This window comes from Methanosarcina sp. KYL-1 (assembly GCF_024372725.1).
Classification (GTDB): domain Archaea; phylum Halobacteriota; class Methanosarcinia; order Methanosarcinales; family Methanosarcinaceae; genus Methanosarcina.
Map to the genome: position 1 here is coordinate 1 of NZ_VOUA01000022.1, position 57671 is coordinate 57671.

The 57671-nt window shown below is 45.9% G+C and carries 52 protein-coding genes, 1 tRNA gene and 1 pseudogene (1 of these 54 running past the window's edge); 22 read left to right on the forward strand and 32 right to left on the reverse strand.

The annotated features are described in order from the left end of the window. The coding region (locus FTO70_RS13335) for a nitrous oxide reductase family maturation protein NosD (RefSeq protein WP_255336251.1) at positions 1 to 3004 on the forward strand (3004 nt) is incomplete at its 5' end. 96 nt (positions 3005 to 3100) lie between these two features. Here FTO70_RS13335 and sfsA read toward each other — a convergent pair. Then, on the reverse strand, positions 3101 to 3874 hold the full coding sequence (gene sfsA, locus FTO70_RS13340) for a DNA/RNA nuclease SfsA (protein ID WP_255336252.1): 774 nt from the start codon (positions 3872 to 3874) through the stop codon (positions 3101 to 3103). Positions 3875 to 4249: 375 nt separating this feature from the next. Between sfsA and FTO70_RS13345 the strand changes: the two genes are divergently transcribed. Together FTO70_RS13345 and upp are read left to right on the forward strand one after the other, a co-directional pair. Further along, positions 4250 to 5491 (forward strand): uracil-xanthine permease family protein, encoded by a 1242-nt coding sequence (locus FTO70_RS13345; protein WP_255336253.1) that lies wholly within the window; start codon positions 4250 to 4252, stop codon positions 5489 to 5491. A 128-nt stretch (positions 5492 to 5619) separates the two neighbouring features. Continuing rightward, positions 5620 to 6318, forward strand: coding sequence for a uracil phosphoribosyltransferase (upp, locus tag FTO70_RS13350; RefSeq protein WP_255336254.1), 699 nt, complete (start codon positions 5620 to 5622; stop codon positions 6316 to 6318). Between the two features lie 260 nt (positions 6319 to 6578). Here the strand turns inward: upp and FTO70_RS13355 are convergent, their stop codons facing one another. Next, positions 6579 to 7304: a cupredoxin domain-containing protein gene (locus FTO70_RS13355; protein WP_255336255.1), complete on the reverse strand. Its 726-nt coding sequence runs from the start codon at positions 7302 to 7304 to the stop codon at positions 6579 to 6581. Positions 7305 to 7959: 655 nt separating this feature from the next. Then, the gene (locus FTO70_RS13360) at positions 7960 to 8286 is read right to left on the reverse strand and encodes a hypothetical protein (protein WP_255336256.1); all 327 of its coding nucleotides are present in this window, start codon (positions 8284 to 8286) and stop codon (positions 7960 to 7962) included. 338 nt (positions 8287 to 8624) lie between these two features. On the opposite strand from FTO70_RS13360, the gene FTO70_RS13365 reads away from it, so the two are divergent. After that, positions 8625 to 9359: a winged helix-turn-helix domain-containing protein gene (locus tag FTO70_RS13365; protein WP_255336257.1), complete on the forward strand. Its 735-nt coding sequence runs from the start codon at positions 8625 to 8627 to the stop codon at positions 9357 to 9359. Between the two features lie 88 nt (positions 9360 to 9447). Here FTO70_RS13365 and FTO70_RS13370 read toward each other — a convergent pair whose 3' ends face one another. From FTO70_RS13370 to FTO70_RS13380, 3 genes are all read right to left on the reverse strand, one after another. Next, positions 9448 to 10125: a class I SAM-dependent methyltransferase gene (locus FTO70_RS13370; RefSeq protein WP_255336258.1), complete on the reverse strand. Its 678-nt coding sequence runs from the start codon at positions 10123 to 10125 to the stop codon at positions 9448 to 9450. A 333-nt stretch (positions 10126 to 10458) separates the two neighbouring features. Beyond that, a complete protein-coding gene (locus FTO70_RS13375) occupies positions 10459 to 10656 on the reverse strand; it encodes a hypothetical protein (RefSeq protein ID WP_255336259.1) in 198 nt (65 codons plus the stop codon). 501 nt (positions 10657 to 11157) lie between these two features. Then, the gene (locus FTO70_RS13380) at positions 11158 to 11439 is read right to left on the reverse strand and encodes a hypothetical protein (protein ID WP_255336260.1); all 282 of its coding nucleotides are present in this window, start codon (positions 11437 to 11439) and stop codon (positions 11158 to 11160) included. Between the two features lie 185 nt (positions 11440 to 11624). On the opposite strand from FTO70_RS13380, the gene FTO70_RS13385 reads away from it, so the two are divergent. Further along, on the forward strand, positions 11625 to 12794 hold the full coding sequence (locus tag FTO70_RS13385) for a cation diffusion facilitator family transporter (protein WP_255336261.1): 1170 nt from the start codon (positions 11625 to 11627) through the stop codon (positions 12792 to 12794). Positions 12795 to 12961: 167 nt separating this feature from the next. Here the strand turns inward: FTO70_RS13385 and FTO70_RS13390 are convergent, their stop codons facing one another. From FTO70_RS13390 to FTO70_RS13415, 6 genes are all read right to left on the reverse strand, one after another. Beyond that, complete coding sequence (locus tag FTO70_RS13390; RefSeq protein ID WP_255336262.1) at positions 12962 to 13405, reverse strand: hypothetical protein; 444 nt, start codon at positions 13403 to 13405, stop codon at positions 12962 to 12964. Next, positions 13383 to 14018 (reverse strand): iron-sulfur cluster assembly scaffold protein, encoded by a 636-nt coding sequence (locus FTO70_RS13395; RefSeq protein WP_255336263.1) that lies wholly within the window; start codon positions 14016 to 14018, stop codon positions 13383 to 13385. Before FTO70_RS13395 ends, FTO70_RS13390 begins: the two co-directional genes overlap by 23 nt. Positions 14019 to 14171: 153 nt before the next feature. Beyond that, on the reverse strand, positions 14172 to 15326 hold the full coding sequence (locus FTO70_RS13400; RefSeq protein WP_255336304.1) for a cysteine desulfurase family protein: 1155 nt from the start codon (positions 15324 to 15326) through the stop codon (positions 14172 to 14174). A gap of 164 nt (positions 15327 to 15490) precedes the next feature. Beyond that, a complete protein-coding gene (locus tag FTO70_RS13405; protein ID WP_255336264.1) occupies positions 15491 to 15910 on the reverse strand; it encodes a DsrE/DsrF/DrsH-like family protein in 420 nt (139 codons plus the stop codon). Positions 15911 to 15929: 19 nt separating this feature from the next. Beyond that, positions 15930 to 16157 carry a sulfurtransferase TusA family protein gene (locus tag FTO70_RS13410; RefSeq protein ID WP_369694373.1) on the reverse strand — a complete coding sequence of 76 codons (228 nt, stop codon included), beginning with the start codon at positions 16155 to 16157 and terminating at the stop codon, positions 15930 to 15932. Between the two features lie 128 nt (positions 16158 to 16285). Continuing rightward, entirely contained in the window at positions 16286 to 16705 is a 420-nt protein-coding gene (locus tag FTO70_RS13415; RefSeq protein WP_255336265.1) for an HIT family protein, read from the reverse strand. A 156-nt stretch (positions 16706 to 16861) separates the two neighbouring features. Between FTO70_RS13415 and FTO70_RS13420 the strand changes: the two genes are divergently transcribed. Together FTO70_RS13420 and FTO70_RS13425 are read left to right on the forward strand one after the other, a co-directional pair. Next, positions 16862 to 17110 carry a SemiSWEET family sugar transporter gene (locus FTO70_RS13420; RefSeq protein WP_255336266.1) on the forward strand — a complete coding sequence of 83 codons (249 nt, stop codon included), beginning with the start codon at positions 16862 to 16864 and terminating at the stop codon, positions 17108 to 17110. A gap of 227 nt (positions 17111 to 17337) precedes the next feature. Next, positions 17338 to 17694 carry a DUF5518 domain-containing protein gene (locus FTO70_RS13425; protein ID WP_255336267.1) on the forward strand — a complete coding sequence of 119 codons (357 nt, stop codon included), beginning with the start codon at positions 17338 to 17340 and terminating at the stop codon, positions 17692 to 17694. A 178-nt stretch (positions 17695 to 17872) separates the two neighbouring features. On the opposite strand, the gene FTO70_RS13430 is transcribed toward FTO70_RS13425, so the two are convergent. The 4 genes from FTO70_RS13430 to FTO70_RS13445 form a co-directional block, all read right to left on the reverse strand. Further along, on the reverse strand, positions 17873 to 18064 hold the full coding sequence (locus FTO70_RS13430) for a CxxC-x17-CxxC domain-containing protein (RefSeq protein WP_255336268.1): 192 nt from the start codon (positions 18062 to 18064) through the stop codon (positions 17873 to 17875). Positions 18065 to 18343: 279 nt separating this feature from the next. Beyond that, entirely contained in the window at positions 18344 to 21565 is a 3222-nt protein-coding gene (locus FTO70_RS13435) for a CARDB domain-containing protein (protein WP_255336269.1), read from the reverse strand. Between the two features lie 352 nt (positions 21566 to 21917). Beyond that, on the reverse strand, positions 21918 to 22127 hold the full coding sequence (locus tag FTO70_RS13440; RefSeq protein WP_255336270.1) for a hypothetical protein: 210 nt from the start codon (positions 22125 to 22127) through the stop codon (positions 21918 to 21920). Between the two features lie 174 nt (positions 22128 to 22301). After that, positions 22302 to 22847, reverse strand: a complete 546-nt coding sequence (locus FTO70_RS13445; RefSeq protein WP_255336271.1) for a RimK/LysX family protein — start codon at positions 22845 to 22847, stop codon at positions 22302 to 22304. A gap of 205 nt (positions 22848 to 23052) precedes the next feature. Here FTO70_RS13445 and FTO70_RS13450 point away from each other — a divergent pair, with 205 nt between their 5' ends. After that, entirely contained in the window at positions 23053 to 23511 is a 459-nt protein-coding gene (locus FTO70_RS13450; RefSeq protein ID WP_255336272.1) for an aminoacyl-tRNA deacylase, read from the forward strand. A 65-nt stretch (positions 23512 to 23576) separates the two neighbouring features. Here the strand turns inward: FTO70_RS13450 and FTO70_RS13455 are convergent, their stop codons facing one another. From FTO70_RS13455 to mdh, 5 genes are all read right to left on the reverse strand, one after another. After that, positions 23577 to 24749: a chromosome segregation ATPase gene (locus FTO70_RS13455; RefSeq protein WP_255336273.1), complete on the reverse strand. Its 1173-nt coding sequence runs from the start codon at positions 24747 to 24749 to the stop codon at positions 23577 to 23579. A 164-nt stretch (positions 24750 to 24913) separates the two neighbouring features. Continuing rightward, positions 24914 to 25867 (reverse strand): tyrosine--tRNA ligase, encoded by a 954-nt coding sequence (locus tag FTO70_RS13460; protein WP_255336274.1) that lies wholly within the window; start codon positions 25865 to 25867, stop codon positions 24914 to 24916. A gap of 43 nt (positions 25868 to 25910) precedes the next feature. Then, the gene (locus tag FTO70_RS13465; protein WP_255336275.1) at positions 25911 to 26642 is read right to left on the reverse strand and encodes a tRNA(His) guanylyltransferase Thg1 family protein; all 732 of its coding nucleotides are present in this window, start codon (positions 26640 to 26642) and stop codon (positions 25911 to 25913) included. Positions 26643 to 26666: 24 nt separating this feature from the next. Next, complete coding sequence (locus tag FTO70_RS13470) at positions 26667 to 26924, reverse strand: PRC-barrel domain-containing protein (RefSeq protein WP_255336276.1); 258 nt, start codon at positions 26922 to 26924, stop codon at positions 26667 to 26669. Between the two features lie 554 nt (positions 26925 to 27478). Further along, positions 27479 to 28402, reverse strand: coding sequence for a malate dehydrogenase (mdh, locus tag FTO70_RS13475; protein ID WP_255336277.1), 924 nt, complete (start codon positions 28400 to 28402; stop codon positions 27479 to 27481). 295 nt (positions 28403 to 28697) lie between these two features. Between mdh and FTO70_RS13480 the strand changes: the two genes are divergently transcribed. From FTO70_RS13480 to nrpRII, 3 genes are all read left to right on the forward strand, one after another. Then, positions 28698 to 29468 (forward strand): ribonuclease H-like domain-containing protein, encoded by a 771-nt coding sequence (locus FTO70_RS13480; protein WP_255336278.1) that lies wholly within the window; start codon positions 28698 to 28700, stop codon positions 29466 to 29468. A gap of 330 nt (positions 29469 to 29798) precedes the next feature. After that, positions 29799 to 30539 carry a glucose-6-phosphate isomerase family protein gene (locus FTO70_RS13485; RefSeq protein ID WP_255336279.1) on the forward strand — a complete coding sequence of 247 codons (741 nt, stop codon included), beginning with the start codon at positions 29799 to 29801 and terminating at the stop codon, positions 30537 to 30539. 219 nt (positions 30540 to 30758) lie between these two features. Further along, on the forward strand, positions 30759 to 31517 hold the full coding sequence (gene nrpRII, locus FTO70_RS13490; RefSeq protein WP_255336280.1) for a global nitrogen regulator NrpRII: 759 nt from the start codon (positions 30759 to 30761) through the stop codon (positions 31515 to 31517). Positions 31518 to 31553: 36 nt separating this feature from the next. On the opposite strand, the gene FTO70_RS13495 is transcribed toward nrpRII, so the two are convergent. Beyond that, complete coding sequence (locus FTO70_RS13495) at positions 31554 to 32960, reverse strand: DHHA1 domain-containing protein (protein WP_255336281.1); 1407 nt, start codon at positions 32958 to 32960, stop codon at positions 31554 to 31556. A 28-nt stretch (positions 32961 to 32988) separates the two neighbouring features. Next, positions 32989 to 33534: a hypothetical protein gene (locus FTO70_RS13500; RefSeq protein ID WP_255336282.1), complete on the reverse strand. Its 546-nt coding sequence runs from the start codon at positions 33532 to 33534 to the stop codon at positions 32989 to 32991. Positions 33535 to 33795: 261 nt separating this feature from the next. Between FTO70_RS13500 and FTO70_RS13505 the strand changes: the two genes are divergently transcribed. After that, on the forward strand, positions 33796 to 34080 hold the full coding sequence (locus tag FTO70_RS13505; protein WP_255336283.1) for a hypothetical protein: 285 nt from the start codon (positions 33796 to 33798) through the stop codon (positions 34078 to 34080). Positions 34081 to 34089: 9 nt separating this feature from the next. Here FTO70_RS13505 and FTO70_RS13510 read toward each other — a convergent pair whose 3' ends face one another. From FTO70_RS13510 to FTO70_RS13525, 4 genes and pseudogenes are all read right to left on the reverse strand, one after another. Continuing rightward, entirely contained in the window at positions 34090 to 34485 is a 396-nt protein-coding gene (locus FTO70_RS13510) for a DUF1699 family protein (protein ID WP_255336284.1), read from the reverse strand. Positions 34486 to 35997: 1512 nt separating this feature from the next. Next, entirely contained in the window at positions 35998 to 37641 is a 1644-nt protein-coding gene (locus FTO70_RS13515) for a tRNA uridine(34) 5-carboxymethylaminomethyl modification radical SAM/GNAT enzyme Elp3 (RefSeq protein ID WP_255336285.1), read from the reverse strand. 567 nt (positions 37642 to 38208) lie between these two features. Beyond that, positions 38209 to 38784 (reverse strand): hypothetical protein, encoded by a 576-nt coding sequence (locus FTO70_RS13520; protein WP_255336286.1) that lies wholly within the window; start codon positions 38782 to 38784, stop codon positions 38209 to 38211. Between the two features lie 168 nt (positions 38785 to 38952). Next, positions 38953 to 39761, reverse strand: a pseudogene (locus tag FTO70_RS13525) (RNA-guided endonuclease TnpB family protein). Positions 39762 to 40921: 1160 nt separating this feature from the next. Between FTO70_RS13525 and FTO70_RS13530 the strand changes: the two are divergent. Next, positions 40922 to 43006, forward strand: coding sequence for an S-layer protein domain-containing protein (locus FTO70_RS13530; RefSeq protein WP_255336287.1), 2085 nt, complete (start codon positions 40922 to 40924; stop codon positions 43004 to 43006). Between the two features lie 153 nt (positions 43007 to 43159). Next, positions 43160 to 43741 (forward strand): hypothetical protein, encoded by a 582-nt coding sequence (locus tag FTO70_RS13535; RefSeq protein ID WP_255336288.1) that lies wholly within the window; start codon positions 43160 to 43162, stop codon positions 43739 to 43741. 588 nt (positions 43742 to 44329) lie between these two features. Here the strand turns inward: FTO70_RS13535 and FTO70_RS13540 are convergent. From FTO70_RS13540 to FTO70_RS13560, 5 genes are all read right to left on the reverse strand, one after another. After that, positions 44330 to 45088: a formylmethanofuran dehydrogenase subunit C gene (locus FTO70_RS13540; protein ID WP_255336289.1), complete on the reverse strand. Its 759-nt coding sequence runs from the start codon at positions 45086 to 45088 to the stop codon at positions 44330 to 44332. Continuing rightward, on the reverse strand, positions 45089 to 46807 hold the full coding sequence (locus FTO70_RS13545) for a formylmethanofuran dehydrogenase subunit A (protein ID WP_255336290.1): 1719 nt from the start codon (positions 46805 to 46807) through the stop codon (positions 45089 to 45091). A gap of 2 nt (positions 46808 to 46809) precedes the next feature. Next, positions 46810 to 48114 (reverse strand): formylmethanofuran dehydrogenase subunit B, encoded by a 1305-nt coding sequence (locus FTO70_RS13550; RefSeq protein ID WP_255336291.1) that lies wholly within the window; start codon positions 48112 to 48114, stop codon positions 46810 to 46812. Between the two features lie 28 nt (positions 48115 to 48142). Further along, entirely contained in the window at positions 48143 to 48526 is a 384-nt protein-coding gene (locus FTO70_RS13555) for a molybdopterin dinucleotide binding domain-containing protein (protein WP_255336292.1), read from the reverse strand. 340 nt (positions 48527 to 48866) lie between these two features. After that, positions 48867 to 49010, reverse strand: coding sequence for a hypothetical protein (locus tag FTO70_RS13560; protein WP_255336293.1), 144 nt, complete (start codon positions 49008 to 49010; stop codon positions 48867 to 48869). Between the two features lie 426 nt (positions 49011 to 49436). Here FTO70_RS13560 and FTO70_RS13565 point away from each other — a divergent pair. The 8 genes from FTO70_RS13565 to FTO70_RS13600 all read left to right on the forward strand — a co-directional run. Continuing rightward, positions 49437 to 49546: transfer RNA gene (locus FTO70_RS13565), tRNA-Met, on the forward strand. Between the two features lie 617 nt (positions 49547 to 50163). Beyond that, the gene (locus FTO70_RS13570) at positions 50164 to 51819 is read left to right on the forward strand and encodes an ABC transporter substrate-binding protein (RefSeq protein ID WP_255336294.1); all 1656 of its coding nucleotides are present in this window, start codon (positions 50164 to 50166) and stop codon (positions 51817 to 51819) included. Continuing rightward, positions 51803 to 52657 carry a class I SAM-dependent methyltransferase gene (locus tag FTO70_RS13575; RefSeq protein ID WP_255336295.1) on the forward strand — a complete coding sequence of 285 codons (855 nt, stop codon included), beginning with the start codon at positions 51803 to 51805 and terminating at the stop codon, positions 52655 to 52657. The genes FTO70_RS13570 and FTO70_RS13575 overlap by 17 nt, the downstream gene beginning before the upstream one ends. 27 nt (positions 52658 to 52684) lie before the next feature. Then, positions 52685 to 53668: an ABC transporter permease gene (locus tag FTO70_RS13580; RefSeq protein WP_255336296.1), complete on the forward strand. Its 984-nt coding sequence runs from the start codon at positions 52685 to 52687 to the stop codon at positions 53666 to 53668. Beyond that, positions 53665 to 54633 carry an ABC transporter permease gene (locus FTO70_RS13585; protein WP_255336297.1) on the forward strand — a complete coding sequence of 323 codons (969 nt, stop codon included), beginning with the start codon at positions 53665 to 53667 and terminating at the stop codon, positions 54631 to 54633. The genes FTO70_RS13580 and FTO70_RS13585 overlap by 4 nt, the downstream gene beginning before the upstream one ends. Positions 54634 to 54635: 2 nt before the next feature. After that, positions 54636 to 56357, forward strand: a complete 1722-nt coding sequence (locus FTO70_RS13590) for an ABC transporter ATP-binding protein (protein ID WP_255336298.1) — start codon at positions 54636 to 54638, stop codon at positions 56355 to 56357. A 131-nt stretch (positions 56358 to 56488) separates the two neighbouring features. Next, positions 56489 to 57481 carry an ATP-binding cassette domain-containing protein gene (locus FTO70_RS13595; protein ID WP_255336299.1) on the forward strand — a complete coding sequence of 331 codons (993 nt, stop codon included), beginning with the start codon at positions 56489 to 56491 and terminating at the stop codon, positions 57479 to 57481. After that, positions 57478 to 57671, forward strand: the start of a protein-coding gene (locus FTO70_RS13600) for an ABC transporter permease (RefSeq protein WP_255336300.1). The gene runs 568 nt beyond the window's last position; only the first 194 of its 762 coding nucleotides appear in the window; the start codon lies at positions 57478 to 57480; its stop codon lies off the right edge, out of view. Before FTO70_RS13595 ends, FTO70_RS13600 begins: the two co-directional genes overlap by 4 nt.

Sequence of the window (57671 nt, forward strand, 5' to 3'; positions counted from 1 at the left end):
CAATGAGTTTTCCGATAACACTTTGACCAATGACGGTAACTCCGATTACTACTGTTACGGAATTTACCTTGACTATGAATGCAATTCCAACGTGTTTACCGGCAACACTTTGGGCAACAACGGCGATGACGATGACGAATGTTACGGAATCTACCTTGAGGATTATTGCGATTCCAATGAGTTTTCCGATAACACTTTGACCAATGACGGTAACTCCGATTACTACTGTTACGGAATTTACCTTGACTATGAATGCAATTCCAACGTGTTTACCGGCAACACTTTGGGCAACAACGGCGATTCAGATGAAGATTGTTACGGAATTTACCTCTACGATTATTGCTATTCCAACAATTTTACCAGTAACATGGTAAGTAATGATGGAAATTCCGATTACTATTGTTACGGAATTTACCTTTACGATGATTGCAGCTCCAACGAGTTTACCGGCAACACTTTGGGCAACAACGGCGATTCAGATGAAGATTGTTACGGAATTTTCCTCTACGATTATTGCTATTCCAACGAGTTTACCGGCAACATTTTGAGCAATGCCGGTGATTACGATGACGAATGTTACGGAATTTACCTTGACTATGAATGCAATTCCAACGTGTTTACTGACAACACTCTGAGCAATGACGGTGATTTCGATAACTATTGTTATGGAATTTACCTTTACGATTATTGTGAGATGAACACTTTCTCCGGAAACGTTATTTGTGGAAACCTCACCTTACCCGTTTACGGAGGTGAGTCGGATAACTCCTGGTGTACATCCGATCAATACTCCCTCACTGAAGCCGATTTTCAGTGGGTCAACATCACGCAGGAGGACCTGGACTGGAGTGATACGTCAGATGACTACTATTCAGAAAAGGTTCCCATAGGCTTTAACTTCACTCTTGACGGAGTGACCTATACCCAGATGGAAGTCGTGAGCAACGGAGTTATTCATCTCATCCCCAAAGGCGGGGTGGAACTGTGTGATTCCGATTATGATTACGCTTCGCAGTGGGCAGACTGGTACCCTGAAGAGACATTCATATTTGCCCTCTCCGACGATCTTTATCCGGGATCTGATGGTTGGTACGGGTATAAAAGCTATTCAGCAGGAGATTTTGATTCCGGAAACTCTCTTATCCCCTGCAACCTGACGGTGATAGATTACCATGTTTCTACATATGAAGACTACGGTTATAGCGAATACCCCAACGATTTTCAGGTAGTGCTGTATGAAAACGGGACCTTAAGGTTCAATTTTAAGAGGATTGATTACCTTTCTTTCGGTTACTCCCTGGACAGCGGTTTGTATCTCGGGAATGATTCATCCGAGCATTCAAAGGAGCTCATGTATGTATCCAGGGCCGGAGACTATGAGAATGAGACGTCTTTTATCACTCCCATCTCCCTTGTTTCCAGCGCTCACATCGGAAACTACTACGGGGATGTTTACAGCAAATACTCTTTGACTGAATCCGCCTATCAATGGGTCAACACCACCCGGGACAATGCAATCTGGAATGATATGTCAGACGACAGTTATTCGGAGAAGATTCCTATTGGCTTTAACCTCACTCTCGACGGGGTTAACTACACCGACATGCAGGTCGTGAGCAACGGGGTGATCCAGCTGATCCCGGCGGGATCTGGTGAGCTTAATGATTCTTCCTGTGAAGGTCTCAAATACTGGGTTGACACATATCCCGACGAAACGTTCATATTTGCCCTCTGTGATGACCTTAACGCAGAAGATAGCTCCGGATCTCCAACGCTAAACGAGTATGCAGCTACATCAGAGAAGCATGGAATTGAAAGAAACTTCGCAGTCAACTCTGAAGAACCTGAAACTCTTAATGAAAAAGCTGTAACAGAAAAGGAAAAGAAGACGAAAAAGAGCGTTCCGGTTACCATGGAATCCTGTTCAATTGAAAAGACCCTCATGGAAAGTACTTTCTCGGATGCTGCGTGGTATGGGTACACGATGTACTCGGCGGAAGATAATGATTCCGAAGGCAATGCTATCCCGTGCAACCTGACGGTGATCGATTATCACGTGGCTACATACGAGGATTCGTATTATAACAGTGGTTATGGCGAATACCCCAACGACTTCCAGGTAGTGTTGTATGAAAACGGTACCGTAAGGTTCAATTTTAAGAGAATTGAGTATGCTTACTTCGATTATACCCTCTACAGCGGTTTGTACCTGGGCAACAATTCTTCCATGCACGCAAAAGAAATCGTCCATGCTGCAAGGGCAGGACAGTACGTGAACGGGACATCGTTCAGCACTCCGGTAATCCGCACTCTTTCGAGCAGTTATGATGCTGATGGGGACGGCATTGCAGACAGCGCATACGATATTGCCAGCTATGATGCGGGAGATAAGCAGACCGATTACTATCCGCTTGTTCTTCTCTCAGAGGCAAGCGCCCCGTCCACAGCCAGCAGTTCGGGCACGGTCTCGTTTACCGTCAGTACCAGGTTTACCAACCCGGCAAGTGTCGGTGTGGACATGGTTGAGCTGTACTACAAGAAGGATGATGGGGCCTGGAGCAAATACGGTGAGAGCAGTACCGGTAGCTTCAAGTTCTCTACCTCTTCCGCAGGTGACTACTACTTCTACACTGTCGCCTCGGACGTCTACGGAAACATCGAAGGTCTGCCTGATGATTATGATTCCCACACTTCGGTGAGCATCAGTAGTGGAAGTAGCGGAACCAAGACAGGGGAAGCCCGGATAATCTCCACAGGGACCGAGGATACCGAGGATACCGAGGATACCGAGGAGGAGTCTGATGAAGAAGCAGACGGATCCGAGGGATCATATACGCTGGTTCCCTCTACAGGAGATACGGGTACACCCGAAAACCCTACAGCTTCTAACGTGACAAAAGATTCCGGGGAAGAAGGAGATGACGAATCTGAAGATGCTCCCGGCTTCGGCATCTTTACAGCTATTCTCGGGCTTGCAGCCGGCCTCTACATGAGAAAAGACTGAGTATAAGATGAGGGTTTTACCCTCTTCTTTCTCCTTTTTTTTGATTTTTTAAGGATTAATCACTGACTGATTAATTTTCTCCCGGCTAATTCTCTTTTAAGCTCTGCATAAAGTGACTTCTCTTTTGAAGTATAGATAACCAGTTTTACCTTCTACTTCGTATTCAAAAACAAGCGGATATACCATAACCCCTTTTTCAACAGCCCTTTCGAACGCTTCCGCAAAAGCCGGGTCAATCTCCCGGTTCGGAGCAAAACACTCCGCATCAGGCCGGAAAATAAGGATAAGGATCAGGGCCTGGTCCCCGGCTTTCAAGGCTTTTATCAGTTCTTCGACATGCCTTTTTCCCCTGGTTGTGGGCGCATCCGGGAAGAGTGCCGTCCCATTTTCGGAAAGGGTACAGCCCTTGACTTCAACCCATATTCTTTTTCCTGCGCCTTTATTCTCCTCTAACTCCGGATTGTTTCCTTTTTTCTCAAGCAGGAAGTCCAGCCTGCTCTCTCCGAAGCGCTGTTCGGGCAGGATTTTTTCCAACTCCTCAAAAGGAGGGATCACCTCGTTCCGGATTGCCCACTCAGCGATTTTCCTGTGATAGCTTGAATCTGTCAGGACCCAGTTTTCTCCCACCCTGCCTGCTATCAGGTCCCATTTTGTTTTTCGGTTCTTGTTATCCGCTTTTTTTAAAAGGACCCGGTTTCCGGGGTAGAGAATATCCTCAAGCCTGCCGGGGTCCAGGATATGGACTTTTTCCCCTCTCAGGGTTTCAGGTTTCACTATGTCCACGATTCCGAGAAACCTGTTCGGACGGATTTTTAAGATTCCCCCGGCATCCGGTTTAATTTCAAGCACGGGTTTTTTCATGCGGGTCATTTTACTTCTTTCCCATAATATGCTGGTCGTGGTTTATGTGAATACGGTTTATGTGAATACGGTTTATGTGAATACGGTTTATGTGAATACGGTTTATGTGAATACGGTTGATTGCTGTTAACAGGTGGATGTGAATCTTTTTCTGTTCGATTTTTTATGAAATTTTGGGCATCTTTTGGAAAAAGTGCACCGATTCAAATGAATAAGAAATAAAAATGATGAGCTATTTTAGGGATTGGATTCTTAAAAGATGGATTCTTTAAGAGACGGATTTAGCAGTTATTATTTTTCTTTAACTGATTTCAAAGTACATTTATTTGAAGTACATTTATTCGAAGTACATATCCATGATTCACCCCATCCGGAGACTAAAAAATGAAACGAATTGTCTTAGGTTTTCAACACGTACTGGCGATGTTCGGGGCTACTATCACTGTTCCCCTTGTGGTAGGCTCTGCCGTTGGACTGCCGATTTCGGATATCGCACTCATGATCCAGTCGGTGCTGCTTGCCATGGGCATTGCCACGCTTTTACAAACAGGTATAGGTTCTAAATTCCCGATTGTCCAGGGTTCGAGTTTTGCCTTCATTCCGGGGCTGATTTCCATAGGTACGGGGGCTGCCGGGCTTGCAGCTGCCGAAGGGGCTCTGATCGTGGGAGGCATTGTTGAAGGGTTGACCGGGGCTCTTGGCCTTATCGGAAGGTTAAAAAAACTTTTTTCTCCTCTCGTGACCGGAATTACCATAATGCTAATCGGCTTTTCCCTTTCTCATGTGGCTGTCAAATATACATTCAACTTTTTTGCGGACGCTGCCGGGACTTCTATTTTGCCTTCAACCATTGTTGCATTTATCACTTTTGTCACAACAGTCCTTGTTGCCCTGAAAGCAAAAGGGACTTTTAAGGCAATGCCTGTGATTGCAGGGGCTACAGTCGGTTATATTGTGAGCATCGTTTTCGGGCTTGTGGATTTCGGGCTGGTAAGCGAATTGAAATTCTTTAGCCTCCCCAGTCTGTTTCCCTGGGGCACTCCTGTGTTTGACGCAAATGCAATAATCATCCTCCTCTTTGCTTTCATGGTAAGCATCATCGAAAGTGTAGGAGACTACCACGCAATAACGGCTATTGCAAACCTGCCCATTGACAACCAGAAGATCAACAGGGGCATTGCTTCCGAAGGAGTGTCCTGTTCGATTGCCGGAATCTTCGGGGCCTGCGGGACTACCAGCTACTCCGAAAACATCGGGCTTGTGGCCCTGACCAGGGTGGCTAATGTCCAGGTGGTCCAGATCGGGGCAGTGATCCTGATTTTCATGTCTCTTATCCCTAAGTTTGCAGGGGTCCTGGCTTCCATTCCTGCCCCCGTGCTTGGCGGCCTGACGATTGCCCTGTACGGGATGATTGCGGTTACCGGGCTTAAACTGATCAAGGATAAGGTCGAGTTTAATGACAGGAACACGTTAATTATTGCCAGCGCCCTGGTAATGGGGCTTGGAGCTCCGCAGCTCCCTCCTGAGTTCCTTGCCCATTTCCCCCAGATCATTGCAAGCATTCTGGAGTCAGGTATGGCGGTAGGCGCGATTTCGGCCATCCTTATGGACCAGTTCCTTAAATGAACCAGGAATTTTATTGTTTATTTTTTATTGTTTGCAGTTTAGCTCGATAAAAAGGGTATTGAAGAAAAAGGTTTAAAAAAAGCTATTTGGTGAAAAAGGCTTAAAAAAGGCTATTTGAGGTATAATATATGATCAAAGATGAACGGTGGGAAGGGGTATACTCCTTTGAAGATTCTCCTTACCTGATGGAAATTTTAAGCAACCTGAGGGACAAGGAAACAGGCACCATCAAATTCAGGAAAGGGCTTGTAAAACTCGGGCGTTACATGGGCTACGAGTTTACCAGGACAATGGACTATGATAAGGTCAGGATCGAGACCCCCCTGGAAACTACCGAAGGGGTCGCAGCCGGGGACAGAAAGCATGTCCTGATCATCACCGTGCTCAGGGTTGCAATCCCGCTGATGGAAGGGCTTATCAAGACTCTGGAATGTTCGCGCGTAGGGATCGTCTCGGCATCACGGGGACATGCCCCCGAGTTTAACATTGAGATGAAATACATAAAGGTCCCACAGATAAAGCCTGAAGATACTCTCATCATTGCCGACCCCATGATTGCAACGGGTTCCACCCTGATCCGGACAATCGAAGGGATCAAGCAGTGCGGGAAACCCAAACGTGTGGTAATCATGGGCGTTCTTGCAGCTCCGGAAGGAATCGATTCCATCAAGGAACTGCACCCCGACGTGGAAATCTATGTGGCAAAGATCGATCGGGAGCTAAACAAAAAAGGTTACATCCTGCCGGGCCTGGGCGATGCCGGTGACAGGGCTTTCGGGGAACCGTTGAATATCTCCCTGCTCCCTCTTATGCATACCCTGGATTAAAATTCGAATTTTTATCTCAGCCTAATACCCCGCAGCAAGCTGCGGGGATGGGCATTAATTCGTTTTCCTTTTTTTGCAGGAAGGGCCGGGAAGTAAAAAATGAAGAACATGGCATTTTCCACTCCCTGGATTTTTATGGGATAGAGGACTGTCGGGTTGGTAAGTGCCGGGTTTTTAGCTGAATGGGGTTCTTTCTTCTCAGATATCTTGTGGCCCAGACTGTTGGATTTCTCTGTTTTTTTCGGTATGAATAGGCGTTTTTACTTTACCAGGACCGTGGCTTTTGCTTCCGGATTGTCTTTAAGGCCGAATGTATAGGTTCCTGTCTCTTCAAATGTATATGAAAAGGCTTTGCCGTAATAAAGGGTTTTTTCTTCCCACAGGCCTTCTTCGCTTATCAGCCCTACAGGGTGTTTCGGCTTTTTGAAGTTGACCCATGTGACTGTCTCTCCTGCTTTTATCTCGACAGCATCCGGCACGAATGCATTGTAAATAACCAGCTTCTTCTCTTCATGCCGGTCGTTTCCAACACTTTTTTCAGGGTTTGCCTGGACTGGTGCTGTTGCTTCCCTTGTCAGGGGTTCGCCTGCAGAAATGCCGGTTTCTGCTGGAGCTGTTGTTTCAGGGCCTGCTTCCCGTGTCCCGGGGGTATGTACAGTGACTGTAAGCTTTACCCCGGGGTTATCTTTGAGGGTGAAGGTATAAGACCCGGGCTCTTCAAAAGTATGTGTGAATGTTTTGCCGTAGTACAGGGTTGTTTCTTCACATATTCCTTCTTCACTCATAAGCACAACCGGGGCTTTCGGTCTCTTTAAATTGACCCAGGTGATGCTTTCCCCTGCGTTGATGTTAGTTGCCTCCGGTACGAATGTTCTGTAGATCACTACTCTGTTTGCAGGGTTTTCGGTATTTGTGAAAATTACAGCTGGCTTTGCTGCTGCCAAACCTGTCGATACGAGCAGGATTGACACCATAAGCAAGGTCAAAATTATGGGTTTATTGCAGTTTTTCATTTAAAGCCTCCAGTTTTCCTTTTAGAATCTAATCCACTTTTGGAACACCATTTTACATTTTAGGTTATGTCCGTATATAGCCCAACCGTTGCGTGTTTTTTCTCATGGTAGCAGGAATGTTTCAAAGAGATTTGCCAGAGCAAACACATTTAGAATTAGCAAAAAGTACCGTGTATTCTGAGCTGGATTGATAGTTATTTTTCTGCTTTTCCGTTTTTTCACATAGTATGATTATTTCTTCACAGAGGAGGTCTGAAGTTGAGAAGCTCTGAAGTTGAGAAGCTCTGAAGTTGAGAAGCTCTGAAGTTGAGAAGCTCTGAAGTTGAGAAGCTCTGAAGTTGAGAAGCTCTGAAGTTGAGAAGCTCTGAAGTTGAGAAGCTCTGAAGTTGGAGAGAAAACCGGGTTTCTGCTGTCTTCAAGTTTTTTCTTTGGAAAAAAGTGGATTCTATGTTTTCTTAAATGTTGATATGGACGCAGGTATGGAATATGAGGAAACTGGAAAATGAGTAACTAACATCCTGTTATAGATATGAAGCTGATTTCAGGAAGCAAGGAATTTTGTGAAAGAGGCTCGCTTCCTGAAATTCTTGTGTGTGATAAAGCTGGTTTCGATACTTTCCTCTTTCATTTAGCCGCTTACCGGGAATCCCGCCAAACCGGCTCTTCCAAATATCATCCTGCCTGTACATAGCCAAAACGATGTTGTTTTTTCTATCTCCGTTAGAATATTCAAACAGCTTTTACCCTGGCAAATGTCGGAATCCAAAAGGAATCCAAAAAAGAACTGCACATTAAGCTTTATTTCAGGAAGCAGGGACTTCCTGCGCGCAGAAGCTTGCTTCCTGAAATGTTCTGGTATGATGGAGCTGTTTCCTATGTGGAATTCTTTCACTGAGCCGGTTCCGGTGAATCCCGTAAACAGGCTCATTACATATCTTATGTCCTGCAGGTACATAGCCAAATCCGTAGTGGTTTTTTTCCGCGTGGCTGATATTTTCCAGCGGCTTTTGCCCAGGCAAACGCCTTTGGAATCTGGCTCGCCGCCAGGGACTCAAAACAGCAGGAAATTTTCCAATGGATTTATATGTATCTATTCACTGTATATGCGATTTTATATCTTTCCATTTAACTCATATTAAATCAGGAGCAGGCATTAGAGTGGATACCAAATCTTCTTTACTGGATACTATTTTCCTTTCAGATAAACGAAAGAATATTCTCCTTCTTCTGAAAGAAGACGGTCCCAAAAGTAGTGAAGAAATTAAAGAAGCATTTGATTTCCCCTGGAAGTCAATGATCCCCCAGATAAGGAAATTAATTGATTGGGGTCTGGTCGTTGAGGATGATGGAGTGTATGCTCTCTCAGGGATGGGGACAGTAATTACCACAAATGCACAGTTTTTACTGGACACTCTCTTAATATACGAGGAAAACCGGGATTTCTGGTCCGAGCATGACCTGAGTCCTATTCCTTTCCACCTGCTTACCAGGGTAGGGGAACTTGGGCACTGCGAAATCCTGGAACAGGACCTGTCCCATGTTTTCAGGATTCCGGAGGAGGTTTTACAGGGCGTTATGGATTCAAGCCGCTTAATGTCCTTTCGTTCCGCGTTTCATCCCTTTTCTCCCTTTCTCTTTTCCGAATCTCTGGAGCGGGGAATTGAATTTACGGGAATTATTACGGCATCTGCCCTGGAAACCCTCCGGAATGAATGCAGTCCAGGGCCTTCCCTTCTTAATACAAACAATTCGGTTCTGAACAGGACACTGACGGAGTATAAAGAAGAAATAAAAAATCTCCTGAACAGTGAGGACTCGAGTTTTCTGGTCTACGACGGGAACATAAAACCGATGTCCATGACTGTTACGGACAAGGTCTTTTTCCTCTCCCTGCTGGACAAAAAGGGAAGGTTAACCAACAGGGTCCTGATGGCCTCCGGGCCCGGGGCTTTAAGATGGGGAGAGGAACTGTTCATGTACTATAAAGAGAGGTCCAGAAAGTTGTCTCCTTCCGGAACCTTCCTCTGAATTTTTTTGTCCTCAATTTTTTTGTATTATTCCGGTATTTTTAGTATTCTTTACATTGTTCTGGTATTCTTTACATTATTCGCATTTTTTATTTCTGCAATGTCACCATGAACAATTTCCTGGGCAGTTCTCCTTCTTCAAACTCCTCTACCTTGAAACTCGCATACCCCCGGGCCAGGTGCTCGACCTTTTCCCTGCTAAAGAAGTGCACGATAAAGCCCCCGGCAATTTCGTACATATCTTCGCCCCTGTGGGTTCCTGTCCCGCAGTGAGGGTCTCCGGTGTGCCTGGCCGTGTAGATGTTAAGCCCGCCGGGTTTGAGTACCCTTCTTACCTCACTGCAGAGGAATTCCAGTTCTTCCGTTGTCAGGGCCATGCAGTAGAGCATGTGGGAATAGCAGGCGTCAAAAGTACTGTCCTCGAAGGGAAGGGGGTTTCGGACGTCATGCTTCAGGGCTGTGACAGATCCTGATAAGCCCATTTTTTCAGCTTTTTCTTTTATCGCCCCGGTTCCGCTTTCGGTGTAATCGAGCGAATGGACGGAAAAGCCCTCTTTTGCAAAAAAGCAGGTATCTCTACCCTGGCCGCCTCCAAGTTCCAGGATTTTGCTTTTCCCCTCTCTTTTGAAAAGTTCGGCTGCTTTTCGGGCCGGGTAACTGGCTTCGTCCCCAAACCTTGCACAGCTATTCGAAAATACGTTTTCCCAGTGCGGCTGCTGTTTGTTCAGGACATTTTCTTCCACACTGCCTCTTGCTTCCCTGTTCATTGGTTCACTTCCTTTTTACACATTTTTTAAGTCCATTCTTTTTATGTTTCCACTTAAAATATATCCGGGTGTATTTTTATATATTGTGGACCGGGAAGTGAATTAAAAAAGAAGTCTCACCTGGCAGCTTTTTAACAGACTGCGGAAAATGCCTGAGGCGGCAGTAAATCCTTTTAGAAGCTGTAAATGTCCGGCTGCTACAGGGGTTTGGAGGTTTGCCCGGGGGAGGTTTTGCCCGGGCAGTGTTTTTGAAACTGGTTATGAAAAATGGCTCTGCTTTTTAAGATCTGTTTTTTAATATCTGCTTTTTAATATCAGTCTTTCACTGAACTGTTATTCTTCATCTATTGCGCTGACGTATCTGGGAAACAGGAGCATGTAGTTCTCTTCGTACGTCCTACCGTCTTTTTTTATATCAAGGGTCCACACAATCTCCGGTTTTCTGGCTATTTCTTTTGCCTGGATCACATTTATTCCTCCCGACATTTTCATTTTTAAAGTTGCTATCTTTCTGGCACTGGTTTCTGACACGGTTTTATCTTCCCGTGGTCTTTTAAGGTCTATGGATCAGGGCTGCATTTCCCGTGGTCTTTACCGGTCTTATGATCAGAGGTCTGTTTGTTTCAAAGGTAGAGACCGGAAATCCTGCCCAATTTAATTAAAAATAGAAAATTATGTAAGGGTATGGATTCGGGTAAGGGGTCTTAGCTTTAGAGCTAACATGAATTTGGAAACAAGGTTGTATCCTGTTCCTCTCCTGTTCTTCTCCTGTTCCCGCCGGAATTTGGTTGTGCGGTCTGGAATCCCGTTCCCATAAATTTGGTCTGGATACCTGGCATCCTGTTCCCGTCTGAATTAGATCAGGATATAAAGGTTCCTGTCCCGGAGGAAGGGGATAATGGAACTCTTGAAGGGTTCAGGACAAAAGAAGCTCATTTTGACCTTCCGTTTGCCCCCTGTATTCTTCTCTTTTTCTGGCATATGTTTCTCTTATTTGCTCATATTCCGGAGCAAGTTCATCACCTCTTGTTTTCACTTTTGAGATGAGTTTTTGAATTCATCATAAGTTTGTGTTCTAATGTGCGAATTTGTAAGGATAAATGTGGGCATTTTATTTAAAATTCTAATTTCTCGTAAGAATAAAAAGGTAAAATATCCTGAATCCCGCTGGTCTTTACGGGTAATCCACATCAGTAGCTTGTCCCAGGCGTGGGCAGATATCCTTAATCCTGCTTCTGGTAATAAATATCCAGTTTTTTTGGCTCTCTCGGGGCATATAAGGATAAATGTGGGGGACAAATAGTTTCTTTCCATGCTATTTCTTCAGGAAAACGTATGAGTACAAGCATAATAAATTATTTTTTAAAGATAAATACCTATTTATAAAAAGGCTCCCAAGTCATGGTTGAAAGGAAAATTATAGTCAAGGTTGAAACGAGAATTACAGTCAAGGTTGAAAGGAGAATTTTGATAGGTGAATTATATTCAAGGGGGCTAGTATGTCCGAAAAGCATTCTTACACTCATTCCAATGAAAGTGACCTTACTTCATCCGAGCCGCCCTTTAAGCCTGATGCACACAAAAAAGGGCTTTTTCATTTCCATTCTCATGCCCATTCTCACAGGCAGTTCCATGATCCTTCTCATGAGTCCTCCCATGAGTCCTCCCATGAAAACTCCCGCGGGCACACCCATACCCACGGGTCTGTGGACCCTTCGATCCTTGCAACCGAAAAAGGTATCTGGGCAGTGAAATGGTCTTTCATAGGGCTGATGGTCACCGCCGTTATGCAGATCTTCATCGTTTATATTTCGGGCAGCGTTGCCCTTCTTGCCGATACCATCCATAACTTCGGTGACGCATCAACGGCAATCCCTCTTGCTATTGCTTTTTCCCTGGCCAGGAGAAAACCGAGCAAAAGCTTTTCCTACGGGTATGGCAGGGTCGAGGACCTGGCAGGCGTGATCATCGTTTTCCTGATCCTTTTCAGTGCTGCCGTGGCGGGTTATGAGTCTGTGACCCGCTTCTTCAACCCGCAGCCGATAGGGCATCTGGGAGCCGTGGCTGTAGCCGCGATCATCGGCTGCATCGGAAACGAAGTCGTGGCCCAGTTCCGGATGAAGGTCGGAAAGGAAATAGGGAGTGCCGCCCTCATTGCAGACGGCTACCATGCCCGGGTGGACGGCTTTACGAGCCTTGCGGTACTTATCGGGGCAGTCGGCGTCTGGCTGGGGTACCCGATTATCGATTCTCTAATAGGGATGCTGATCACAATCGCAATCCTGAAAATCGTCCTTGATTCGAGCAGGCTGGTCTTTACCCGGCTCCTGGACGGCGTTGAGCCGGAAATCCTTGATAAGGTCAAGAATGTTGCCGAATGTGCCGACGGGGTATGTGAGGTGACGGACGTGAGAGTCCGCTGGATAGGTCACCGGCTCCATGCGGAAATCAATGCCTCAGTTGATCCCTCCCTTTCGGTAGAGGAAGGCCATGAGATTGCAGGTGCGGTCAGGCAAAAACTTCTGGAGAATTTTTCCTACCTGTCCGGCACCACCATCCACGTGGATCCCCTGACGGCTTCAGGGGAATGCTGCCATTTAGGGCCTGAAAACACGGGAAAGAATGGAAGCGTGAAGCAAAAACTTGCTGCGAACGCTTATACCCATTGAGTCTACCCCTCGAGTCTTTCAGGTTTCTTCCGAAAGTTCCTTTGTGGGAGTTTACTTTGCGTGCGTTCCCCTTTGTTGGTGTTTCCTTTCCGGATTTAGCATACCCGATTCAGCATTCCGGGTTCAGCATTCCGGGTTCAGCATACCCGGCTCAGCATACTTTTGCATTATCTTATTCCCGTGTCTATTGAAATGTCAAGGTAGGCTGTCTCTCCAGGGGAAATCCGGATTTCTGCGGGCAGGTCCGAAGTGCTGTCTATTCCCAGGGGTTTCATGTCTACAACATATGCCCCGGCTTCAAGCTCTGTTTTCATTTGCCCTTCCACATCCGGGCTGAGTTCTTTGACCAGGGTTTCCCGGTTTTCGGTATAGACCTGAATCGTTCTTGCGGAATAAATTTCGGCTTTTCGGGCTTCCGGGATTTCGCAGGGTTCTACGGGGCAGAGAGGGCCTATTGTTACATTTGCCTCCAGAAAGCCGGGTTTTTGAGTGTTTTCAGGCTGAGTTTCAAGGCAGCCGCCAAACAGGCAGAAGAAGGTCACGGCCGCAGCTACTGCAAGTCCGATATGCCAGTAATTTCTCCTTTTTTCATGCCGTAAATACGACTTCAACCCTTTTCACGTCCCACAAAGCTCCCAGTTTTTCTACGATATCCTCCTTGATGGACGAAGCAAACTGGTGGTCTGACGGAAGATCCACAACAACCCTTACAACCCCGTCTTCCACAGTGGTTTTCAGGATAAGGTCCGTCCGGATGATGTCCAGGCCGGTGAGAGGGTTCATCACATGCTTGAGCCTCCTCCGGACCACTTCTTCGGTAGTAGGCTCTTTCTCGGTTACAAGCCCGTGCTTTTCTTCATAGTCGCGGATTGCTGCCCGCAGGCCTTCTACGGCAAGCACTGAGCAGTGGGCCTTGATCGGAGGAAGCCCGCCCAGTTCTTCCGAGGCCTGTTTCCAGGTGATCTTTTTTGCTTCTTCCAGGGTCTTTCCCTTTGCAAGTTCCGTAATCACCGACCCTGTGGCAATGTTTGAGGCACAGCCGTAGGATTCGAACTTTACGTCCTCGATAATCTTTGTTTCTGGTTCCACCTTGATATAAACAGCAACCATGTCCCCGCATGCCGGACTGCCCTCCAGCCCTTTTCCATCGGGGTTCTCGATTTTTCCCACGTTCCGGGGGTTTCTGAAGTGCTCCAGCACTTTTTCGCTGTATGGAAACTTCATCTTCTCACCTCTCTTTTCCGTCCTCTTTCTTTTCCGTCCTGCCCTTCTTTTATCTGGTTTGCTTTCCTGCCCTTTTTTATTTGCCTTCCTTTCCTGTTTTTCTATCCTGCCTTCTTTTTTCCTAAGTCTGTCCTCTCTTCTTCCTCTTCCGGCTCATTTCTCCATAAGGGGACTGATTTCCCGGAGCCTGGCAACCACTTCGCTGATGGCATCGATTGCTGCATCCGCGTCTTCCATACGGTTATAACGCCCGAAGCTAAAGCGCACCGAGCCGTGTGCCCGTTCATGGTCTCCTCCTATGCCCATGATTACGTGGCTGGCTTCAAGGGAGCGGGAGAAGCAGGCTGAACCCGTGCTCACGGCAAAGCCCCTCATATCCATGTGCAGGGTTATGGACTCTCCCTCAACGTAGTGGAAGGTCAGGTTTGCATTCTGAGGCAGGCGTTTCTCCAGGCTTCCGTTCAGGGTTACTTTCGGGATATCGGAAAGTGCCCGGTCTATTACCCGGTCCCTCATCGCCTCCAGGTGCCGGGTCTCTTCCGGGGTCACCAGTTCCGCAGCCTTTGCAAACCCCACAGCCCCCGGGATGTTCTCTACCCCTGCCCGCCGGTTAAACTCCTGAAAACCCCCGTCCATGAATTTATTGATAGGAGTGTCTTTCCGGATGTAAAGAGCCCCTATCCCTCTCGGCCCATGGATGGTGTGGGCGGATAAAGTGACCAGGTCCACCGGCAGTTTTTTTACGTCAAGGGGCAGCCTTGTGAAACTGTGGGTGGCATCGGTGTGCAGGAGCACGTCCTTTTCTTCACAGATTTCGGATATGGCCTTCAGGTCCTGCACGGTTCCGATTTCCTGGTTGCCGTGCTGGATTGAGACAAGGATGGTCTCTTCTGTAATTGTTTTTTCCAGCTTTCCCAGGTCTGCGAGCCCTTCTGCATCCACTTCCAGGAAAGTCACTTCAAAACCCTGCTTCGTGAGGGCTTTTGCCGTATTCAGCACCGGAAAGTCCTCGATCTTCGAGACGATAATATGTTTGCCTTTCTTTTCCTTCAGGGCCGAAGCCACCCCTTTAAGTGCAGTGTTGCTCGATTCCGTGGCCCCGGAGGTAAAGACGATTTCCCCCGATTCTGCACCGAGTTTTGCAGCTATGCCTTCCCGGGCCTTTTCGAGCCCTTCTTTTGCATCGATGCCCATGGAGTAGCCGAACTCGGACGTCGCTACAGCGTACGTATCAAAAAAATACGGTTTCATGGCCTCAAGCACCCGTTCGTCCAGCCGGGTACAGGCGGCATTGTCAAGATAGGTTATATTCTCAAATATTTTCTCCCCCTCCCTGGATAAGTCTATACTATTTTTATTAATTGTTAAAGTGTAATATTAATTCTGATCAATGGTTAAAGTGTAAATTAAAACTCCGGATAAATTTCGATAAGCTGGGCCTGTAAAGTAAGGCGCGGAAAGCCTCCACAGGTTCAGATAAAGAGCGTAATGTTTGCGTCCCTTGCCTCATGGATATACGAACCCACGGCTCCCCATTCATCAACCCATTCCGTCCGAAGCTCTTCTTTCTTTATGCCCATGATTTCCATGGTCATTTCACAGGCTATGATCTTTCCTCCCAGCTCTTTGAAGTCGTTCATGAGCCTTTCAAGGGATGCTACGTTAGCTTTGTCCATCCTCTTTTTGACCATCCACTTCCCCAGGCCCAGCATGTGCATCTTGGAAAGCGGCCCCTTTTCAAGCCCCCCTTTCTTCAGCCTCATGAGCCCCCAGAAGGTAAAGTATATGGAGGCTTCCATACCCATTGCCAGGGCTCCGTTCCCGATTATAAGCGCGCTGTACACTTTGTCCATATCTCCGCTGTGCAGGACAATAACTGCTTTTTCCCCCATTTTCACTCCCTATCCGGATTTACCTCCGGATCTTTATCTCCCACTCTTTCCCTTCTTTTTTGTCTTCTATCCCGAGAACTTCGAGTCCCATTGCCTCGCAGGCCATGGGTATTTCTTTTTTGGATGCGGGATGCGTGCCTTTCACAATTACAAGGTCCCCGGGAGAGGCTTTCTTAAGTGCTTTTCTGCACTCTACCAGCGGGACGGGGCAGGTCTCCCCTCGAACGTCTATTTCCATTTCTGCCACTGTTCTTCCCCCAGAATTAAGAGAAATGCAAGGCTCCTGAAAAATAAAGCCTCCAACTTCCCCTGAATTCAGTATATTTCAAAAAATATATTATCGTTTCGTCCTGAAAATATTGTGAGTTCTTTTTTTCAAAGGGCTTTCCTTATTTTCTCTGCAGTCCCTTCAAGGTTTGCGGTATCGGTTTCAGTCCAGACGATTGACTTTATCCCTCTTCCTCCATCTCCCTTTTTCCTGGGAATCACGTGGACATGGACATGGGGGACTTCCTGGCCGGCGACCTCCCCGTTGTTAATGCCTATGTTCGATCCCTCTGCCGAAAAGGCTTTTTCAACGGCAGCAGTAATTTTCCTTGCGGCTTCGAAGAGTGTGGTGACGTCTTCTGCTCTCATGTCCGTGAAATTCCCAAAATGTTTTTTCGGAGCCACCAGCGTGTGCCCTTCGCTTGCCGGGTAGATGTCAAGAAATGCATACACGGAATCGTCTTCATATACCCTGTACGAAGGGATTTTCCCTGATACGATCTTGCAAAAAAGGCAGTCTTCTGTCATAAACGGCATCCCCATAAATGTTTATGCTTTACGCTTATATTAGAATTCGTTTCTTACACAAGTTTTATCTGGAATCCGGGTATCTGCTTTCGCGGAAAAATCCGGAATGCTATTTCTTCATCGTTTGGAAAATGGATCGGGGAGGATGATACTTGCATGATAGGTTACATTGCAGGCGCACTAACAACCATAGCTTTTGCCCCTCAGCTATTAAAGGCGCTGAGTACGAAATCCACAAAAGACGTATCCCTTCTGATGCTGCTCTGCTCAACACTGGGCATGGCTCTCTGGCTGCTTCACGGAATTCAGGTAAATGACCCTGCGCTTATCGTGGCAAACAGTGTGTCCCTGGTGCTGGCCTCCTCGCTTCTTGGTCTCAAACTTAAGAACGACTGTTTTAAATGAATGCCAGTACATAATCTATGTTGGCTCTAAAAACGGATTGACAGTTTTAAGATACGAAAATAAATGTGAGAAAATAGGGGCCAATATATGGACCAGTATATAATCGTGAGTGAATAAGCGCGAGAAAATAATGGTCAGAATATAAATGTAAGTTAATATGCGTGAGAAAATAACGGTCAGAATGTAAATGTAAGGGGATGAAAGTCAGGATATAAAGGTGAGAAAAGATGGGTCAAACCTTAAAAGGTGCAGTAGTCGGGCTTGTCTGTACTTTAATCTTTTATTTCGTACCCGCCGTAAATGCTATAGCTCCTCTTCTGGGGGGTCTGCTCGGAGGCTACGTAGCTGACGGCGGCTTCGGAGGAGGGCTGAAGTCCGGGCTTTTAATGACGGTTCTTATGGTTTTTCCCGGTTTCATATTGGCGGGAGCCCTTGGGGCCGTGCTCTACGAAGTTCCGGTTCTCGGAGGCTTTGTGGCCGCTTCTACAATTGTAATAACTCTGCTTATAGTGGCACATACTGCGGTTGTGGGTATCATCGGCTCGATAATTGGAGCTCTTGTTTCCGAAAAAAAGTTGGTCTGAGACGTAGGCCTGAGACATAGGCCTGAGATTTCTCTAATTTATGGATTCTTAAAAAAAGATCAGGTTATGGCAGAACACCTGTGCCTTAAGCAGAACATGTCTGCCCAACCGCTTTTCTACTTTCTAATTGTGATTCGGCATACACAGCCACAACTTTCTGAAACAGGGGGGTCTGTTTTCAGAATTTCCTGGGTTTTCTGTGCTTTGGCAGGCAGTCCCTGCAGTAAACAGGTCTGTCCGGGTCTGGCATGAAAGGCACTTCTGTTTCTTGCCCGCAGTCCGAGCATGTTGCACGGTACATTTTGCGTGGCTCCCGGTCGTTCTGGTCAAAACCACCACGGCCTCTGCCCTGGAAACTTTTTCGTTCCATCTGCTTACCTCCTCTTGTTATAATCCAATAATCCTGGAAACGCACTGGAATCGATGATTCCCGGGGATTCCTCTCCGACTATTGATTGGAGGGTGTATAACTTTCTTGAATAAGTACTTTTGCCCTGTTTTCAATCAGTTATTCTCCTCTGGAAGGCACCCGGCAAGGAATTCTTCCCTTTCTATTCCCGTAAATCCGGTCAAAAGAAAAGGCAAACTAAAAATCCGGTCAAAGGGAAAAAGGAATATGGGGTAAAGGAATTGAAAAAGTAATCCCTTCTCATTTCCTTATCTTCATAACTAAATATTCAGAGAGAATCAGGAAAATAGGCAGGGAAATTAACATCATGATTTTACTTATTCCCCCCGTTTTTCCCTCCTCATTACTTTCTTCTTTTTCCCCGCTTCCATTAATGACCCCTGATTTTCCTGACTTATTCAGGCTACCGAGAGCTCCGTGGAGTTCGTCGTTTTCGACCAGGATCTCCTCTTCGGCTGTTTCCTCTTCAATCGTTTCCTCTTTTCCTGTGTATTCAGCTATTGCAAAGGAGGAATAGCCGGGAGTACTGGATTTGAAATAGGTACATTGTTTGTCTTCACCTACTTTTTCGGTATACAGGGGCTCCCATTTTTTGTCGTATCTCAGCATGCTGATCAGGGATTCGTTAATATCGTTATTTTCTATCCAGGCTTTCTCAACCTTGAACTCGATGTAGCCGTTCTCAAGAACTTCCGGCATCCCAGCTCCACTATCTCCTACCCAGATGTTTACGTTTTTGTACACTTTTCCCGGCGCGGGAATCGAAGCCAGAGTGGTTTTTCCTTTGAGCACTTCTGCTATGGTTGTCGTTCTCTTAAAACTCCTCTTTGGGTCGAATTCGATGCAGGTAATGCAGGTTGCGTTTTCCACGAAATCAAACCTTACGTGATATCCGTAAATGATATATCTTGTTGAAAGTTCCTTGACCTGGACGTTTTTAGCAGGTTCCTTTGAACCTCCTCCCGAAACGCTGGGGGGTTTTGGCTTTTTCTTGCTACCTCCGCTCCCAGAAGAAGCCACTTTCTTGGAAACCGTCACCGTTCTTTTTATTTCGTTGTTTGTTTCCCTGCTTTCAAAAACCGCATTTTCGGAATCCACAACAACTCTTACTTCGAAATTTCCTTCCTTCTCCGGAATCCAGGTAAAAGTTCCTGTTGAGGTCTCACTCCCTGAAAGTGCCGGTACAGATAGGTTTCCTTCATATTCCCCAGCTATATAGTATTCAAGGTCTGCGGGTCCCGAGGTTACAGATCCCTCATTCTTTACGGTTACAGTGTACTCCACACTTTCTTCGGGTTTTGGATTTTGAGGTTTCCATGTAAGTGTTTCTATAATAAGGTCCGGGGACTCTTCAGCTTCGGCTTTCACGGTCACGTTCCTTACGATTTCATTATTCGCCTCATTGCTTTCAGGTACGTCATTTCCTGAATCTGCGACCACCCTTATCTCAATTTCTCCCTCATTCTCAGGAATCAGGGAAAATTCAGCTTTCACATCCTTCCCTGGTAAAAGGGCCGGTATGGAAATTTCTTCTCCGGAAGTTCCGTCGATATAGTACATTGCAGTGCTGCTTTGGGCGGGCTCCGTTCCCAGGTTCCTTACTGTCAGAGCAAAGTTTAAGGTTTTTCCGGGTTCAGCCTCAACCGGCTCCCAGGACAGTTCTTCGATTACAAGGTCTGAAGATGCTTGTTCCTCTACTACTATTATTGTCCCGGCCTTTTCGTTGTTTCCTTCATTGCTTTCAAAAACCCTGTCCTCGGGATCTACCCTGGCCCGGATCTCTTCTGTTCCTCCCTTTTCCGGGGTCCATGAAACTGAAATTGAGGTTTCCGATCCAGGATCCAGTTCTCTTACTTCTCTTTCCCCTTCAGTTCCGCCAACCTCATACTCCAGGTTCGTTTCTCCCGACCTCTCCGTTCCCAGGTTCCTTACTGTTATGGTGATGCTTATTGCTTCTCCGGGCTTCGAAATGAACGGCTCCCAGGAAAGATCTTCTATTACAAGGTCTGAAGATGCTTGTTCCTCTACTACTGTTATTGTCCCTGTCTTTTCGTTGTTTCCTTCATTGCTTTCAAAAACCCGGTCATTGGGGTCTACCCTGGCCCGGATCTCTTCTGTTCCTCCTGTCCCGGGGGTCCATGAAACTGAAATTGAGGTCTCCGAACCAGGATCCAGTTCTCTTACTTCTCTTTCCCCTTCAGTTCCGCCTACCTCGTATTCCAGGTCCGTTTCTCCCGACCTCTCGGTTCCCAGGTTCCTTACTGTTATGGTGATGCTTACTGTCTCTCCCTGGTCCGGGACAACCGGTTCCCATGAAATATTTTCGATTACAAGGTCCGGAAATGTCTTTTTTTCTACTATTATTGATCCGGTTTCTTCGTTGTTCCCTTCATCACTTTCAAAAACCAGATCCTTGGGATCTACCCTGGCCCGGATCTCCGCCGTCCCTCCTGTTTCCGGGGTCCATGAAAATGAAATTGAGGTCTCCGAATCAGGATCCAGTTCTCTTACTTCTCTTTCCCCTTCAGTTCCGCCTACCTCGTACTCCAGGTCCGTTTCTCCCGACCTTTCCGTTCCCTGGTTCTTTACTGTTACAGTGATGCTTACTGTCTCTTCCGGTTCAGGATTTTCCGGCTGCCAGGTGATTTTTTCTATTACCAGGTCCGGAGATTTCTGGTTATACACGTTTACGAACTCTATTTTTTCATTGTTCCATTCATTACTTTCATAAACAAGATTATCGGGATCTACCTCTACCCCTATCATCACCGTTTCTTCTCTTTTCGGAATCCAGGGAAATGACATGGAAATACTTGATTCTGGAGGTATTTCAGGTACTTTTTCCTCTCCTTTCTCAGTTCCGTCAATACCACTGATATAGTAAACCAGATCCGTACTTGCCGACTTTTCTTTTCCCTCATTCTTAACTATCACTTCAATATTTGCTGCCTTTTCTGGTTCCGGATTGGCCGGTTCGCAGGAAATCGTTTCGACTACAAGGTCTGGATCTCCCCCATTTTTTGAAGTTATGAAGTATGTCTCTTCATTATTTTCTTCATCACTTTCAATAACGGACTCTTCGGTGTCCGCCTGTACCTTTATTTCCACCGTTCCTTCGGTTTCCGGAACCACTGTAAATGATATTGAATCACTCGATCCCGGGTGGAGTCCCCGTATCTCCTCATCCCCTGCGTAATTTCCATCTCCATAATATTCAAGGCCCGATAAACCCCACACCTGTATATCGTCCCCGCTTATGAAGCACGCGAGATTAGTCCTTCCCGACCTTCTTATTCCCTGGTTCTTTACCGTTACAGTGACCCTCACCTGTTCTCCTGGTTCAGGTTCGACCGGTTCACAGGAAACCGATTCGATTACCAGGTCCGGGAGTGCTTCATTGTCGGATGAATTTCCTCCGTTTATGGGAGATTCATCCTCCTCTCCTGCAGATGCTGCCCCCAATATAATTACAAGAAATACAAGAGTTATCAGTGATACGGCTGTAAATGGCTAAAAATAAGTGGCCTTAATTTTCATTATCTACTGCCCCCCCAACCAGATATGGAAATATCTGCTCCATATCTAACTTATAAAAAAGGTAATTATATAAGTCATAGAAAGAAAGCGCCGTATTTTTTTTTCTGAACAAAGATCTAATCACCAGTTCAGTTCCAAAAACCTGTCCGGTCCTGAAATTTACGCGCCGTTATCTTAAGAATTCCTTTTAATTCCTTTTAATTCCTTTTAATTCCTTTTAATTCCTTTTAATTCCTTTTAATTCCTTTTAATTCCTTTTAATTCCTTTTAATTCCTTTTAATTCCTTTTAATTCCTTTTAATTCATCTATTTCGCTGCCGTAAACCATCCGGAGCAAGCCAAGTAAGACTCCGATTCCGGCTCCTAGAAGAATCCCGATTTTTACATCCCCTAACAAAATTCCTATTCCACTCCCAAGCAGCCAGCCGCCAACAAAAGCAATTTCCGCATCCGAGTTTTTCTGATCCCCTTCTTTTTGTTCCCCCATGGAAGAAGATTGGTCTCGGGAACACTTATATCTATCATGGTATATTTTTTGGGAATACGGTTACAGCAGGCTTTTTCTCGGTTTGGTACTACTCGGTTTGGAACTGGCAGGTTTAATGGTAAAGTATAGTACTATCCGGTTCGGTACGATTCTGTTCTTTATTGCAGTTCCTTATTATATTCGATTATACTCGAAATTCCATATCGGAATCCCTTCAACTTCCCCTTTTTCCAGGTGTTCCAGTTCATGGGCTGCGCTGTATGCCGGGGTGCCTTTCAGCTCGATACTCTTTTTCTTTAATTCCCTTACTTTTATTATTCTTAAGCCCGGGTTTACTTCTGCAAGGATGGTCCTCCTTGCCTTCAGGGTTATGCGGTAAGGCCTTGTTACGAGTTCTCTTTCCCCTTTATTCCCGCATTTTTCCAGCCTGTAAACGGTTCCTTCCTCTTCTACGAGCTCGGGGTCCAGGAAGAAGTATATCTTTTCCAGGGTGTAACCGGCCATGTTCTCTTCATCATAGAAGGTTATGACATCCTTTACGGCAATGCTTCTCATTTCTTCAGTGGCGTAACTCCAGGAACCTCCGGATTTTAGTGAAAGCAGCAGGGGCAGAAACATGTCTTCCTGGACCCCGAAACTCAAAAGGATTTTTCTTTCCTCAGCCGAAAACTTGAAAATTGCCTTTATATCTTCGGCGCTCATGATTTTTTCTATGTCCATGTGTACCCCCGTTTTCAAGGATTGGATATCGAAGTTTATTTATCTTTCCTCTCATTGTGTATTAAAGGTGAATTGTGTATTAAAGTGAATATTCTGCCGATAATTTCTCCTCTGCCCTGATCTCTCTGATTTACAATGTTTTCTTTGCATTTTGATTTTCTCCAAGCGTCTTCGGTTTTTTTTCAATTTTTGTGAGGTCTCTTCTATGTATGAAGAAAAAATGAAAAACTATATTTCCGTGAAAAAGGTTCAGGCCGAACACTTGAGTTTTGCCACTTCCTGCCATTCGGTTGAGGAAGCTGCTGAAACGTCAGGGGCTTCTCCTGATGATTTCGTAAAAAGCATTTGTCTCCTTGATTCAAAGGGGAATCTCATTGTGGGAGTTGTCAGGGGCAAAGACCGTGTAAGCACTTCGAGAGTTGGAAAACTCCTCGAGATAGAAAGGCCCAGTCCGGCCCTCCCCGAAGAAATCCTTGAAAAAACCGGTTACCCTTGTGGAGGTACCCCTCCTTTCGGGTACGAAGCTCTCTTTTTGATAGACCTGGCGGTTATGGAAATGAAGGTGGTTTATGCAGGCGGCGGGTCAGAGACTTCTCTTCTAAAGGTTTCTCCCCATGAGCTGCAAAGGGCAAATGGTGGTAAAATCGTAAGGATACGTAAGTGAAATAACTTATTCAGTACACAAAAAAGAAAAAAGTAGGTGATGGAGGTAAAAAACGGTAGAAAAGCTCAGACGATCAGGTACTTGCTTTCCTTGATCTGAGCTTTACTGTCCACGCCGAGGATTCCTGCAATCTCAACGCCTTCGCCTCCCACTTCGGCAAGCTGGGTGTAGATTTCGGCTTTTGTGATATACTTTTCTGTCCTCGTGCCATCGGCTTCTTCCATCTTGATGGTGATTTCCTCTTTGTTGTGCCCCTTTGTCAGGCATTCCTGAACGATTGCCCCGTACTGCTCGGCGATAACCTTCAGGCAGTCAAAGATCTGGTTGTTGGACACGGCATCTTCTTCGTCGAGGAGAATTTTTGAAAGGAAATAGCTGCGGATGTTTGTCTTGAGGTAGGCCTGTACTTTTTCCGGGATTTTTGCCAGGCTCCCCATGTCAACAAGTGAGCCAAGTTCCTTGTCGGCGGTGATTTCCTTATCGTCTTCGTACACAAAGTACTTCAGTTCCCCGCCTTCTATCCTGAACTTCCGGTTTGCTTTTTTGTTTTCAAGGGTAATGCGGATATTTTTCTGGCTGTCATACTCCACGGAGCTTACAAGAAAATCCGAAATATCAAGCATCTTTATTTTTTCTTCCTTCCGGATGAGCCCTGTTCTGGTCCTGCCGGGCAGGCTCAGACTTCCGATAAGTTTCTCAACTGTCAGGGATTCTTCTGCAAATACCAGTTTATACACGTATTGCAGGCCTGAAACCGAGCCTTCCATTTCTCCGGAAATACCGTTTCCATTTGCGGAAAGCTCAAAGTTCTTTTCGGCTCCGTAGACCCCGGAGATTAAAAACAGGGTGAGTATATCCAGGATTTTCTCTTCAATTCTCTGATATTCCTGAGCGGCTCCACTTCCTATTTTTTTGGATTCTGACTCGAGTAATTCTCTTTTTTGCCCTATGTTTTCACTGCACTTTGAAAGTACTGCATCTACACAGGGCCTGACTTCTTCCGTATTTACTTCATCAGCAAGTTTTTTTACCATATAGTTGAACTTTTCTTCAAAAACGTTCAGGCTTTTGATTTTATTGTTAAGTGCCAGGATTGCTTCTTTGTTCTTGCACTTGAGTTCAATTATTGAGTTTTCCAGAGGGATCACTCTCGCCGTGATCTCTATAAATACTTTCAGATCCTCAATGAAATCCCTCTGTATAGGTAGTTCCGTGGAGTCCTGATAGATATACTTCATAAACGCACCCTGAATATCTAAACAAACCCTTCAAATATTCTATGTTCTGGATCTATTTAATATTTTATCCAAGAGCTATTGTGATTTTCCAAAAGTGTTTTCCTCTCCCAGAAGTTCCGGTCTTATCCGGGGGGTCAGGCCGGAGCCGGAACTTTGCAGGATGATCAGAGTAAAACCTTTCTGACGGGGTCGAGGATCTCGTTTATGTACTTTGCGGCTGCGTTTTTAAGATCCATGGGATGCACGTTTTCGGCTGCAAAGGCGCTTTCCATTTCAGCGTAGCTGGAGTATGTAAGGTCTCCTCCGAATTTCTCAGGCCTTTCGATGACAATTTTCTCATATCTCGGGAAGATGTGGTAGCGGAATAGCGCCAGGATCGGGTTTTCTTCCGTGTCCCCCATCTTGCAGAAGGCTTTCTTAAACTTTTTCTGGATTTCTTCTTCCGTATCGTCCACGGAAATGAAATTGTCCTTTGAAGATGCCATCTTTGTCCCGTCGAGCCCGAGGAGGATCGGCGTGTGGATGCAGATCGGAGTTTCAAACCCGAGGCTCTTCAGGTTTTCGCGGGCAAGCATGTGGATCTTCCTCTGGTCGATGCCTCCCACGGCTATGTCCACATCGAGCATTGCAATGTCAATAGCCTGCATCAGGGGGTATACCATCTGGGAAACCGTGGGGTCATCCATGGCGCGCCCGACTTCGTCCATACTTCTCCTTGCCCTGTTCAGGGTCACCGCTCTTGAAAGTTTGAGGACGTTTAACATGTATTCGGCCCCAAGCTGGTAGTCCGAACCGTACACAAAGTCGGTTTTTTCTGCGTCAAGCCCGAGGGCAATAAAGCAGCGCCTGTTGTAGTCTGCAATCTTCCGGACCTCTTCAAGCGTGCCTTTTCTGTTCAGGTAGGCATGCACGTCTGCCAGCAGGACAGTAATCTTGAATCCTGCGTTTTGCAAATCGATTAACTTGTTTACGGTAAGGACGTGCCCCATGTGAATCTTCCCGCTGGGCTCGTATCCCACGTAGGCGCGGGGGGCTTCCTTTTTCTTAAGAAGTTCTTCAAGTTCTTCTTCAGTTACGATTTCCTGAACGTTTCTTTTTATAAGCTCAAGTCTGTCCATTGCCTCTACATTCCTGCTTTTTATTTTTCTTATTCTGAAAATCTCAGTTTCTATTAATAAGTTTCTCTAAAAACGCTTTCCCTTCTTCGGATTTGAATTTCGGAATTTCCCAGTTCTGGGTGATTTTCCTGCGCAGGGATTTAGTTTCCTTACCGGACACAGGGTTAAAGCCGGAGATTTCATATTCCTTTCCGGAAACTATGACTCCTCGCCGCTGCCAGGCCGGAAGCGCCGCCAGATTGATCCCCCTTTCAAAAAGCAGCTCATGTATTTCGCTTTCTTTTTTTCCTTTCAGGAACTTTGAAGCTTCTTCCCCACCCATACCTTCATTTCTTAACGTATAGTATCCGTAGGATGCTGCACAGTTGCGCCAGGCTTCAAGCTGCCTCCAGTGCAGGTACTCGGGGATTTCTTCTCTTTGCAGGGCAACTACCCTTGCATCGAAAGCTATGGGCTCCTCAAGCCCCAGACTTATTGTAAGCGCACTTCCCAGAAAGCTCGCCGTGACGGAATCGATTTTCTCAACCCGGCCGTCAAAAGGTAGGTCAATGAATAAGAAACTGATCTCATCAGAAAAAGTGTAGGCAAAAAGAGGGCTCAAACCGCTTTTTTTTATGAAGAGTTCAGCCGTATTAGCAATTGCCCTGGCGAAAGTTTCGTCGTAAGGTTTTTTAAAGCCCAGGCCTGAAAGCACGTTTTTAAAATTCCTGCCGTCAGCGCGCACAACCACGGGAGGGATACAGCGCATCTCAGCAAAGATTTCCCGGCTTTTCATAGATGTTTTTTAAAATTTTTATGTTCATTCTTCCTTCTGTTTTTTGTACCTCTGGATGACGTCGCGGATTATTATGATGTCGGCTGCCGTTATTACCCACCTGTAGGGAATGATGACGCCTTTGCTGCTCAGGTCGAAGAGTTCCCGGTTTATGTCCGAAACCGCAAGCCCGGTGATTTTCTGTTCTTCAACATCAATCACGAGATCCTGTAACTTCCCTACATAAACACCATTGTTTGTGTATATGTTTAAGCCAAAGAGTGATGTCAGTTCTGCGCGCATTATATCCCTGCTTTGTAAATTAATTTCAATATCTCTTTCTATCCTATATGAAAAACATACTTATATATGTTACAGTTTTCCTAAATTTTTTGCTGTTTTTTTCGGCTGGAAGGGTTTTACCTATTATTATAATAATGATTTCGTATTTAACTTAATCAGAGAAAGAGGATTATCTAGCTTATTCACAATAAATGTTTTGTAGTTAAGTTCTCAGGAAAAGCGCAGTTTTAATTCATCTAAATTGATTATTTTGTATTAAATTGATTATTTTAAATTTTCAACAAAAAAGAAGCTCTTAAACGGGAAATCAAGGAGATTTTCCCATTTTAGAGAGGTTTAACTTATGAGTGAAATTTGTATTTTTTCCCTTTTTGAATGCCTTTATCTCCGCAGGCGGGAAGACCCCTTCCTAAAAAACCTGAGCCGGAAGGCGAAGGTTTTAGGGAGGGGGAGTTCACTGCATGAAACCCACGATACTCACATATCAGTAAGAACTATGGTTTTGATACCAATTTTTTCTTGAAATACATTCTTTTTCGAAATCCACTCTTTTTTTAGATTTCTAGTTTTGAAATCACCTGTCGAATGGTTTCGGCGGATTTCCTTAGGATTTCACACTGGCTTTCGCTTAGTTCGAGTTCCAGGATTTCCTCGATTCCCGATGCCCCCAGTTTCACGGGCACGCCGAAGTAGATGCCTTCCTGTCCGTACTCCCCTTCAAGGTAGGCAGAAGCCGGAAGCACTCTCTTCGAGTCCTTCAGCACCGCTTCGGCCATACGGGCAATTGCAGCGGAAGGGGCATAAAAGGCGCTGCCCTGCTTGAGGAGTCCCACTATTTCTGCGCCTCCGTTTACCGTCCTTTCTACCAGCCTTGCAATGGTCTCTTCAGGGAGCAGTTCCGGAAGAGGAATTCCCGAGACGGTCGTATACTGGGGAAGCGGCACCATGAGGTCCCCGTGGCCCCCTATGACCATTGCGTCCACACCCTTTTTCGAGCACTTCATCTCTTCTGCGATGAAGCTTGCAAAACGCCCTGCGTCCAGAACCCCACTCATCCCGAAGACTTTTTTTGGCTCGAAGCCCGTTGCCTTCAAAGCCACATAGGTTATAATGTCAAGAGGGTTCGTAACATTCATTACAATAGATTCCGGGGCGTATTTTGCGATGTTTTCGGAAATTTCTTTTATTATTTTTGAATTGGTACTTATCAGGTCTTCCCGGCTCATCCCGGGTTTCCGGGCAATCCCGGCCGTGGTGATAACAAGGTCGGAGTCTGCAATATCTGCATAGTCGTTGCTGCCTGTTATCTCGGTATCATAGCCCATTATGGCTCCCGCCTGCATGAGGTCCAGGGCTTTTCCCTGAGGCAGCCCCTCCACTATATCTGTCATGACAATTTCGCCAAGTTCCAGTTCAGCAAGCCGCTGAACTGTGGTTGCACCTACATTCCCTGCACCTATTACGGAAATTTTAGCCATTACTTAAACACCTGTGGTTTCAAACACTTGCTTTAGGATGTTTTTATAAAATCCTTTCTGCAAAACTTCTCAATGTGTTTTTGAATATTATTGTTGGTAGACTATTATTTTGATATTTATTTCTTTGTTATTATTTTCTTTGTTAAGTATATTATTTATAAAGTCTTTTTTGTTTGCAATATATATCTTTTACAAAGTATTCCGTCCCCGAGTCCCTTGATTTTTGCTGCAGAACACTTTCAGTTCCCATACAGCATTTTTATTTAACATTACTCCCTATGATTCAGGGGAAAACATGCTGACGAATACATACATCCATATTCCGGGCGTAGGGAAATCTCTTGAGCAGAAAATCTGGGCCCAGGGGATACGTACCTGGGACGAGTTCCTTGAAATGGAGGACCGGATTTCCATTCCTCCTTCCAGGAAAGCCAGGGTCCTTGAGGGGATCAGGCAGTCTTCGGAACGCCTGGCTGCAAAAGACTGCTGCTTTTTCTCACAGTGTCTCCCCTCTGCAGAACACTGGAGGGCGTATCCTCTGTTCGCAGATTCCGCCGCATTCGTGGACATTGAGACTACAGGGCTTTCCCCGGGTAGGGACTGCATAACCATGGTAGGGATCTATGATGGGAAGGAAGCGAAGACCTACATAAAAGGCATCAACCTTGATGATATCGTAGAAGAGTTCTCAAAATACAGGCTGCTCGTGTCCTTCAACGGGGCGAGGTTTGACCTTCCTTTCATTAAGTCCGAGTTCCCCGAAATCGAGTTTAAACAGCTCCATGTGGACCTTATGTATCCTCTCCGGCGCATAGGGTACAGCGGGGGCCTCAAACACATCGAAAAGGTGCTGGGAATCAGCAGGGATGAAGACACTGAGGGGATCACAGGGTTTGATGCAGTCAGGCTCTGGAAGCAGTATGAGAGAGGAGACAGAGAAGCTCTCGACCTGCTTGTTAAATATAACAGGGAGGACATAGTAAATCTGAAAACGATTATTGAGCTTACCTACCCAAAGATGGTTGAAAAAGCTCTTGGAACCGGGGAATTGGAAAAAACCTCCTGATCCTGTACCGCAGCAGGGTGAAGTGCCAGGGCAGAATGTATCTCTTTCCGGTGAGCAGATTCTCTTTCCGGTTAGCAGGTTATTTATCGACAGTTGCTTTTATCAGTATTGTATCCTTAATTATCCTTACAGATGTATCTTACAGATGCGTTCTCCTTACAGATGCATCGTCTGCTGTCGGTAAATTGCCTGGTGCCTGCAAACCTGTTGCCGTAAACTTATGTTATTCGAAATGTTATCTGTATGGCCGTAAACTTATGTTATTCGAAATGTTGTCCTTATGGCTGTAAACGTATGTTATCCGTATGCTCTGAAGTAAAGGGGAATTCTATGAGTGTAAAACTGAAATTTGGGGATAAAGTCACTGTGGCGGATATAAGAAAGCTTCACGATATGGAAGATGTTTTGTTTGATAGGGAATGGTTTGAGGGAGCCGAGAGCAGAAACGGAGACCTGTACTATATGTTCCGGGACCTTGCAAAAAGCGATGCTGACCTTGAGGCGATAAAGGCCCATCACCTCAGGTACGATGTCACCAGAATCCCCCCCGGGATGCTCGGTCTGGAATACGTCAAAACCGTCGGGCATTATCATCCGAAAGTGCCCGGAACCGATGTTTCCTACCCTGAAGTCTATCAGGTCCTTGAGGGCTCTGCTCTCTACCTCCTTCAAAAAGTGGAATCCGGGGAGGAAGACTGGGTTATTGACGTGGCAGTCGTCGAGGCTGAAAAAGGGGATTGTGTTATTGTACCTCCGGGTTACGGGCATGTGACAATAAACGCTTCGTCTGAAACACTGGAGATGGCAAATTGGGTCTGCCGCGACTTTTCTTCAATTTACGAACCTATAAAAAGGCTTTCAGGGGCTGCCTATTTCCTCCTTAAAAGCGGATTTGTCAAAAATCCCCTCTACAGGGACGTGCCCCCCATCCGCCACCTTAAACCTAAATCTTTCCCTGAAACCGGTCTTGTTTCCGGGAGAGACATGTATGGGCTTGTTAATAACATTGAAAGGCTCAGGTTCCTTACGGCTCCTCAGGACTTTACGGCCTTTTTTGCCGGGGTGCTCTGAGTCGGATTGAAAAGGTCAGGTCTTTTTAGATCCATTTTTTCTTCCGATAGTTTTTCCGTGGCAAAATTAAGGGGCAACATGCTCTTTTCCATTTGTCCGGAACCCTGGCAAACATGGGCTTTCTAATGGCTGAAAAACGGGAACTCTCCGGCTTTCGGCAAGGCAACTAACGCATAAATTATAATAGGTATAAATACCTTCAATAAGTAGAGGGATGAAATGCAAAAAAATGGATACCGTATTCAGTTCACATCATCCAGAATCAAGGATCTCATGTACAGGACCACTTTTGATCCGAAAACAATGGATGGAGATGTTATTCTTAACCTCTCGCTCATCGATAAGAAGGACCTGGATGATGTTCTCGGGATCTTCAAGATGGTAATTTCAAGCGGGCTCTCGGTAACTCCCTATGTAAAAGTGATCTCAGAGGGCGAATCGATCGGAAATCTTACCATCGAAAATGGAAAAGTAGGGATAGGGACCGTATGCAGCATAACAATCGACGGTGTGCTGCTTAAAGCAGGAATTCCCATAAACCCCAAACTGGGGGGAGTTGTCCAGATCCGAAACGGGACTCCTGTCCGCTTTACTGATGTGCTGACCTATGTAAGTACCACAGTTGACCCCCTGGAAGTCCTGATGTCCCAGGGCATTACTTCAGTATCCGAAATGCTCAGGACAGGTTCCGGCAAGATCCTCGCAAACCTCAGGGAAGCTCCCATGGTTGCAAGGGATGAAATCGAAAGCCGCCTTTCCGACCTTATGGATGCAGGCTTCAGCGGAATTCTTGAGGTAGGGGAACCAAATACCCGTGTCCTTGACGTCCCGATTGAGAGGGACCACCTGGGAATCGTCGTCATAGGCGGGACAAACCCTATGGCAGTTGTCCAGGAGTATGGAATTCCAATCGATACCAGTGCAATGTCAAGACTTATTCCTTTCAAGGAAATGAGCAGGATCGAAGACCTGGTCTGAGCCTTTTCATAAATTTTATCTCTTTTTTTCTTTTCTTTAATTTTTCCCGGAATTTGCTTTCTTTTGAAGTTGTTCTCCTATGAAAAGGTCGAGCTTCCGGGCAAATTCCTCTTTTGTGCCTTCCGGGATCGTGGCCCCTGCGGCAATGTCGTGCCCGCCACCTGCTCCTCCTACTTCGGCCGAGACCTTCGACATGGCTTCAGAGAGGTTCACTCCTCTCCGGATCAGGTCCTGAGTCCCCCTGGCCGAGACCTTTATGCCGCCGTCGGTGTTTGCAAAAGCGATAATAGGAAGGTTCCGGTTTTCAACTATTGTGGAACTCATTCCAGCGATAATTCCCACAATGGTTTCCTTGATATTCGAGCCTGCATCAAAGTACTGGATGTTTTCAAGCTGGATTATGCCTTTTTCCTTTACGTATACGAGCCCGTTTACGAGGTTTTGCCTGTGTTCCGCAAGCAGTTTGCGGGCGTCTTCATAAGCTTCTTCCCTGTCTCCCATACAGACCGCAAGCCCGATTTCCGCATGGTCATAACGGGCAGTTGCGTTGAGGAGGGTAGAATACTCGGAAGCGTCCCTCATTTCCGTGCCTTCACGCTCTTTTTCAAGGATATAAACCTCGCCTACAAGGCGTTCAATCCTGTATGAAGGAATTCCGGCCTTCAGGCAGTACTGGATTAACCCGGAGACTATCTTCTGCTTTTCCGGGGGCTCAAGGTCAATCCAGCGCCTCCAGCGCTCTTCCTGGCTGAAGCGGAGGTTAAGGGTATGCAGAAACTCTATGCAGGCTTCCTCATCCCCTGTGAGTCCCGGCAGGTACGGATCGGAAGAGTATTGGAGTAACTTGAAGATCGGGCGGGTCTGTTTCCCGAAAAGGGTCAGGTCCTTTTTGAACTGGAGGTTTCCTCCTTCTACCCCTTCTTCCAGGATTTCCCTGTTTATCCCTACAAGCTGGCCCATTTTCAGGTGCTGCATGTCTCCTACGGCCCCAACGATGGCAAGGGCGGACAGGTCCCGGTTCTTTCCGAGGGCTGAAGCCAGCAGGTAAGTGCTGCCCGAACCGCTAAGCTCATAAGAGCCGTTTGCTCCGATGAGGTGTGGGTTTAAGTGGAATTCAAGGTCTCCTTGGGGCTGGTGGTGGTCCGAGATTACGGCCCGGATCCCGCGGGATTTTATTGGCTCGCACATCCCGCTCCCGAGGTCCGTAAAGATGACAAGCTCGGGGTTTTCGTCGGCGATTGCATCAAGAGCTGCTTCATCAAGCTGCTTTACGAAACGTGTTGTGTATTCGAACCCTCCTCGTTCAAGGGCTGTGCATATTATCCCTGCAGAGGTCAGCCCGTCTGCGTCAATATGGGAGACCACATGAATTTCTCTGTGTTTCCTTATTTCTTCGGCACACCTGTCGGCTCTTTTCCTGAGTGCTTCCGTTCTTTCAGACATCGTTCTTCTCCGAGCTTTCCTTCTTGCTTCAGTCCGACTCCGGCTTTTCAACCCTGCTTTCTTCCTCATTCCCCTGGCCCGTTTCCTGAATATTTACCTTTTTCCATTCACCTGGCTCGATTTTATAGCCTTTGCCTTTCCTTTTTATTTCCGGGAAATTCCGGATTTCCTGTAAGGTGAGCTTGAGGTTTTCGGCACGGTAACTCTGTTCCAGTTCCTTCCACGGGATCATGTACGCTTCTCTGCCGCGGCCTACCCCCATGCGGAGTTCTACGGCAAGGTACCCATGTCTTCCGGATTTTTTCAGGTAGTCTGATATCCTTTCTATCTGGTGGACACCTTTTTTATCAACTGTGAAATGCTGGGAAAAATAAAGAGCATTAGCCCCTTTATCCACTGATATGCTCTTGCATTCAATTCCCAGGTAAAGGTCAGGGTCAAGGGAGTCCACAAGCACATCCAGGAACTGGGAAGTGAACCTGTGCTGCTTGAGCCTGTATGAAATTGCTCTTATTCCTTTCTCTTCAATATAAGTATTAAATGAGTGTACCAGCACTCTTTCAAATTCTGTCATGAAAGTCCCGTCCTCTGTTTTTCGCTATTTTACTTAAGCTTTTACTCTTTATGGACAAGGTTTTGTTGTATTTCCAGTCCAGGCATGAACCTGCAAGCATGAGCCTGCAATCCTCTGCAAGCATTGCCTCCTGCTAATGAGGTTCCTGTATAATGGTGCTTTTTCACAAGTCATTTTTAGAGTCCCCGGTGATTTTTCCTGCAGAAATTTGTTTTACCAGCAGAATGTGTTTCTTTTGAAGCGATTATTTGAAGCAGTTATATGAAAACTGGCGTTGAAGCTTATAATCTTTCAGGATGGGTGTTTCTCATGGCAGGTTGGAGGTGTGGAGAAATAGTTTCCAATGAGGATCTCCGGAAAAGCCTTCGGCTTTTATGCGGCCTTAGGGCAAAAGTTACTAAAAAGGAGGACCGAATTAAAAAATCCAAAGGTTTAAGGATAAATATTCAAGGATTCGAATATTTAAATATTCTAAGGAAGGGTTTTTCAAAAGAGAGTTTTTTAAAATCGGTGCCGGTCAGGTCAGAAATCCGACCGGCATCATAAATTTTTGATTCAGTTTGATATGATGAAGGTCACGAAGTCCGGGCTGAGCCTGGTTTCCCTGACAAGTCTTTCAATGGTGTCTTCGTCGGAGAGGCCTTCTTCCTTGAGCTCCTTTATGCGGTCGAAAACATGCTGGGAAACTTCGGAGTATTCGTTGATGTCCTTTCTGTGGCCCCAGACATCGCCCTCGAGTAAAGCGATATTCTGCATGGAGAGGTACATCTGTGCAGAACTGGAAATTGTTCTCTTGTATGAGCTTGGGATGTGGATCGCTTTAATCTCCGGACATTTCATGATAAGTTTGAAAATGTCTTTGTTGGACGGCCTGAATGCGAGGTGGACAATTTCTTCATCGTTTTTTAATGTGTCAATCTCTTCCTTTGAACTTACTACTCTAATCTTCATTTTATCACCGTTCTTCCAGTTTTTCCTTTTTTGGGTTTTTTGGGTTTTTGAATTTCAGGTTTTAGGGATTTTAGGGTTCTTGACGTTTTCAGGTTTTAGGGATTTAGGGTTCCAAAATTTATCTTAAAAAAATTTTAGTTTTTATCTTTTTTTCGTTTTTTAAGAATTTTTTGGGTTTTTGAATTTCAGGTTTTAAGAGGTTTGGAATTTTTAGGGATTTAAAGTTTTTAAAATTTTTTATGACTTTAAAGTCCTTTTTTTAAAGTTTTTTAAACTTTCCAAAGTTTAAAGTTTTTAATATTATTTTAGGGTTTTATATTTTTTATCCAGGTTTTCTGTTTTTTGAATTTTTGAAAACTCTGCTTTGACATTTTAAAGGTTTTAAGGTCCTGATCTGGCAGTTAAACTTTAGGGTTTTCATTTCCATCATTTTGTAATGGAAGGGGATTTTGCCTGAAAGGACGCATAAACTTGAGGTCGGTTTCAAATTTGAGGGATGGTTAATTTTTCAGGTTATCCTATATCTACTTTATAAATATTTTATATATCTGTTGGAAGTAAGTATACCATATCATACCATACTATTTAATATTTTTCTGTAATGCTTTCGATTTAGTAAATTAGTTCTAACGTCCGGAGGCATTAGCTTAATTTCTTCAGACTGGCGGTTCCCACTTCTTTAGAAAATCATTTCTTTTGCAATGACACTTGATTTATGCTCTCGATCCAGGTTATTCTATGATCTTTTTCTCTATTTAAGTTTCAAGTATCTCTATATATGTGAGGAGGTTTTCGGGTTTCAAGGGCATCTTTCGATTTATTTAAGATTTTAACCGCCTGCCATTAACCATCATTGTACACTGGTGCAGAAATTTTTTATTCCCTTCTAATATTGTTAATATGTTGGGTTACTTTATTTACAATGTACTATTTATATTTTTACATCAAATATTTTTAGTAACTCTTATATAATTGGAATATTTTTGAATAAGTCCAGCTTTTTTTTATGTTAATTCTTTTTTAGTTTTGATCTATTGATGTTGTTTTTTCTATTTGTCTCTCTCACTCATCGAAAATATTCTTATGTCTGGATGGTGTCTTACTTCTTAACCATACAAATAATATTTTTCAGTAATAAATTTTACTAAAAAAATTTTTAACTTTTTCACGAAGTTCTCCCTTTTCCTCTTGTCAGTGACCTGTACTTTCATTCAGATACGCCGGGACTGGGTCTTTTCTTTCTGACAGTATGTCTCTTTTTACCGGCCCGGTTTGAACGGGGATAATCCGACATTATCTGCTTCTGGCCCTGCCTGATATTTCATCTTAAAAAAGAGGTTCCACTGCGGTGTAAATTCTTTTACCCGCAAAATATTTTATCTCCGGAAGTGGTGAGGTCGGGGAAGTTTCCAGGCATAAAGGGTTTAATCTGGAATCTTGTAAGTGAAGTTCCCGGGTTCCCGCATGTTAGGGGGGTAAAAGTCAGAAATTACTGTCCTTTACCCGGAGCCTTTATTTTTTCAGAGTTTTCGACATATAGACGCCTTCTAAGGCATACCCGAATTTCCGGTAATATCCCCTGGCTCCGATCCCGCTGATTATTGAAAGCTTGCCGTACCCGGCTTCGGATGCGATTTTTTCCGCACATTCAAGGAGTTCTTTCCCGTATCCCCTGTGCTGCCATTCCGTTTGCTTTGCTCCTTTTCCTACTGGAACCATGGAGCCGTATACGTGCAGTTCCCGGATCAGGGCGGAATCCTGCAGTTCGGGGCGGTGTGGGGCTGCCGGGAAACGCAGGCGTGTAAAACCTATCAGTACGTCTTCTGAGATGTCTTCAAATGCGATGAAGTGTTCAGTGCCCTCACAAGCCTCATAAGTTTCCACGGTAAGCTCGATGTCTTTTTCGTTTACCTTTCTCCCTCTCAGGCTGTTGTGCCCTACTTCCCTGCAGCGGATGCAGCGGCATTTTTTCCCCTTCTCCCTCAACTTTTCCTCTGCAAGCTGCCTGAGGTTACTCTTCCGGACCCCTGCAAAGATCTGGTTGGCAGGGATGTCGCGCTGGATGCGCTGGAGCCTGACCCATTTCGGAAGGACTGCCTTTATGTCTGCAACCAGTTCTGCGGCTTCATCGTCCGAAAGGGCTTCATACTCTCCCGCTTCCCAGAGCCTGTATAAAGGGGTACCTTCGGTCACAAGGGTTGGGTAGATCTTCAGGTAATCAGGCCTGAAGCGCGGGTCTTCAAAGAGTCTTTTAAAGCCTTTCAGGTCGAGCTCCGAATCCGCTCCTGGCAGGTGAGGCATCATATGAAAGCCTACCTTAAAGGCGCTGTCCCGGAGAACACGGTTTGCCCTTACGGTTTCGGCTACGCCGTGCCCTCTCTGCATGCGGGAAAGTACAAAATCGTAAACGCTCTGGACCCCGATCTCAACTTTTGTTCCCCCCAGGCGGAGAAACTCATCCACGTGTTCTTCCCTTGCCCAGTCAGGGCGGGTTTCAAAGGTTATGCCCACATTACGGATGTCCGCCGTTTCGTTGGCTCTCTGTACTTCTTCAAGAGGAATGTAGGGCACGGCTTCTCCAATTCTGGTGACGTTTTCCCTCCACTCCTTGCCTGTGAAATCATTCATGGCTTCAAGGCAGCGTTTGGTGAACCATTCCTGGTAATCAAGGCTCCTGGCCGAAAACGTACCCCCCATGACAATCAGTTCTACCTTCTCCACGTCGTGCCCAATCTCCCTGAGCTGGGAAAGCCTGGAGCTAACCTGCGCGTAGGGGTCAAACTCGTGCTGGATTGCCCTCATTGCGGCAGGCTCCCTTCCCATATAGCTCTGGGGAGACCTGAATGAGGAATTCGGACCTCCGGGGCAGGGCAGGCAGATGCCGTGGGGACAGGGGGCAGGCGAGGTCATTACCGCAATTACCGCAACACCGGAGATGGTCCTTACAGGCTTTCGCCTGAGGAATTCTTTTATTACTGCCTGCTCTTCGGGAGTGCCCTGTACGATTATGTCCCCGTTCCGGGGGAGGCTTGAGAGGTGGTAGCGTTTGCTAACTTCTTTTTTTGCTTTGTTAAGCTGCTCTTCGTCATTTATCCTGCCTGCCAGCACCATCTCAAGGACTTCCCGACAGGCCCTGTTAAAATCATCTTGTTTCATTTTTTACATTCCGTCTTTCCGGTTTCCGGGATTCCCGTTTGTTCCTTTTGGGGCAGGTATTTTGAGAGCAAAAAAGCCTGTTACATACGGCACTGTTTTTTTGATTCCCCTGTATTCTACCGGTTTTTACATTCCCTTATTTGGCGCAGGCTTTTGATTCTCCTGTTTGTTGCCTGTTTTTAATTCCTTTCTTTATAATTTCCTGTGTCCGGGTAGTTTCCCGATGGGTTCCCACCTGATTGTAAAAATTCAACAGGTTATGTTTTAAAAAAAGATTGCTTTCTGCTTTCATAAATTGGGGCCTTGTTACGTAAAACATTCTGCGGCAATCTGCGTGCCGGGATGTAATTGTTCCGGCATTTAATTGATAAATTGCCATATCTTGTGCATCTCATTGTCATGTAATATAATGCACGCATATTTTGTCAAGTAATGTAATGCACGTATATTTAATTCTGTTATATTTCTGTTATATAATGGATGTATATTCTTTTCATGCAACAGGATGGATTTGTCTTAATGGATTTTTACGGGGTCCATTTTTGATGCACCCCGTCCATAGAACCTTCAGCAGAAGTCGAGCCCTATGATAAAGGTCCCAAGGCCTATGCCCGTCTTAAGCCCCATCCTTGACCTGAGATACTCGTCCGTGGGAGTGGAAGGCGATGCCAGTACCACGTTGGTCACGCCGCAGGCACATTCGACTTCCGGGCATTTCTGGGGTGGGAGGACCACGGTAAGAGGCTCTTTTTTTGCTTCTTTTGGCTTGGGAACTGCATTTTTGTAAATCACAAAGTTCCCCATGACCATCATATCGCTACACTTTTTGCACTCTTCAAGCTTTTCGGGGTCGTAGACGTCTTCTCCGACCTTTTCCCCGTGCTGCATGAGAACGACATTGGGCCCTTCAGGCCATACATATTCCATGTTGGTAGTAAAAGCTATGATTGCCTGGCGCTTGAAGACCTCCTTGATCCCCTGGTTATCTCCTACGCCCAGGCCCATCAGGACTGCTCCTTCGGCTTTCTTCTCAAGCGCGATGATTTCTTCTCTGTCTTTCTCATCAAGGATATACGTGTCTTCCACGCCTTTTATTGCCTTAATCCTGCACAGGACATCCTGAATAGTATCGTTACATTCCAAAGCTGATTCCCCTTAGTGTTTTTCATACTTATTATATTGTTCAGGTGTGAACTACCCCTCCCTAAAACCTTCGCCTGATGGCTCCGGTTTTTGAGGAAGGGGCTTCCTGCTTCATACCTCTGAGCAAACTCCGCAAGTCCACAGGCTCTACCCCACGTTCCGCAGGTGTCAAGTTACGATCAGATTTTGAACTTGAAGTGCAAATTTTTTGATATTGATAGTGGCATTTATGTCCCTGTCATGTTTTGTTTTACACACAGGGCATTTTCATTCTCTAACATCCAGAGTTATATCTTTATTGTGATACCCACAAACATTACAAAGCTTTGTTGATGGCTCAAATCTTCCTATCCTTAACAGGGTTTTCCCGAACCATTCAGCTATACTCTAACTTTGTAACAAAACTCCCTCATGAAGAATCGCTTATTGCCTTTGCAAGACAACGGTTTTTAAGCATCACGTTAACGTTTAACGTTTCCACAGCTATTGATCGGTTCTCGCGTATAAGTTTAGAGGAAAGTTGGTGCTGGAAATCGTTGCTGTTTTTAGTTTTCCCTCCAACCTCTGGTGGAGAACCGCTTTAACTTTACCTATTTTAGGGATTTTGACAAGTTATTGTCAAAATCGACAGTGTAGTGTTGAGGGACAGGGAACGGCTGTATAGGGTTCTTTCTTAATTTGAAATTAGGAAACCCATTATTTTTCCTGAAAAATCTGGTAAAAGCAGAATCCAGGTTTTTCGTCATTCCCTGCAATGACTGTGAATTTGCTTCCTTAAGCCATTCATGTTCTTTTTTGAGTTCAGGAAGCCGTTTGTTCAGGTCATAGTGGGATAGTGATTTCCCTTCCTGCTCGTAAGATTTGATTTTCTGTTCTAAAGCCCAATTATAGACTAACTTGCAGCTACCGATATGTTTAGCTATCATGGTTTTTTGCTCGGCTGCAGGATACAACCTGAATTTATAGGCTTTTAACATCATATCAGTAAACGTTTTACGAATTTATATGTATATAGGCAAGTTAATTAAATGTAGTGCCGGGAAGTGGACGGCTTTCATCCCCCCTGCCATTTCCGGCAAAGCCAGAAATGTCGAGGAAGGGGGTCTTCTCGCCTTAAGAGGTCAAATGTCAACTGCCCCTTACTTATGTAGGGTGTATCCTGCTGAGATTTTTATGAACATTGAGTTCCTTATCTTTATATTATTGTTCCGACGTTTTTATTAGTACTAATTTATTATTTTCATTTTTATTCTTTTCGGCAATTTACTATACCCGGCTATGTTGTATTCGAATCCTTGCATACTCGATAATTTCAGAATCTTTTTCTATTATATATTTAAAATGTTGTCCTGCTACTGGTTGTATACTGTGTGAAATTTCCCTTATTTAGTTAATGCGCAGGATTGCCCTGGATTTTAAGCTTGTGGCCTATTCCAGCCTTTAATGAATCAGTATGAGTTCTGTCACAAATGCCAAAAAGGTCGGAGCTAATGTAGTGCTTAATGTATTAATTAGTGAGAAGAAGGTAATGAAGGAGTAAAGAGGCGCTAAAGGGAGCTAAAGAGGAGCTAAAGAGGAGCTAATGTGGAGATCCATACGATACGTTTATCCTTGGGGAGGATACGGCAAAAAAGGCTCCAAAATACTTATGGTGGTGTAGGGAATTTCTGGAATTCAATTTCTGGAAAATTCGTGTGCCATTGTGAGTTGTATTCTGGCTTTCAGTTGATCATATTTTAAATCAACATTTCCTCAAATTTCTTTTTCCCTGTCCCCCTATATTATACACCTTTTTTCAATAGTATTTTATAAGTATTTCGACTTTAATCTGTATGTTAACACCTGATGCATGTCCTTCTAAGATCTATTCGACATTTACCGTCATTTGTATCGTTGTTTTGCGCTTTTCTGGTTTGAATTCTCTGAAATAGACCACAAAAGATTTAATAAGGCAATTATTTTATAGAACACTTGTAATCCAATTTGAAGGGATAAGGAGGGTGAAGAAATCCTCTTCGGCAATAGACGAAAATCATAAGTCTTATTTGGTGAAGAAAGGCGAAACCCTTGCAGTGTTTGATCCCGACACTCCTTCTTACATACAATATATTTTAATGAATACGGAGGAAACAACAAAATGAAGAGATTTGCAGCAGTTACACTGGCTGCCCTCATGGTCTTAACTGTATTTGCCTCTTGCGCAAGTGCAGCAGACGTCGTTGAGGTCCGCAGTTCAGTATACAATGCCACTCAATTAGAAGACGGCATTACAATCAGTTCTACTGATTTTGCCGGCTTCTACTACGACATTGATGACAACCTTACCAGTGAGACAATCGAGCTCCCTGGCGGCCCGTTAGTCGATGGCAGGAAGATCGAGGAAAATGGTCTCGTCTACACCTGCCAGATCGTCAACACCAGCTATGACTACGCTGGAGACTGGAAAGACGATGAGTTCACCCTGATGGGATTCTTTGCAGAGAAATATGTCCCGCTGAACGCTAAGGACAACACCATTTATGAAGCAAAGCCGGACAAACTCGCAAAGCTCCTTCTCGATACCGACACCAAGTACACTCTCCGGACCGGTGAGGTTCTTGACCTCAGCAACGGCTACTCTCTCGAAGCCAAGCAGGTTGACGTAGACGGTAAGAAGGTCTGGCTCGAATTCACCAAGGACGGCGAGTTCATCGACGACGAAATCATTAACGTTGACTCTGAGGTCACCGCTGACAAGACATGGATCGTTGACCTTGACGACATTGAGGACGAAGACAACATCGTTGTTCTGAGAGTACACGTGAACCAGGTCTTCCAGGGCGCTGTGGACAGCATTGCCCAGATCGAAGGTCTCTGGCTTATCGACTACCAGAACGCTATGACCATCGAGTCTGATGATGAATTTGAAAAACTTGAAGTCACGGGAATCAACAATGGTAACGAGGACGACGAGACCTTCGGAAACCTGGTTCTCGAGAACAAGGACTCCATTACCCTTACCTCTGACTCCAAGCAGAACATTGCAAAGGGCCTGAAATTCAAGGTCGCTGACGACTCCGCTAACCTCAGGTTCTACCTGATGAAGGAATACACCGAACCCGGCACCTACGAAATCAGGGGTTCAGTTGCAACCGGCGATGCCGTGTGGGATTACAAGAGCTTTGCTGGCTTCTTCTACGACCTGAATGATGACGTCTACTCTGAGACCCTTACCATCGACTCCGATCTGAGCGGCTCCGACCGTAAGATTGAGGATGGCGACCTTGTCTATGAGGCTGACATTACCGCAGTGGACTACGAATACACCAGTGAAACCGATGACCTTTGGGAAGCAGATGTGGACCAGTACGCTGTCATGGGCTTCTTTGCAGAAAAGTACGTCCCGCTGAAAGCCAAGGATGACTCAGTTTATGAAGCAAAGCCGGACAAGCTTGCAAAGCTCCTGCTTGACAGTGATGAAAAGTACACTCTCCGTACCGGTGAAGTTATCGACCTCAGCAGCGGCTACTCTCTCGAAGCCAAGCAGGTTGATGTAGACGGTAAGAAGGTCTGGCTCGAGTTCACCAAGGACGGCGAGTTCATCGACGATGAAATCATTAACGTTGACTCTGATGTCACCGCTGACAAGACATGGATCGTTGACCTTGACGACATTGAGGACGAAGACAACATCGTTGTTCTGAGAGTACACGTGAACCAGGTCTTCCAGGGCGCTGTGGACAGCATTGCCCAGATCGAAGGTCTCTGGCTCATCGACTACCAGAACGCCATGACCATCGAGTCTGATGATGAATTCGGCAAACTTGAGGTCACTGATATCAACAATGGTGACGAGGACGCTGAGACCTTCGGTAGCCTGGTTCTTAAGAACAAGGACTCCTTCACTCTGACCAGGGACTCTGACCAGACCCTTGGACAGAACATGAAGTTCAAGGTTGCTGACTCTAGCGATCTCAGGTACTACCCATTCGTTGAACTGACCATCGAAGGCGCTGAGGAAGAACCTACAGTTACCCCCGGTGAGGAAGAAACCCCCGCAGAGGAACCCACTGAGACCCCTGTTGAGGAACCCACCGAGGAAGTAACTGAAACCCCCGCTGAGGAAGAACCCACCGAGGAAGAACCCACCGAGGAACCCACCGAAGAGCCCACACCAGGCTTCGGAATTGTTCTCGGACTTGCTGGCCTCCTTGCAGTGGTCTACCTCGTCAGGAGAAACTAAATTCTTTGAGTGAAGGGTTTTCCTAACCCTTCTCTTTTACTCTTTTTTGAATTTACTTTTGCAGACACTTTCTTTACAGATACTTTTAAATCCAGGCGACTCTTTTATGACCTGCCTGTTCTTTTCAGGATCTACAAGATCAAGGTGAAGTTTATGAAAAAAAGTATAGCTTTGATATCTTTACTTGCGGTTTTGATGATCGCGTTTTCGGGCTGTGTGGATAATAATAACCCTGCAGTTAATGAAACGGGTCCAGATGCCCCCGGGTCTGGTGCAAATACGGAAGAAGGTGCAGCAGCCATGAGTGAGCTTGAAAACCTTCCGGCAGGATTTGAATACCTCGCTTCTCTCCCTCTCTCCGCAGATGAAATAAGGAAAGATTATAAAGCTGAAAACGTTTCCGGAATTCTGGGAGGGTCCGAAGGGATGTACAAATACTCCGACGGATCTGATTTTTATGTGGATGTAATAGAATGCGAGAGCAGTTCTGCTGCCGACGATTTGATCTTTGCATACAAGTCATCCTTCAAGCCGCTCAATGTTGGCTCACGCTTCGTGGAAGAGTCCTTTAACGGGCATTTTGCGGTGAAGATCACCGAATATGCGACGATTGGAGGAGATGATGTGCCCAGGTATTCCTATATCTGGAAGCACGAGAACTATATATTCGTAGTTTTCGGAAATTCTGATGACAGTTCTACTGTTAAGGAACTCGCAGAAGCCACCGGATACTGATCCAACAGGAATACTGATTCATTTTCCTTTCAGGAAAGCAGGGCTCAATGCCCTCTTTTTTGTTTAATTTCTTTTCTGATCTTCTTATTGTTTCATTTTTTGAAATTTCGACAAAGGTCGAAAGTCTTCCCTGGTGTATTTCCGAAGCACTATTTCGAAGTCTCGATTTTCAAAATACAGATGCTAATTTAATTGCTAAGCAGATTCCTGGCTAAAATTTGCAGACGTAAAATTAGCAGAGTTTTAATTCGCAGACGCAAAATTGCCGAAGCGATATAATAAGCAATTAGCAAAAGTCAATTAGCAGAAATCAATTAGCAGAAATCAATTAGCAGAAATCAATTAGCAGAAATCAATTAGCAGAAATCAATTAGCAGAAATCAATTAGCAGAAATCAATTAGCAGAAATCAATTAGCATAACTAAAATAAGTGAAAATAATAGAGTTCGATTAAGCTGAATGAAATACAAGAGAAAAAGGGAAAAAGAGCGCTCAAAAAATGCGCTCTTTCAGATCGAATTCTTATCCATTATTGCTTTTACTGCTTTTACTGCTTTTTTATGTCTGGGCAATATACCTGCTGCCTGTTCATTTTATAAGCAGCACGCCCTTTCCGCCGGCATTGACATCGCCCACAAATTTGCGGTAGGTGATGCCATCCACTTCTTCGGTCCCGTCTTCTTTGTAGGAGGGGAGCAGGTCGGATGTCTCGCCTTTGATGATTACTGTCCCGCTCTTCATTTCGCTTGCGGGCATGGTGGCACTGCCTTCTATGGTGATTGTGCCGCCGTTGTTTGAGATTGCAGGGAGGAGGCCGGCGTTGCCCTTGACGAGGATTTCTCCTCCGCACATGTGCTCGCCGAGGTAGTCCTTTACATCGCCGTTAACGGTGATCTTTCCTCCGCGCATGCCGCAGGACTCTCCGCGGTACCCGGACCCTACGTAGTAGGCGGCGTTTCCGTTGAGGGTGATTTCCCCGCCTTTCATCTCGCAGCCGAGCCAGCTGTCCGCATCACCGTTGATAGTGATTTTTCCGCCTCTCATATTCGAGCCGCAGTGCATGTCCACGTTGCCGTTGATCTCGATCTCCCCGGCACTCATGTCCTGTCCGATGCGCTTGACCCTGGAGACGTCTCCTTCGATCACTATTTTTGTGTTCTCAACGGAGTCACTTCCTTCCACCTCGACATTGAATAAGTCGCCGAGGGGGCACTGGCCGTTCCCGTACCAGACGAGAATCGCCTCGATCTCTTCCTTCGTCTTGCCTGCGAAGTTGTCAGGGTTCACATTGTCGGCTTCGATCGGGATCTTGTTGGCCTTTTTCAGGGAAAGCTTTACGACCTGCATTTAGAATACCCCCTCAGTGTCGATCTCTACAGGCTTTGTGAGGTATGCGTCCTCTACCATGTAGTTAGACTTGCTCACGGTGTAGTATTTCTTGAACTTGAAGTCGATGTCCTTCTGCATGGCGGTGTCGACAGTTTCGGGAACTTTTGCATTCACCCAGTAGACCCTGCCTTTCGGGGTGGCTTCGATTTCTCCGTCTTTTACGACGATTTCCCCGTCTTTCAGGGTATACGCTGTACCTGAGAAGGCTTTCTTGACTTTTTCATGTTCTGCGGACGGGTCAACCTGCCCCGGAATGAGGTCGTAGATTGCAATATCTGCGTCAGAACCGACTTTCAGGTTTCCTTTCTCGGGCATGCTGTATATCTTTGACTGGGTGCTCCTGGTCATTACTGCAAGCTCGTAGAAGTCCAGTTCCCTGTCGATTCCGGGCAGGACCATTCTGTCCAGGGCCATCTGGGAGAAGCCGGAAATGACCTGTTCCCTCTTCTTTGCGCTCATCAGGTAGGTGAAGGCTTCCGGATAGTTTACAAAGGAGCCGCCGTTCGGGCTGTCAGTTGTAAACATTACTTTCCAGGGGTCTTTTACAAGCAGGGCAAGTTCAAGCCCGATTGCCCACTGGACTGCGTTTACGAAGCTCTTCGGGGAGTAGAACAGGGGCACCACACCCGAGGCATCTTCAAGTTCTACGTCCTGGTTGCTCCACTTCTCATGCAGCATCCTTGAGTTTGCGTATTCCACAGGCCCGTCAGCAGTCATTGTCACGGCAGGGCCGAAGATAACCTGTCCCAGGTCAAAGGTCAGGTGGTCTGCACCGTTCACGTAGTCTGAAACCATGGGGGCTCCGGTCTCAAAGTCTCTCCAGGAAGTCCCGGCGTAGGCATTGAACTGCACGTGGGTCACGTGGAGGCTCTGCCTGTCCCTGGAAGGCTTAACCTTCTCGAACATTTTCATGGTCTCAATGGTGGTTGCGTAGTTGCCAGGCTTTCCCAGGTTGTTGCAGTGTACGTGCACGGAGTGGGGGAGCTGCAGGCGCTCATTGGCTTCGGCAAGTCCCATCAGGATTTCGGCAGGGGTAACGTCAAAGTTCGGGACAGGGTCGTAGAGTCCGCTGACATTCTTTCCCCAGCCCCAGGCTTCTCCGCCGCCGGGGTTTACGATCTTTACTCCGTAGCCGCGGGAGGCTTTCAGGCCCCAGGCAATGTAGGCGGCAAGTTTTTCGGGTTCCTTGTCCCGGATGTATTCCATGACCTGCCAGTTGCTCCCGAAGAGGGAGAGCCCCATTTTATCAAGGATCGGGATTTCCTTGAATTCTTCGTGGGTGTGCCTTGCAGCAAGGAGGGGGATTGCGGCTTCACAGATGGTTGTGTACCCGAGTTTTGCATACCTGTACCCGATTGCGTAGGTATTCGGAGTGTTGTACCCTACCTGTGCCCTGGTCTTTTCAGTGCGTGCCACCTGCCCGGAAAGTCCCGGGACCAGGTTCTTCCTTGCGTCGTTTGGGTTAATGAAGCGCCCTACGTTGATCTTGCCGGCGCTGTGGGTGTGCCCGTCAAAGCCGCCGGCCATGGCGAGCCTGCCTCCTGCATCGATAACCTTCGCGTTCTCAGAGACGCTTTCCACGATCTTTCCGTCTCTTATGCAGAGGTCCATTGCCTCGCAGTTGATCCCCTGGGCCGGGTCGCAGACGCTTGCGTTTTTAATCAGGATTTCCGACATTTTCATGCACCTCTCTTCAGTTCCCTGACTTTTGCAATCAGGTCTTTTGCAATTTCTTCGTCGGTCTTGAACTTCGAATCAATCAGTTTCTTCATGCGGAGGGAGATTGCATCCATCCTGTAGGCTGTCCCTTCAGCTTCGATCCCCACCACGGCTGCCGGGATGATCACGTCGGCAATTTCGGTGGTCGGGTTGGCGTACGGGTCAATCTGGATTACCGGGATCTTTGCAAGGTGCCTGACAGCTTTCTGCGGGAAGTGGGCTCCTGCATCGGCTGCGGCGATGATTGCCGCGTCAGCTTCTTCGCGGACAAGTACGTCATTTGCCCCGGTCTCTCCGGGGTTATAGTAGGGGTAGCCTCTGGCAAAGTCGATTGCCATGGGGAAGCCTGTTTCCCAGGTTGCCACCTGTCCGAAGCCTGTGACGTTGTAGTGCCCGCGCATCCCTATCATGACGGCCTTGGTGTGCTGGTTGAGGTCCGAGATCAGGGAAGATACGCCGTCCCCGTTCTTGTACTTAGAGCGGGACTGGGTGACCCCCATGCCGAAGAAGACGCAGACGAACTTTGCGTTCTTCAGGGTTTCGGCAAGTTCCATTACTTCGGCTTTTGAGACTCCTGCAACGGTTTCAGGCACAACATCCGCATGCCCGTTTACGATTGAGCGGAGTGCCGTGATCAAAAGCAGGTCAGAACCCTGGTCGATTTCAACGTACGTGTCGGCCAGCTTTGCGGTATCGGTCTTACGGACATCGATTACCACCATTTTCCTGCCTTTCCTGCCCTTCTCGGTAAAGAAGCCTTTTGAAAAGCTTGAGTAACGGGACATGTGCCGCGGGTGGGCGTGTACGGGGTTGCAGCCCCAGAAGATGAGCACGTCTGCCCTGTTCTTAATTTCTCCCAGAGTGGCTGAAGGGGCCCCCTTTTCCTGTGCTGCAAGGGCTGAAGGCCCGTGGCAGACGTTTGCTGTGGAATCGATGATAGAGCCCGTTTCTTCAGCGAGCTGGATGGCCTTGCTGATGGCTTCGCAGGAAGTGGAGCACCAGCCGTAAGAAAGCGTCCTCCTGGAGTTTACAAGGATATTTGCGGCAGCCTCGATGGCTTCTTCGTAGGAGACAGGGACCAGTTCCCCTTCTTTCCTTATCATCGGGGTCTCGATCCTGTCGTGCTCGAACATGCCGACAAACTTACTGTGCCCGAGGATGCAGGCGTTTTCAATTTTTGTGATCTTGTTATCTTCGACAGTAACCGTGATGTCGTCGCAGAGGGACCCGCAGAGGGAACATACTGCGTCTTTTATTACTGGCATATTTTTTTCCTCCGAGTTCAGAGCTTTCTTACTCTTCCCTGTACTTTTTCATGAGAGCCTTCATGTCCAGAGGCTTTTCTTCCGTTGCTTCGATTTCCGCAGGGACGCCTTTGAAGCCCGGCATTCCGCAGCCGTGGGTGTCGGGGTTCAGTACCGCGTTTGCCCAGGGCCCCATGGGAATGAAGGCTAGGCTGTCAGGATTTCCTTCGTTTGCTTTTGCAAAAACCACCACTTCCCCAAAATCGGTGGTGACCTTCAGGCTGTCTCCCTCGGAAACACCCAGTTTTTCAAGGTCCGAGGAGTTCAGTTCGCAGTACGCGCAGGCATCAAAATAGCCTTTGTGCGTCTTTGCTTCCAGATGTGCGCCCTGGTCGGCGGTTCTTCCGGATATCAGATTCGCTTTCAATTTCATGGAAATTCCTCATCTGGGGGGTAATTAGGTCTCGATAAGCTGAATCATTGTTTTGAGCTGTATAATTAGCTCTAATTAGCTCTAATTAGCTCTCTGGCAGCCCTGTAAAGCAGGAAATGGCCGGCTTTTAACCTGGCACTGCCCGATTATGAAGCTTCAGGTCCGGGGCTGTATTCGGGCTTTTATCTATTTGAGGGTTTGATTGATGTTTGATTGATGTTTGATTGGTTGGGAAGTGTAACAAGTAAATATAATGAAAGGAGCACGGGTCCTTCGATATGCTTTTGCACATCATGGAGGTCAGTAATGGTAGGGTTGCGGCAGTTGTACGCAATTCCCTTCAAGAATCTCTCTTTGCAAGGCCGTTCTTTGAGAGGATTACCCTCCTTTGAAAGCGCCCTCCTGTTGAGTTGGTCCAGTGAAGGTCCGGGTTCCATGCCCTAATAATGGCTTTTCTGGTCCTGAATGGGATTTTATGTTTCACTCTTTTTGTACGGTTTTATATCGATTTTTCATTATAATTATATGGTTTATATATATTTGCCTAGATTTATCTGTGTCGGCTGTTAGAACCTTTATAAAAACATTGACTGAAATTCCGGTAGGGTCAGTTTCCCGGGGAATCTTCTTTTTAAAAACGACCGAAATTTCATTTATATATCTTTCTTATTATATATACGATTGTTATACTGACCATATCCCCATAACTCACTTTTATTATATATTACCCTATTATGTTACTTCTAACATAACGTGCCTCCCGGATTTATGCAACATACTCTCAATATTGCAGGTTTGTTTCTCCCCTTTTCTGCCTGCTTTCTTCCTCTAAAAATTTACAAAAAAATCCGATTTTTCAGGTTTTCAATCGTTACCCTTTAATATAACTTTAGCCATTTGTGTGTTGCAAGCCCGGATAGCCTAGTCGGTTGGGGCGCCAGACTCATAGGGACTTTATATGAGGCGTCTTTAATCTCCTGAGATATCTGGAGGTCGCGTGTTCGAGTCACGCTCCGGGCACTTAAATTCTTTTTGCTCAGTGCCCTTAAAGGTATTTTTCTGGTTTTTTGTTTCTTATGTGCTGTATCCTAAAATTAGTTTTTCATATCTATATTTTTGGCCGACGCTCTACGTTGCAGCAACTATAATTTTAAAGACCTTTTGTAAATGGATGCAATTTTTTTTCGTCCTCACTTTTTAGGTGCCTGATCTTTCGTATATGCTCGTACAATCGATTAAAACAGTTTTTTTCTCCGAAGGGCATTACGAAGTTACCTGTGAAATACCAATCATGAGGCACTTTCTGCCTGATCCGGAACCAGGGATGCAAAATTTTCATCCTATGTGAATCGCGAAAACCAGGTTTCGAATTTATCTAATATTTTTCTTTCTTGAGCTTCATAGCATATCAACTACCGTTACTGACAGAATCACAAAATAGGACTTGAAACCTAATTTTTAAGAAAACATCGTCAAATTAAATATTATTTTAGAATCAAATTATATCTAATTCTTTTTTTGGGTACATTTAGTAATACTTTTATATTTTTATGTAATACAACTGTGTGTTGTTAATATCTTTTATTCAGATTCTCAGATGATTAGTAGGGTAATTCACAAAAAAAGGGTGTTCTGTAATGGAGAAAAAAAAATTATTAGTATTATTTACTGTTTTCCTGACAGCCCTGATCTTAATGAGTGCAGGCTGTATTGGCCAGAGTGCTCAGACCGGGACACCGGCTGGGGAAACCCTGGCTGAGAATACTGCTGACGGATCACAGCACGCGGATGTTGTTTATCTGAGCGGCGGAGATTATGGCTATCCACAGCCGTTTACGATATATCCGAGGGGTCCCGGGTCATCGAAGGTCGGAATGATCTTTGACAGTCTGGTAGAAAGAGATGAAATAGGTATAATTCCCTGGCTTGCTGAAAGCTGGGAGGTCAGTTCAGATGGAATGGAATATACATTCTATCTCCGTGAAGGTGTCACATGGAGCGATGGAGAACCTTTCACGGCAAGTGATGTTAAATTTACTTTCGATTATGAGCAGGAAAATGTACCTATCTCGGGTGGAATTGAATCCGGCGTTGTAGATAATGTCCAGGTAGTGGATCCCAACACCGTCAAATTCGTGCTGGTCCAGCCTGCTTCATCATTCCTTTACAAGCTCACGAGTTTTAATATCATACCCGAGCATATCTACAAAGATGTCTCGGATCCTTTCACTTTCCTTGATCCGGAGGCGGTCATCGGTACTGGCCCGTTCCTTCTTGATGAGTACAATAAAGAGCACGGATCATACAGGTTTGTAACAAACGACAATTTCTGGGGACCGGATACTGCCGTTGAAGCCGTAGAATTCATTCCTGTCAGCGATTCCTTAATAGCTTTTGAACAGGGGCAAATAGATTTCACAAGTATATCTCCTGATATTCTTGATCGGTTCACATCAGACCCTGATGTAAGAATAGTCCAGCAGCCGGCTTTCTGGGGTTACCAGTTTTATTTCAACATGAAAGCATGTCCGGAGCTTGCTGACAGGAGAGTAAGGCAGGCTTTTGCTTATGCCATTGATCGTGACGAACTGGTGAAAAAGATCGCAAGAGGTGCAGGGAAATCCGGTAAGATGGGCATACTCTCTGAAGACCACATCTGGTATAATCCTGACCAGCCGGAATATAGCTACGATCCGGAGAAAGCCGGGGAATTGCTTGAAGAGGCCGGATGGATTGATACAGATGGGGATGGAATACGTGATAAAAACGGGGAAAAACTGTCGTATGTATTGTCTCTTGGCAGTGGCGAAGTCCGTATCGGCGAGCTTATAAAAGAGAGACTGAGTGAAGCAGGAATTGACGTTCAGGTAAAGGCCCTGGAGAGTAAATCCCGTGATACCAATCTGAAGAACGGAGACTTTGAACTCCTGATAAGCGGCTTTGGGGGCTGGGGAGCAGATGCGGATTATCTTCGTACAAGATACTGTGATACAACACAGTCAGGAAGTGTATCCTCCGGTGCAGCAGTATTTGGTTACCACAATGATACTCTGAATGCTCTTGGTACTCAGGAATTGCAGGAATTGGACGATGAGAAACGGAAGGAAATAGTATACGACATGCAGACCGTCCTTGCGAATGATATCCCCGCAATCCCGCTCTATTATACTACATCGTATGATGTCTGGCGCATTTCAAAATACGACGGCTGGATGAATATGTACGACCACCATGCAAGGACACACAGCATTCTTTCATATCTTGAGAGGGATCGAATTGCAGCAAAAAGATGATATTAATAACCTGATCGAGTGCTGGAAAAAAGCTGTGGGTGACGGTTTGATCCGGGATGAGGGCAGGATGGCAGAGTTCTGGAACAAGCGCTCCGAGAACTATGCTAATAATATTGGCAAAGATAAGCGGAAGAAGAGAACCGATGAAATTCTCGAACTTCTTGAAGAAGCCGGTTTTTCCCCGGAAGGTTCCAGAGTCCTGGATATCGGGTGCGGACCCGGTACCCTCTCCCTTCCTCTCGCAAGGCTCGGAGCAGAGGTGACCGCACTTGATATATCTTCCGGAATGCTCAACAGACTAAAAGATGCCGTAAAAAAGGAGTCTCTTCCGATAGATATCATTGAATGCTCCTGGTGGACGGCAGACATAGATGAACTTGGATTTCGGAACGAATTTGACCTTGTAATTGCCTCCATGACTCCCGGGATAAGGGATGTTGAAAACTTTGATATGATGATGGCCTGCTCAAAAAACCTTTGTTATTACAGTAACTTCCTGAGAAGAGTTGAGGATAAGGCGTATCGGGATATCCGGAGTTCGATACTCGGGGAAAAATCCGAGAATAACATGAACGGCATAATTTACCCTTTCATGTATCTTTACCTCTCAGGCTACAGGCCCTCGCTCAGGATCAACCATTCCGAATGGAAGGAAGAGCAAAACTGGAAAGAGGCGGCAGAACAGGCAATAGGGTTCATTGGACGGGGCCGTGATTTTGATGATAAAACAAAGGAAAAAATAATGGATTATTATCAAAATGCCTCTCCGGATGGAAACTACCGTTCCGAGTCGGATGTATACACCGGGATGATGGTCTGGGAAGTTAACGGCAGATGATCGGGTGGTAAAGGGGCAGATGATTGGATGGAAAAGGACAGGAATTCGTTTATTTTCAGGTTGTTATCGACCCTTTTTGTAATTCTTGCCATTAATTTTTTCCTTCCGAGGATGATGCCCGGAGACCCGTTCTCAACCACTTCCGCAGATGAGGTCGGAGAAGAAATTATTGTAATGACAGAGGAGCAGCGGCTTTATTACCTGAACTATTACGGACTTGACCGGCCGCTTTATGAACAGTTTCTGGTATATATGAAAAATCTGATGACGGGAGATCTGGGCAGGAGCATTTATTACAAAATGCCTGTCAGTGATGTAATAATGCTCCACCTCCCCTGGACTGTGTTGATTGTCGTGGGTGCTACGGTAATCAGTACAATCTCCGGGGTGATTCTCGGAACCCTTTCGGCAAAGAACCGGAAAAAAGGGAGCGACAGAATTATGATGACGGGTCTGATAGCCTTTGCGGAAATTCCCTCATTTCTGCTTGGCCTGATCCTCCTTCTGGTTTTTAGTGTCTATCTCAGGCTTTTCCCGCTCGCAGGTGCTGTTACTCCCTTCGCGGACTATAACGGTCCGGCAGAACAGGCATGGGATATACTGTACCACGCCTTCCTGCCCATTGTGACCCTATCACTTTCACAGCTTACCGGTGTGTACCTGCTCACCAGAAATACCCTGATTACAGTGACCACAAAGGATTACATCAGGACTGCCCGGGCCAAAGGGCTGGGGGAAAAAACCGTATGGATCCGGCATGCCCTCCGAAATGCCCTGCTTCCTGTAGTGACAAGAACAGGTTTTATGATCGGCATAATGATGGGTGGGGTTGTACTTGTTGAGAGTGTTTTTTCTTATCCCGGCATAGGGATGACCCTCCGAAGTGCTGTAGTCGGCCGGGATTATCCTCTAATCCAGGGCATTCTCCTGGTAATTGCGGTCTCCATACTTGTCTGCAATCTGCTGGTTGACAAAATATACGGGAAACTTGATCCGAGAGTTGGGATATGATAAAAGATATTGCTACCTCTGGAAATGCCGGAATACTCTCTTTTATTCAGGCTTTGAATATTAACAGAATTAACCAAATTATCAGCAGTATAGCCAGGAAATTTTCTAAATTTAGTACTATAGCTAAGCCATTCTCCAGATTCAGTATTGAAGGTAAAATTGGGATCTTTGGCGTTATCTGCATCATTTTAATGGCAGTTTTTGCTCCCATGATAACAATTTATCCTCCTCAGAAGATCACAGGGGATTCCCTTGAACCTCCGGGTCCAGGGCACATACTCGGAACCGACGAACTTGGCATGGATATCTGGTCACAGATATGTTACGGGGCAAGAATGAGCCTTACAATAGGGCTTGCAGTAGCCTTTGCGGCAGGTTTTGGGGGAGGAGCTCTCGGAATACTGGCCGGATATATGGGAGGGCACATTGACCAGGGCCTGATGAGAGTAATTGATGTGACAATGGCCCTTCCGAGTTTTCCTCTTCTGATTGTAATATCCGCTTTTCTCGGCCCGAGTATTTTTAACGTAATCTTTGTACTTGTTCTTTTCAGCTGGGCAAAACCCGCACGTATTGCACGTTCCCAGACGCTGTCATTAAAGAAGAACAACTACATTATTGCTGCCAGGAATTACGGGGCAAAGCCATTTTACCTGCTCTGGAGGCATATATTTCCTGAAGTTATGCCTGTTCTGCTTGTGCTTGTCATCGGCATATCCTCCCATGCAATCATAGCCGAAGCTGGCCTTGCCTTTCTGGGCCTTGGGGACCCCACTTCCAAGAGCTGGGGGATGATGCTTAATCATGCAACCGGTTTTCGTTCAATATATTTTACCCCTTATTGGCAATGGTGGCTATTGCCCCCGTTGTTTATGCTTATTTTCCTCCTGCTCTGTCTTGCGTTCATAAGCAGGGATATGGAGAGAATACTTGATCCTAAATTAAAGATAAAGAAAGGTTTCTGATTATGAGTCTGCTTAAAATCAATGATCTTAAATGCCACTATCTGACCGATGCCGATACTGTCAGGGCCGTTGACGGCATTTCCTTTGAAATCGGCGAAGGGGAAATCCTGGGCATTGTCGGGGAATCCGGAAGCGGCAAGACCACTGTTGCCCTCGGGATCATGGGGCTTTTGCCGGAAAATACGGCTATTTCCGGAGAAATTCTTTACAGGGATGAGCTAATCTCTTCTTTACCCGAATCAGAGATGGACAGGTTCAGGTGGAAGGATATTGCAATAGTTTTCCAGAACAGCCTGGAAGTCATGAACCCTGTCATGAAAGTAGGCGTTCAGGTAACGGAACCGATGATAAGGCACCTTGGGTTCAGCCCGGAGAAAGCCCGGAGCAAATGTGCCGACCTGTTCCGGACTGTAGGCCTTGACCCTAAATGGATGGATTCATATCCGCACCAGCTCTCCGGGGGTATGAGGCAGAGGGTCCTTCTGGCAATGGCCCTCTCATGCGACCCTAAATTCCTGATTCTTGATGAAGTTACTTCTGCCCTTGACGCATTTACCCGAAAGGAGATCAGGGACCTTCTTGTCGCCCTTCAGAAAAAGAACGGGTATACGATGTTAATGATCTCTCATGATATCACTTTTGTGTCTTCTGTGGCGTCCCGGATTGCTGTTATGTATTCGGGAAGGGTTGTTGAAACCGGGCCTGTAAGGGATATTCTCGTATCTCCCCGTCACCCCTATACGAGAGGGCTTGTCCATTCGACCCCGGATATTTTCGTTTATAAAGATTTATGGGGAATTCCCGGGGATGTCCCGGCAGGGGACGAGTTTAAAGGCTGTCCTTTCAGCCCGAGATGTACACAAAAAATCGATATCTGCAAAGATGCCACCCCGGTTCTGATGCCCATAGGGGGCGGGCGGGAAATTGCATGCCATAGAGGCGGCATAGCAGGCCTTCTGGAGGCCAGAAACCTGAGTTTCAGTTATCGTCTGCCAGATGGAGAATACCTCCGGGCAGTTGATAATGTCAGTCTGGAAGTGAGGGAAGGGGAGGTTCTTGCAGTTGTCGGTCAGACCGGTTCAGGCAAGTCAACCCTTGCGCATATCCTTGCAAACGTAATAAAGCCCGAGTGCGGAGAGGTATTGTTTATGGACGGGAATGCCGGCGGGGGAAGCTACGGAAACAAGGTCAATGGCATTCAGATAGTATTCCAGGATCCGTTCAGTTCAACCAGCAACAGGTTTACTGTGCTTGATGCAGTCAAAGAGCCTCTTTATATCAATAAGATCGGGTCCAATGGAGACAGGCTGCAAATGGTTAAAAATGCCCTTGAACTGGTTCGTCTCCCCACTACTGATAATTTCCTCAGTAAATATTGCGGGGAACTCAGCGGCGGGCAGAGGCAAAGGGTTGCACTTGCCAGAGCAATGGTTATGGAGCCAAAACTTCTTATTGCCGATGAGATAACTTCGGCTCTGGATGTTTCAACCTCGGCAAATGTATTGCGTCTTTTAAAGGGCCTTCAGAACAGGAGAGGGTTTGCAATGATATATATTTCACATGACCTCTCCCTGACACTGAAGATTGCTGACAGAATAGCCGTTATGAATTCCGGAAAGATTGTAGAGATGGGAAATTCCCACGATGTTATGCTTTCACCTTATGATGAGTATACAAAAAGGCTTGTGGGCTCAAGAATAGGGCTTTGCTGTCATAATCATTAAGCACTACGGATCTTATTTATACAATTTTTAAACTTACACTGTTTATTTTTTGTAAGTGAAAGGTGAGCTTATGATTATTTTTCAAAAATTCCGGTCTGAAGCTTTTGTTTAGTTTGAAGGTTCTGTTTAATATGAGTGCAATAATAATTAAAGAGCTTACAAAAAAATTCGGGGAATTTACTGCTGTGGACAGGGTCTCATTTTCGGTTGAGCCCGGAGAGCTTTTCGGGCTTTTAGGCCCTAATGGTGCGGGAAAGACGACTATTCTCAATATGCTGACTACTCTTCTTCTTCCTACGGCAGGTGATGCTGAAATCGCAGGATATGATCTTAGAAGGGATCCAGGTGAGGTAAGGAATAATATCGGAATAATATTCCAGGACCCTTCGCTTGATATAGGGCTTACAGGGCGGGAAAATCTTGAATTTCACGCTATGATGTACAGCATCGGTTCAGATGAGCGGAAAAAAAGAATCCGGGAAGTGCTTGATGTTGTGGGTCTGGCTGATAAAGCTGATATTCTTGTTGAAAATTATTCGGGTGGGATGAAAAGGCGGCTTGAAATTGCAAGGGGGCTTATTCATTATCCAAAGGTTTTGTTTCTGGATGAGCCTACTCTCGGGCTTGATGCACAGACCAGGAGATCAATATGGGACCATATCAGAAACCTGAACAAAAATTACGGGACATCTGTCATTCTGACCACCCATTATATGGAAGAAGCCGATTACCTCTGTGACCGCATTGCGATAATTGATCATGGAAAGATAATTGCACTCGATACTCCGTCAGGTCTGAAGAACTGTCTTCGGGGGGATTGTGTCAGCCTGACTATTGAGGGGAGGGTTGATCTCATTGCTACTGCACTTGAAGAGAAAGAATGGGTGAGGGAAATTGTTCCGAACGGAAAAATGCTTGAAGTTCTTATATCGGATTATGAGAAAAACATTCCTTATATTTTTCAGACTGCCGGCAATCTGGGTATTATGATTAGTTCGATAAATTTCAGCAAACCAAGCCTTGAAGATGTTTTTATCCGCCTGACAGGTTCGATAATACGGGAGCAGGAAGGCACCAGGCAGTCAGCCAGGCGTGATCGGGTGAGAAGGAGGATGCTCCGATGATTCAGGGAAAAGTTGTATATGTTCTCTGGCGGCGTGAAATGATAAAGTATTTCAGGGCAAAATCAAGGGTATTGGGCGCTATTGCCATGCCGGCTTTTATGCTGATCTTTCAGGGTATGGGCTTTAGAAAAGTTGAATTTCCGGGTCTGCCTGAATCGATAGGATATTTTCAGTATCTTGTGCCGGGTAT

What these genes read in the sequence shown, in the direction of transcription:
- sfsA (WP_255336252.1), bottom strand. Translation starts at nt 3,874, where the DNA reads ATGACCCGCATGAAAAAACCCGTGCTTGAAATTAAACCGGATGCCGGG.
- FTO70_RS13345 (WP_255336253.1), top strand. Translation starts at nt 4,250, where the DNA reads ATGAAACGAATTGTCTTAGGTTTTCAACACGTACTGGCGATGTTCGGG.
- upp (WP_255336254.1), top strand. Translation starts at nt 5,620, where the DNA reads ATGATCAAAGATGAACGGTGGGAAGGGGTATACTCCTTTGAAGATTCT.
- FTO70_RS13360 (WP_255336256.1), bottom strand. Translation starts at nt 8,286, where the DNA reads ATGTACCTGCAGGACATAAGATATGTAATGAGCCTGTTTACGGGATTC.
- FTO70_RS13365 (WP_255336257.1), top strand. Translation starts at nt 8,625, where the DNA reads ATGATCCCCCAGATAAGGAAATTAATTGATTGGGGTCTGGTCGTTGAG.
- FTO70_RS13370 (WP_255336258.1), bottom strand. Translation starts at nt 10,125, where the DNA reads ATGAACAGGGAAGCAAGAGGCAGTGTGGAAGAAAATGTCCTGAACAAA.
- FTO70_RS13380 (WP_255336260.1), bottom strand. Translation starts at nt 11,439, where the DNA reads ATGGAAAGAAACTATTTGTCCCCCACATTTATCCTTATATGCCCCGAG.
- FTO70_RS13385 (WP_255336261.1), top strand. Translation starts at nt 11,625, where the DNA reads ATGTCCGAAAAGCATTCTTACACTCATTCCAATGAAAGTGACCTTACT.
- FTO70_RS13395 (WP_255336263.1), bottom strand. Translation starts at nt 14,018, where the DNA reads ATGAAGTTTCCATACAGCGAAAAAGTGCTGGAGCACTTCAGAAACCCC.
- FTO70_RS13405 (WP_255336264.1), bottom strand. Translation starts at nt 15,910, where the DNA reads ATGGGGGAAAAAGCAGTTATTGTCCTGCACAGCGGAGATATGGACAAA.
- FTO70_RS13415 (WP_255336265.1), bottom strand. Translation starts at nt 16,705, where the DNA reads ATGACAGAAGACTGCCTTTTTTGCAAGATCGTATCAGGGAAAATCCCT.
- FTO70_RS13420 (WP_255336266.1), top strand. Translation starts at nt 16,862, where the DNA reads ATGATAGGTTACATTGCAGGCGCACTAACAACCATAGCTTTTGCCCCT.
- FTO70_RS13425 (WP_255336267.1), top strand. Translation starts at nt 17,338, where the DNA reads ATGGGTCAAACCTTAAAAGGTGCAGTAGTCGGGCTTGTCTGTACTTTA.
- FTO70_RS13430 (WP_255336268.1), bottom strand. Translation starts at nt 18,064, where the DNA reads ATGGAACGAAAAAGTTTCCAGGGCAGAGGCCGTGGTGGTTTTGACCAG.
- FTO70_RS13440 (WP_255336270.1), bottom strand. Translation starts at nt 22,127, where the DNA reads ATGGGGGAACAAAAAGAAGGGGATCAGAAAAACTCGGATGCGGAAATT.
- FTO70_RS13445 (WP_255336271.1), bottom strand. Translation starts at nt 22,847, where the DNA reads ATGGACATAGAAAAAATCATGAGCGCCGAAGATATAAAGGCAATTTTC.
- FTO70_RS13450 (WP_255336272.1), top strand. Translation starts at nt 23,053, where the DNA reads ATGTATGAAGAAAAAATGAAAAACTATATTTCCGTGAAAAAGGTTCAG.
- FTO70_RS13455 (WP_255336273.1), bottom strand. Translation starts at nt 24,749, where the DNA reads ATGAAGTATATCTATCAGGACTCCACGGAACTACCTATACAGAGGGAT.
- FTO70_RS13460 (WP_255336274.1), bottom strand. Translation starts at nt 25,867, where the DNA reads ATGGACAGACTTGAGCTTATAAAAAGAAACGTTCAGGAAATCGTAACT.
- FTO70_RS13465 (WP_255336275.1), bottom strand. Translation starts at nt 26,642, where the DNA reads ATGAAAAGCCGGGAAATCTTTGCTGAGATGCGCTGTATCCCTCCCGTG.
- FTO70_RS13470 (WP_255336276.1), bottom strand. Translation starts at nt 26,924, where the DNA reads ATGCGCGCAGAACTGACATCACTCTTTGGCTTAAACATATACACAAAC.
- mdh (WP_255336277.1), bottom strand. Translation starts at nt 28,402, where the DNA reads ATGGCTAAAATTTCCGTAATAGGTGCAGGGAATGTAGGTGCAACCACA.
- FTO70_RS13480 (WP_255336278.1), top strand. Translation starts at nt 28,698, where the DNA reads ATGCTGACGAATACATACATCCATATTCCGGGCGTAGGGAAATCTCTT.
- FTO70_RS13485 (WP_255336279.1), top strand. Translation starts at nt 29,799, where the DNA reads ATGAGTGTAAAACTGAAATTTGGGGATAAAGTCACTGTGGCGGATATA.
- nrpRII (WP_255336280.1), top strand. Translation starts at nt 30,759, where the DNA reads ATGCAAAAAAATGGATACCGTATTCAGTTCACATCATCCAGAATCAAG.
- FTO70_RS13495 (WP_255336281.1), bottom strand. Translation starts at nt 32,960, where the DNA reads ATGTCTGAAAGAACGGAAGCACTCAGGAAAAGAGCCGACAGGTGTGCC.
- FTO70_RS13500 (WP_255336282.1), bottom strand. Translation starts at nt 33,534, where the DNA reads ATGACAGAATTTGAAAGAGTGCTGGTACACTCATTTAATACTTATATT.
- FTO70_RS13505 (WP_255336283.1), top strand. Translation starts at nt 33,796, where the DNA reads ATGAAAACTGGCGTTGAAGCTTATAATCTTTCAGGATGGGTGTTTCTC.
- FTO70_RS13510 (WP_255336284.1), bottom strand. Translation starts at nt 34,485, where the DNA reads ATGAAGATTAGAGTAGTAAGTTCAAAGGAAGAGATTGACACATTAAAA.
- FTO70_RS13515 (WP_255336285.1), bottom strand. Translation starts at nt 37,641, where the DNA reads ATGAAACAAGATGATTTTAACAGGGCCTGTCGGGAAGTCCTTGAGATG.
- FTO70_RS13530 (WP_255336287.1), top strand. Translation starts at nt 40,922, where the DNA reads ATGAAGAGATTTGCAGCAGTTACACTGGCTGCCCTCATGGTCTTAACT.
- FTO70_RS13535 (WP_255336288.1), top strand. Translation starts at nt 43,160, where the DNA reads ATGAAAAAAAGTATAGCTTTGATATCTTTACTTGCGGTTTTGATGATC.
- FTO70_RS13540 (WP_255336289.1), bottom strand. Translation starts at nt 45,088, where the DNA reads ATGCAGGTCGTAAAGCTTTCCCTGAAAAAGGCCAACAAGATCCCGATC.
- FTO70_RS13545 (WP_255336290.1), bottom strand. Translation starts at nt 46,807, where the DNA reads ATGTCGGAAATCCTGATTAAAAACGCAAGCGTCTGCGACCCGGCCCAG.
- FTO70_RS13550 (WP_255336291.1), bottom strand. Translation starts at nt 48,114, where the DNA reads ATGCCAGTAATAAAAGACGCAGTATGTTCCCTCTGCGGGTCCCTCTGC.
- FTO70_RS13555 (WP_255336292.1), bottom strand. Translation starts at nt 48,526, where the DNA reads ATGAAATTGAAAGCGAATCTGATATCCGGAAGAACCGCCGACCAGGGC.
- FTO70_RS13570 (WP_255336294.1), top strand. Translation starts at nt 50,164, where the DNA reads ATGGAGAAAAAAAAATTATTAGTATTATTTACTGTTTTCCTGACAGCC.
- FTO70_RS13580 (WP_255336296.1), top strand. Translation starts at nt 52,685, where the DNA reads ATGGAAAAGGACAGGAATTCGTTTATTTTCAGGTTGTTATCGACCCTT.
- FTO70_RS13585 (WP_255336297.1), top strand. Translation starts at nt 53,665, where the DNA reads ATGATAAAAGATATTGCTACCTCTGGAAATGCCGGAATACTCTCTTTT.
- FTO70_RS13590 (WP_255336298.1), top strand. Translation starts at nt 54,636, where the DNA reads ATGAGTCTGCTTAAAATCAATGATCTTAAATGCCACTATCTGACCGAT.
- FTO70_RS13595 (WP_255336299.1), top strand. Translation starts at nt 56,489, where the DNA reads ATGAGTGCAATAATAATTAAAGAGCTTACAAAAAAATTCGGGGAATTT.